The sequence below is a fragment of the Streptomyces sp. NPDC000878 genome, from assembly GCF_053599695.1.
Genome location: NZ_JBSFMT010000004.1, coordinates 227,869 through 278,159 on the forward strand (window position 1 = coordinate 227,869; position 50,291 = coordinate 278,159).

At 69.8% G+C, this 50,291-nt stretch carries 47 protein-coding genes and 1 pseudogene (1 of these 48 running past the window's edge); 34 read left to right on the forward strand and 14 right to left on the reverse strand.

Annotation, left to right across the window (positions count from 1 at the left end; genetic code table 11):
* Positions 1-1,059, reverse strand: partial view of an alpha/beta hydrolase domain-containing protein gene (locus ACWDR4_RS06215; protein WP_450404527.1) — the 5' portion only. The gene continues 444 nt to the left of window position 1, outside the view; 1,059 of the gene's 1,503 nt are visible here — the first part of the coding sequence; it begins with the start codon at positions 1,057-1,059; its stop codon lies beyond the left edge, outside the window.
* A gap of 13 nt (positions 1,060-1,072) precedes the next feature.
* Positions 1,073-2,686 (reverse strand): GMC oxidoreductase, encoded by a 1,614-nt coding sequence (locus ACWDR4_RS06220; protein WP_450404530.1) that lies wholly within the window; start codon positions 2,684-2,686, stop codon positions 1,073-1,075.
* Between the two features lie 213 nt (positions 2,687-2,899).
* On the opposite strand from ACWDR4_RS06220, the gene ACWDR4_RS06225 reads away from it, so the two are divergent.
* Positions 2,900-3,592 (forward strand): TetR/AcrR family transcriptional regulator, encoded by a 693-nt coding sequence (locus tag ACWDR4_RS06225; RefSeq protein WP_450404533.1) that lies wholly within the window; start codon positions 2,900-2,902, stop codon positions 3,590-3,592.
* 99 nt (positions 3,593-3,691) lie between these two features.
* Here the strand turns inward: ACWDR4_RS06225 and ACWDR4_RS06230 are convergent, their stop codons facing one another.
* The gene (locus ACWDR4_RS06230) at positions 3,692-4,945 is read right to left on the reverse strand and encodes a cytochrome P450 family protein (protein WP_450404536.1); all 1,254 of its coding nucleotides are present in this window, start codon (positions 4,943-4,945) and stop codon (positions 3,692-3,694) included.
* Positions 4,946-5,186: 241 nt separating this feature from the next.
* Between ACWDR4_RS06230 and ACWDR4_RS06235 the strand changes: the two genes are divergently transcribed.
* Entirely contained in the window at positions 5,187-6,536 is a 1,350-nt protein-coding gene (locus ACWDR4_RS06235; RefSeq protein ID WP_450404539.1) for a condensation domain-containing protein, read from the forward strand.
* Positions 6,537-6,562: 26 nt separating this feature from the next.
* Here ACWDR4_RS06235 and ACWDR4_RS06240 read toward each other — a convergent pair whose 3' ends face one another.
* From ACWDR4_RS06240 to ACWDR4_RS06250, 3 genes are read right to left on the reverse strand one after another with little or no spacing between them, the layout of a single operon-like run.
* On the reverse strand, positions 6,563-7,414 hold the full coding sequence (locus ACWDR4_RS06240; protein WP_450404542.1) for an AfsR/SARP family transcriptional regulator: 852 nt from the start codon (positions 7,412-7,414) through the stop codon (positions 6,563-6,565).
* Positions 7,415-7,427: 13 nt separating this feature from the next.
* Positions 7,428-8,108, reverse strand: coding sequence for an O-methyltransferase (locus ACWDR4_RS06245; protein WP_450404545.1), 681 nt, complete (start codon positions 8,106-8,108; stop codon positions 7,428-7,430).
* A 32-nt stretch (positions 8,109-8,140) separates the two neighbouring features.
* Complete coding sequence (locus tag ACWDR4_RS06250) at positions 8,141-9,076, reverse strand: NADP-dependent oxidoreductase (protein ID WP_450404548.1); 936 nt, start codon at positions 9,074-9,076, stop codon at positions 8,141-8,143.
* Between the two features lie 102 nt (positions 9,077-9,178).
* Between ACWDR4_RS06250 and ACWDR4_RS06255 the strand changes: the two genes are divergently transcribed.
* Entirely contained in the window at positions 9,179-9,766 is a 588-nt protein-coding gene (locus tag ACWDR4_RS06255; RefSeq protein WP_450404551.1) for a MarR family winged helix-turn-helix transcriptional regulator, read from the forward strand.
* Between the two features lie 21 nt (positions 9,767-9,787).
* On the opposite strand, the gene ACWDR4_RS06260 is transcribed toward ACWDR4_RS06255, so the two are convergent.
* Positions 9,788-11,005: a cytochrome P450 gene (locus tag ACWDR4_RS06260; RefSeq protein ID WP_450404553.1), complete on the reverse strand. Its 1,218-nt coding sequence runs from the start codon at positions 11,003-11,005 to the stop codon at positions 9,788-9,790.
* Positions 11,006-11,023: 18 nt separating this feature from the next.
* On the reverse strand, positions 11,024-13,132 hold the full coding sequence (locus ACWDR4_RS06265; RefSeq protein ID WP_450404555.1) for a BTAD domain-containing putative transcriptional regulator: 2,109 nt from the start codon (positions 13,130-13,132) through the stop codon (positions 11,024-11,026).
* Positions 13,133-13,488: 356 nt separating this feature from the next.
* Here ACWDR4_RS06265 and ACWDR4_RS06270 point away from each other — a divergent pair, with 356 nt between their 5' ends.
* From ACWDR4_RS06270 to ACWDR4_RS06310, 9 genes and pseudogenes are all read left to right on the forward strand, one after another.
* Positions 13,489-14,553 carry a methyltransferase gene (locus ACWDR4_RS06270; RefSeq protein ID WP_450404558.1) on the forward strand — a complete coding sequence of 355 codons (1,065 nt, stop codon included), beginning with the start codon at positions 13,489-13,491 and terminating at the stop codon, positions 14,551-14,553.
* 75 nt (positions 14,554-14,628) lie between these two features.
* Positions 14,629-15,699: a methyltransferase gene (locus tag ACWDR4_RS06275; RefSeq protein WP_450404561.1), complete on the forward strand. Its 1,071-nt coding sequence runs from the start codon at positions 14,629-14,631 to the stop codon at positions 15,697-15,699.
* 50 nt (positions 15,700-15,749) lie between these two features.
* Positions 15,750-16,985, forward strand: a complete 1,236-nt coding sequence (gene metK / locus ACWDR4_RS06280) for a methionine adenosyltransferase (protein WP_450404563.1) — start codon at positions 15,750-15,752, stop codon at positions 16,983-16,985.
* 143 nt (positions 16,986-17,128) lie between these two features.
* Positions 17,129-18,103, forward strand: coding sequence for a carbohydrate kinase family protein (locus tag ACWDR4_RS06285; protein WP_450404566.1), 975 nt, complete (start codon positions 17,129-17,131; stop codon positions 18,101-18,103).
* Positions 18,100-18,519, forward strand: coding sequence for a hypothetical protein (locus ACWDR4_RS06290; RefSeq protein WP_450404567.1), 420 nt, complete (start codon positions 18,100-18,102; stop codon positions 18,517-18,519). The genes ACWDR4_RS06285 and ACWDR4_RS06290 overlap by 4 nt, the downstream gene beginning before the upstream one ends.
* A pseudogene (locus ACWDR4_RS06295) lies at positions 18,516-18,928 on the forward strand (carboxyl transferase domain-containing protein); the annotation flags it as partial. The gene ACWDR4_RS06290 and the pseudogene ACWDR4_RS06295, both read left to right, overlap by 4 nt.
* A gap of 151 nt (positions 18,929-19,079) precedes the next feature.
* On the forward strand, positions 19,080-20,207 hold the full coding sequence (locus tag ACWDR4_RS06300) for an FAD-dependent monooxygenase (RefSeq protein ID WP_450404570.1): 1,128 nt from the start codon (positions 19,080-19,082) through the stop codon (positions 20,205-20,207).
* 118 nt (positions 20,208-20,325) lie between these two features.
* Complete coding sequence (locus ACWDR4_RS06305) at positions 20,326-20,856, forward strand: hypothetical protein (RefSeq protein WP_450404572.1); 531 nt, start codon at positions 20,326-20,328, stop codon at positions 20,854-20,856.
* A 13-nt stretch (positions 20,857-20,869) separates the two neighbouring features.
* Positions 20,870-21,721, forward strand: coding sequence for a class I SAM-dependent methyltransferase (locus ACWDR4_RS06310; RefSeq protein WP_450404575.1), 852 nt, complete (start codon positions 20,870-20,872; stop codon positions 21,719-21,721).
* Here the strand turns inward: ACWDR4_RS06310 and ACWDR4_RS06315 are convergent.
* Positions 21,658-23,079 (reverse strand): FAD-binding oxidoreductase, encoded by a 1,422-nt coding sequence (locus tag ACWDR4_RS06315; protein ID WP_450404576.1) that lies wholly within the window; start codon positions 23,077-23,079, stop codon positions 21,658-21,660. The two genes, ACWDR4_RS06310 and ACWDR4_RS06315, sit on opposite strands and share 64 nt — an antisense overlap.
* A 125-nt stretch (positions 23,080-23,204) precedes the next feature.
* Here ACWDR4_RS06315 and ACWDR4_RS06320 point away from each other — a divergent pair, with 125 nt between their 5' ends.
* The 4 genes from ACWDR4_RS06320 (at position 23,205) to ACWDR4_RS06335 (ending at position 26,852) form a co-directional block, all read left to right on the forward strand.
* Positions 23,205-23,666 carry a MarR family winged helix-turn-helix transcriptional regulator gene (locus ACWDR4_RS06320; protein WP_450404578.1) on the forward strand — a complete coding sequence of 154 codons (462 nt, stop codon included), beginning with the start codon at positions 23,205-23,207 and terminating at the stop codon, positions 23,664-23,666.
* A 186-nt stretch (positions 23,667-23,852) separates the two neighbouring features.
* On the forward strand, positions 23,853-24,965 hold the full coding sequence (locus ACWDR4_RS06325) for a type III polyketide synthase (protein WP_450404580.1): 1,113 nt from the start codon (positions 23,853-23,855) through the stop codon (positions 24,963-24,965).
* Positions 24,962-25,960 (forward strand): methyltransferase, encoded by a 999-nt coding sequence (locus ACWDR4_RS06330; protein WP_450404583.1) that lies wholly within the window; start codon positions 24,962-24,964, stop codon positions 25,958-25,960. The genes ACWDR4_RS06325 and ACWDR4_RS06330 overlap by 4 nt, the downstream gene beginning before the upstream one ends.
* Positions 25,961-26,054: 94 nt before the next feature.
* Positions 26,055-26,852, forward strand: a complete 798-nt coding sequence (locus tag ACWDR4_RS06335; RefSeq protein WP_450404585.1) for an AfsR/SARP family transcriptional regulator — start codon at positions 26,055-26,057, stop codon at positions 26,850-26,852.
* Between the two features lie 18 nt (positions 26,853-26,870).
* On the opposite strand, the gene ACWDR4_RS06340 is transcribed toward ACWDR4_RS06335, so the two are convergent.
* A complete protein-coding gene (locus ACWDR4_RS06340; protein WP_450404587.1) occupies positions 26,871-27,692 on the reverse strand; it encodes an AfsR/SARP family transcriptional regulator in 822 nt (273 codons plus the stop codon).
* Positions 27,693-28,676: 984 nt separating this feature from the next.
* Here ACWDR4_RS06340 and ACWDR4_RS06345 point away from each other — a divergent pair.
* The 10 genes from ACWDR4_RS06345 (at position 28,677) to ACWDR4_RS06390 (ending at position 38,321) form a co-directional block, all read left to right on the forward strand.
* Positions 28,677-29,189 carry an SDR family oxidoreductase gene (locus tag ACWDR4_RS06345; protein WP_450404588.1) on the forward strand — a complete coding sequence of 171 codons (513 nt, stop codon included), beginning with the start codon at positions 28,677-28,679 and terminating at the stop codon, positions 29,187-29,189.
* Positions 29,179-30,687 (forward strand): FGGY-family carbohydrate kinase, encoded by a 1,509-nt coding sequence (locus ACWDR4_RS06350; RefSeq protein WP_450404591.1) that lies wholly within the window; start codon positions 29,179-29,181, stop codon positions 30,685-30,687. The genes ACWDR4_RS06345 and ACWDR4_RS06350 overlap by 11 nt, the downstream gene beginning before the upstream one ends.
* A gap of 262 nt (positions 30,688-30,949) precedes the next feature.
* Positions 30,950-32,302, forward strand: coding sequence for an ABC transporter substrate-binding protein (locus ACWDR4_RS06355; protein WP_450404593.1), 1,353 nt, complete (start codon positions 30,950-30,952; stop codon positions 32,300-32,302).
* 81 nt (positions 32,303-32,383) lie between these two features.
* The gene (locus ACWDR4_RS06360; RefSeq protein WP_450404595.1) at positions 32,384-33,346 is read left to right on the forward strand and encodes a carbohydrate ABC transporter permease; all 963 of its coding nucleotides are present in this window, start codon (positions 32,384-32,386) and stop codon (positions 33,344-33,346) included.
* A complete protein-coding gene (locus ACWDR4_RS06365; protein WP_450404596.1) occupies positions 33,343-34,224 on the forward strand; it encodes a carbohydrate ABC transporter permease in 882 nt (293 codons plus the stop codon). Before ACWDR4_RS06360 ends, ACWDR4_RS06365 begins: the two co-directional genes overlap by 4 nt.
* Positions 34,221-35,228, forward strand: coding sequence for a zinc-dependent alcohol dehydrogenase family protein (locus ACWDR4_RS06370; protein WP_450404599.1), 1,008 nt, complete (start codon positions 34,221-34,223; stop codon positions 35,226-35,228). Before ACWDR4_RS06365 ends, ACWDR4_RS06370 begins: the two co-directional genes overlap by 4 nt.
* Before the next feature lie 26 nt (positions 35,229-35,254).
* Positions 35,255-36,289 (forward strand): zinc-dependent alcohol dehydrogenase, encoded by a 1,035-nt coding sequence (locus ACWDR4_RS06375; protein ID WP_450404602.1) that lies wholly within the window; start codon positions 35,255-35,257, stop codon positions 36,287-36,289.
* An 82-nt stretch (positions 36,290-36,371) separates the two neighbouring features.
* Positions 36,372-37,178, forward strand: a complete 807-nt coding sequence (locus tag ACWDR4_RS06380) for a DeoR/GlpR family DNA-binding transcription regulator (RefSeq protein WP_450404605.1) — start codon at positions 36,372-36,374, stop codon at positions 37,176-37,178.
* Positions 37,175-37,912 (forward strand): HAD family hydrolase, encoded by a 738-nt coding sequence (locus ACWDR4_RS06385; RefSeq protein WP_450404606.1) that lies wholly within the window; start codon positions 37,175-37,177, stop codon positions 37,910-37,912. Before ACWDR4_RS06380 ends, ACWDR4_RS06385 begins: the two co-directional genes overlap by 4 nt.
* A gap of 55 nt (positions 37,913-37,967) precedes the next feature.
* The gene (locus ACWDR4_RS06390; RefSeq protein WP_450404608.1) at positions 37,968-38,321 is read left to right on the forward strand and encodes a VOC family protein; all 354 of its coding nucleotides are present in this window, start codon (positions 37,968-37,970) and stop codon (positions 38,319-38,321) included.
* Positions 38,322-38,329: 8 nt separating this feature from the next.
* Here the strand turns inward: ACWDR4_RS06390 and ACWDR4_RS06395 are convergent, their stop codons facing one another.
* Entirely contained in the window at positions 38,330-39,370 is a 1,041-nt protein-coding gene (locus ACWDR4_RS06395) for a sulfotransferase (RefSeq protein WP_450404609.1), read from the reverse strand.
* A gap of 48 nt (positions 39,371-39,418) precedes the next feature.
* The gene (locus ACWDR4_RS06400) at positions 39,419-40,528 is read right to left on the reverse strand and encodes an acyl-CoA dehydrogenase family protein (RefSeq protein WP_450404613.1); all 1,110 of its coding nucleotides are present in this window, start codon (positions 40,526-40,528) and stop codon (positions 39,419-39,421) included.
* A 215-nt stretch (positions 40,529-40,743) separates the two neighbouring features.
* Between ACWDR4_RS06400 and ACWDR4_RS06405 the strand changes: the two genes are divergently transcribed.
* Complete coding sequence (locus tag ACWDR4_RS06405) at positions 40,744-41,286, forward strand: hypothetical protein (protein WP_450404616.1); 543 nt, start codon at positions 40,744-40,746, stop codon at positions 41,284-41,286.
* A gap of 34 nt (positions 41,287-41,320) precedes the next feature.
* Here ACWDR4_RS06405 and ACWDR4_RS06410 read toward each other — a convergent pair whose 3' ends face one another.
* Together ACWDR4_RS06410 and ACWDR4_RS06415 are read right to left on the reverse strand one after the other, a co-directional pair.
* Entirely contained in the window at positions 41,321-41,995 is a 675-nt protein-coding gene (locus ACWDR4_RS06410) for a response regulator (protein WP_450404618.1), read from the reverse strand.
* Positions 41,992-43,584 carry an ATP-binding protein gene (locus ACWDR4_RS06415; protein ID WP_450404660.1) on the reverse strand — a complete coding sequence of 531 codons (1,593 nt, stop codon included), beginning with the start codon at positions 43,582-43,584 and terminating at the stop codon, positions 41,992-41,994. The genes ACWDR4_RS06410 and ACWDR4_RS06415 overlap by 4 nt, the downstream gene beginning before the upstream one ends.
* A 214-nt stretch (positions 43,585-43,798) precedes the next feature.
* Here ACWDR4_RS06415 and ACWDR4_RS06420 point away from each other — a divergent pair, with 214 nt between their 5' ends.
* The 7 genes from ACWDR4_RS06420 (at position 43,799) to ACWDR4_RS06450 (ending at position 50,162) form a co-directional block, all read left to right on the forward strand.
* Complete coding sequence (locus tag ACWDR4_RS06420; RefSeq protein WP_450404662.1) at positions 43,799-44,761, forward strand: Bug family tripartite tricarboxylate transporter substrate binding protein; 963 nt, start codon at positions 43,799-43,801, stop codon at positions 44,759-44,761.
* Entirely contained in the window at positions 44,758-45,291 is a 534-nt protein-coding gene (locus ACWDR4_RS06425; protein ID WP_450404621.1) for a tripartite tricarboxylate transporter TctB family protein, read from the forward strand. The genes ACWDR4_RS06420 and ACWDR4_RS06425 overlap by 4 nt, the downstream gene beginning before the upstream one ends.
* Positions 45,291-46,787 carry a tripartite tricarboxylate transporter permease gene (locus tag ACWDR4_RS06430; protein ID WP_450404623.1) on the forward strand — a complete coding sequence of 499 codons (1,497 nt, stop codon included), beginning with the start codon at positions 45,291-45,293 and terminating at the stop codon, positions 46,785-46,787. Before ACWDR4_RS06425 ends, ACWDR4_RS06430 begins: the two co-directional genes overlap by 1 nt.
* Before the next feature lie 37 nt (positions 46,788-46,824).
* On the forward strand, positions 46,825-47,220 hold the full coding sequence (locus ACWDR4_RS06435; protein ID WP_450404625.1) for a universal stress protein: 396 nt from the start codon (positions 46,825-46,827) through the stop codon (positions 47,218-47,220).
* A gap of 2 nt (positions 47,221-47,222) precedes the next feature.
* Entirely contained in the window at positions 47,223-48,371 is a 1,149-nt protein-coding gene (locus ACWDR4_RS06440; protein WP_450404628.1) for a DUF475 domain-containing protein, read from the forward strand.
* A gap of 211 nt (positions 48,372-48,582) precedes the next feature.
* Entirely contained in the window at positions 48,583-49,917 is a 1,335-nt protein-coding gene (locus ACWDR4_RS06445; protein ID WP_450404629.1) for a S8 family peptidase, read from the forward strand.
* Entirely contained in the window at positions 49,914-50,162 is a 249-nt protein-coding gene (locus ACWDR4_RS06450) for a hypothetical protein (protein WP_450404631.1), read from the forward strand. Before ACWDR4_RS06445 ends, ACWDR4_RS06450 begins: the two co-directional genes overlap by 4 nt.
* The last annotated feature ends 129 nt before the right edge of the window (positions 50,163-50,291 follow it).

Below are 50,291 nucleotides of genomic sequence, written 5' to 3' on the forward strand. Positions count from 1 at the left end.
CGGCGGGCTGAGCATGGCCTTCAGCCCCTGGAGGCCGGCGGTGCCGCTGCCGTCGTCGATCGTGCCGAGGCCGATGTAGGCATCGGCGTGAGCGGTGCCGGCCACCTCCCAGAGCCGGAGGCGGGGCGAGTCGGCCTGCCGGGCCGACAGGGAACCGAGCGCGATCACGTCGGTCTCGGCCTGGACGACGAGCACCGGTGCGTCCAGATCCGGGCGGAAGCGGACGACCGCCGGAGTGGGGACGTCCGCCTCGGGCGCCTGCGACAGCGGCGCGCCGATGTCCCGCCGGCTGTGCACGAGGAAACCGTCGTACACCGACACCAGGGGCTGGATCGCGTTGATGTACGTGGTGAGACGGAACGCGGACTGCGACTCGCCGTTGGCCAGCACGACGCGGGGACGGAGCCCGTCGAGAACCGTGGCCGCGGAGTCCCATACAGCTTGGCCGGCCTGGCTGAAGATGTCGTAGGAGTAGCTGTCGCCGGGGTGGGACAGAGCCGCGTAGCGAACCGGGTCCGCGGTCTTCGTGGCGGTCACCCCGGTGGCCTGGGCGGAGACGCCCACCCAGGCGTAGCCCTCACGGATCAGTTCGTTGTGGGCGTAGATCCACTCCGGGGCGGCGTCCAGCCCGCCGCTGACGTTCAGCCACTCCACGACGACGGTCCCGTTGAAACGGGCGGGATCGGCGGGCCGGTTGACGACGATCCGGGTGGTGTACGGCGCGCTGCTCGCCGGGGTCACCTGCCAGCGGCCGTCGGAGTCGAGGGGCTCCTCGGGTACGTAGGACTCGGCGTTCCCGGACAGGAAGTACTCGGACTGCGTGTATCCCACGCTGCCGAGGTCGAACGCCGTCGCCTGCAGCACGACCGCACCGTTTCCGCCGGTCACCGGCCCGGTGACCGGCGGGCTCGCAGCTGACTGGGCGGCCGGCTCCGAGCCCGTGGCGCCGGACTGAGCGGCGACCGCCGAGGAGGTTCCGAGCAGCAGCGGGAGGATCAGCGCGGCTGCCGTCAAGAGTTGGGGGCGGGCTTTTCCCGCCCACGGGGTTTTCATATGCATGACATCTCCTGGGTCAGAAGGCTCGGCCGACGTCCTGGCGGACGATGGTCCGCATGCTGTGTTCGGCGAGGGCGGCGATGGTCATGGAGGGGTTGCAGGCGCCGGTGGAGCCGGGGATGCGGGCGCCGTCGAGGACGTACAGGCCCTTGTGACCGAGGACGCGGCCGGTGAGGTCGACGGCGTCGCCCATGGGTACGCCGCCGAGGGGGTGCCAGGTGGAGGGGGCGTTCGCGTTGGTGTCGATCATGATGCCGCCGCCCGCCGTGGCGATGGCCCGCATACGGGTCGCGATCAGTGCCTGGAGTGCGGCGTCGGCGTCGGTGGGCCAGGTGAGCACGGCGTCGTCGGTCGTGGCGTCGTACGCCCAGGTGCCCGCGCCGTCGACGATGCCGAAGCCGACGACGGTCAGCGCGGTGACGCCGGGCTGCTGGATGGGTGAGCCGGCGTGGATGACGGTGAGCGGGATGGGGCTCGTGGGGTCGGTGCCGCCGATGCAGGCCGGGCCGCCCTGCTGGGTGCCGGCGTCGCCGGTCGGGTTGATCCAGGCCCAGATCCGGTCGCCGTTGTTGCCCCACCGGGTGCCGATGGCGTCGGGCAGGTCCGGGATCAGGTTCTTGGCGCGGGACTTGACCAGGAGACGGGTGGTGCCGGGCGAGCCCGCGTTGAGGAACACCGCGTCGGCGGTGATCCGGATCCCCTCCTGCACGGCGCCCGCGGTGTCGATGCGGTCGACGGACAGCACCCACCGCTTGTCCGCGCCGAGGGCGAGGTCGCGGACGACGTGCAGCGGTGCCACCTCGACCAGGCCGGTGGACTCCGCCTGGGCGAGATAGGTGACGTCGATGGAGTGCTTGCCGCCGTTGTTGACGCCGAAGGCGATGTCGCTGGTGGTGTAGGTCGGCTCGTACTGGCCGGTCAGTTCGCCCCGGGCGTAGCTCCAGTCGATGGGCAGCGGCACCTTGAACGGGGTCAGGCCCGCCTTGGGCGCGATCTCCTGGAACAGGCGGGAGGACGTGTACGGGGCGGAGGCCAGAAGGTCGTACGGGATGGTGGAGATGCCCAGCATCCGGGCGACGGTGGGGTAGGCCCATCGGTCCAGGTCGTCATAGAGGCCGGCCGCGAAGGGGACGGACGTGGCGAAGTTCGCCTTCGTCGGCTGCAGGGTCATGCCGTGGTACATGAGCGAGCCGCCACCGACCGCGGCCCCGACCATCGCGGTCATGCCGTTGCCGACGACGGGTTCGAGTACGCCGGTGAAAGGCGTCCATGTCTTGTCGACGCCCCCGACGACGGCATGGTCGGTCAGCCAGGCGGAACGGTTGTCCATGTTCGCGAAGCGACAGAAGGTGGTGGCGTTCGGGCCGGTGCGCCAGCGCAGGCCCCGCTCCAGGACCAGGGTCGACACCCCGGCCTGGGCCAGCCGCAGCGCGGTGACGCCGCCGCCGAAGCCGGTCCCCACCACCACGGCTCGTTCGCGCCGCTCCGTCACGGAGGGCGCGGCGGAGGATGTCGCGGCGCGGGCCGGGCCCGCGCCGGTCACGGATCCGCCCACGGTGGCCGCGCCGAGTGCGGTCGCGGTCAGTAGTCTGCGGCGGCTGAGTGTGGGGGGAGAGGAGTTGTGGGACATGGGGCTCCAGTCGAGGGGGGACGATTCGATAATGTCGCGAACATGTCAATTCAGACTTTCGAGGTACGTCACCGCGACCCGTGGTGGCCATGGGGCATCCCTTGCGTGGGGGGCTGGTGATGCGGCAACACCGTACTGCGTTCTGTCATGGTGCGCCATGAAGTCGCACCGCGACATCAATTAGGATCACCGCACCGAGGCGAGGAGGAACGGATGGCCGGGCGACCCGGTGCGGGCGTGGGGCGACCGCCGTTGACGGAACGGCGCCGTGCAGAAACGCGCATGGAGATCGCCGACGAAGCGGTACGGCTGTTCGTCGAGCGGGGCGTGGCGGGAACGACGGCGGAGGACATCGCCACCGCCGCCGGACTCTCCACCCGCACCCTGTGGCGCTACTTCCGCTCGAAGGAGGAGTGCGCGCGGCCCCTGCTCACGGTGGGCATCGAGGTGCTGACCGAGCGCCTGCGCGACTACTGGAGCGGCAGCCGTTCGCTCGCCGAGGCGCTCTCGGCCATCGAGAACCCCGGCATTCCTGTCGCGCAGCACCTGGAAACCCTGCGCGACCTCGTCCGGCTGAGCTGTGACGAGCCCGGACTGCGCGCCGTCTGGCTGGAGGCGCACTTCGACGCCGAAGGCATCCTCGCCGGAGTGATCGCCGAAGGCACCGGCCGCCGCGAGGCCGACCTGGCCGTCCGTCTGGAGGCGGGCATGATGAACACCGCGCTGCGCGTCGCGGTCGAGCACTGGGCCCTTCAGCCCCACGAGCCGACCGGCCCGCCGCTCGCCGCGACCCTCGGCCAGGCCCTACAGGCGATCACCCAGTTCCTCGACCCCGGCACGGACGCCGCTCCCGGCCGGAAGCCGATGATCCGCCTCCCGGCCCTGGACTCCCGAACCGACCGATGAGCTATGCGGCCTGACGCCCTGATCAGACGCCGGCCGGCCGGGACCCGGGTGCCTGGGTCCCGGCCGGCCGGCGCGTCGACGGCGTACGTGGATCCAGGCTCAGCCCTTCGCCGGGCCCAGATGCACCGGCAGGCTGCTCACGGAATTGGAGAAGATCGACGGAACCGCGCTCAGCTCGGCGGGGTCGACGGCGAGCCGTAGGTCGGGATAGCGGGCGAACAGCGGGGGCAGCGCGGCCATCGCCTCGAAGCGGGCCAGGGCGGGGCCGATGCAGACGTGCGGTCCGCCGCCGAACGCCATGTGCTTCTTGACCGGGCGGTTGATGTCGAACCGGTCGGCGTCCTCGCCGTACTGCGCCGGGTCGCGGTTGACCCCGCTCCAGGGCGCGAGGATGCCGTCGCCCTTGGGGATGGTGACCCCGGCCACCGTGATGTCCTCGACCGGGAACCTGGCCGGGAAGTTGCCGACCGGGGCATCCCAGCGCAGGGTCTCCTCGACGACCTTGCTCCATGTCTCGCTGTCGCCGTCGCGGACGAGGGCCAGCTGGTCCGGGTGGGTGAGCAGGGCGCGCGTCGCGTTGGTGATCAGGCTGATCGAGGTCTCATGGCCGGCGCCGATGAGCATCCACAGCGTGTCCTCCATCTCGTCGTCGGTGAGCGCGCCGTCCTCGTCGTCGTCGGCGAGCAGCGCGCTGGTCAGGTCGTCGGCCGGTTCGGCGCGCCGCATGGCGAAGAGCCGCTGCCACAGTTCGTGCCGCTCCTGCTGGGTGGCGAGGAACTGCTCGGCGGTCGTGTCGGCCCGTACGACGGTGTCGATCAGCTCACGGAATCGCGGCCACCACTCTTCGGGTACGCCTATCAGCTCGCATATCACCTGCATGGGGAACGGGTAGGCGTAGTTCAGCCGCAGGTCGACCGTGCCGCCCGGTCCGACCTGGCCGGGCAGGGCGTCCAGCATCGTGGTCACGATCTGGTCGATGCGCGGTCGCATGCGTTCGACCCGGGTGCGGGTGAACGAGCGGGTCAGCGGGCGGCGCAGCCGACGGTGCTCAGCGCCGTCGCGAGCCATCGCGTTGTTGAGCCGGATCATGCTCAGCAGGGGCCAGTCCCCGGGGATCTCGCCGCGTTCCAGGGCATCCCAGTTGCGCCAGTCCCGGCCCACCCTCGGGTCGGCGGCCAGCTCGGCGAGCAGCGCGTAGTCGGTGATCACCCACATCCGGACGCCACCGGGAAGCTCGGCGCGGACCACCGGGCCGAGTTCGCGCATCCGGGCCGCCTCGCCATGGCGGTCGGCGCCCAGGGGATCGATGTGGACGAGAGGGGGGGAGGTCAGGTCGACCGTCGAGTCGGTCATGGTGATGCGCCTCCTGGCTGACTGGATACCGACTGAATTTCAGAGCACGGGAATGAGACGAATGCCAGCACGGCCCGCTTGAGAATCAGTTAATGCTGCCTATAATCCCCATTCCCGGGATTTGTGATTCATGTCACTTGGCATGCGATTGACGCCTCTTAGGGGCTTGCTAGTCTCCTGTCGCGTGACCGCACAGGTCAGTTAGGTGTGTGCGGTGTTCCAATAGTGGCGGGGGGCCAGCATGAATACATCGACTGCTGTGACGCGGGCATTGAGCCCGGCGGAGCGCTGGTACTGGATTATCGACCAGCTTTCCACGCTCAATGTCTGCGCCCGGGTCCGTATTGAGGGTGAATTGCCCGCAGCTGTTCTGCGCAGTGCGCTCGGCGCGCTTCAGGACCGGCATCCGATGTTGCGTCTGGCCATCACGGAGGAGCCGTCGGACGTGAGTGGCGCCGGACCGCGGTTCGTGCCGACGAGCAACGCGATTCCGCTGCGCGAGGTGACGCTGAGCGAGCCCGATGATGCGCGGTGGGTGCGCGAGGTGGACGGCCACGAGCTGGCGGAGCCGATCGACTGGCGGTCCGGACCGCTTGCTCGCGCCGTACTGATCGGGCAGCCGGGGCAGATCCACGATCTCGTCATCACCGTCCCGCACTGCATCTCGGACGGGACCACCGCACTCGCCCTCCTACGGCAGTTGGTGCGGCTCGCCGCCGAGCCGCCGGCGCCCGGCCCGAGCCCCGCCGAGAAGGAGTCCGTTCCGGTCCCGGTCGAAGCCCTCTTCCCGGCGCACTACCGCGTGATGTCGGGCGCCCTGCCCGACCGGGCCGCGGACGACGGAGACGGCCCGGAGGCGGACCCGGGCGAGGTGGGCCGGCTGGAGCCCGGGAAGTTCGTGCCGTTCGACCAGCGCCGGACCCGGCTGCTGCACCGGTCCTTCGCAAGCCCTGTGCTGCAGAGCCTCACGACGGCGTGCCGCCGGGAGGGCGTCACCCTGCACGGCGTGCTGGCCGCGGCGATGGCCTGTGCCGTGGCACGTGACGCCGGCGCCCCGGCGCCCGCGCATTTCGCGGTGGGCTCCCCGGTCTCCTTCCGGGACGAACTCGAACGGCCGGTGTCCGAGGACGAGGTCGGCTGCTTCGTGTCGGCGGTGCACTCCGTGGTCCGCTATCAGCCGGACGACCTGTGGTCGATGGCCCGGTTCATCAATCGCGACATCGCGGAGCGCAGGCAACGCGGCGAACAGTATTCGGTGTTCAGCCTCCTCGCCGACCAGGGACCGACCGGTGTCGCGGACAGCGAGCCATTGGTCCAGTACATCGAGGAACACGGCTCTTTCAACTTCTTCGTGTCCAACATCGGACGGTTCGAATTCCCCGGGAAGCTGGGTGCGTGGGGATTGTCCGGGGCGCAGTTCGTGGGCGGTATTTCGGTGGTCGGCTATTTCGCCTCATCGGTCACCACCAGCCACGGCCAGTTGTCGTGGAACTTCACCTACATCGACGAGGCGATATCCCGGGAGCGGGCCGAGCGCCTCGTCGACGACAGTGTCCGGGCGGTGCTCGCGGCAGCGGAGGCAGCCGCCTAGAACACGTCGGAACGAGTCGAAGCGAGTCAGAACGAACTGGCCAGTGCCGGTATCTCCGGCAGATCCGCCGCCGGACGCGGAGGCAGCGTCACCACCTCCGCGTCGTCGAGGGCAGGGTCCAGAGTCAGCACCGACTGGTGGAACTCCTGGAGCTTGGGACAGGGCTCAAGGCCGAACTCGTTGAGCAGGTCGCGCCGTAGCTTGTGGAAGAACTCCAGCGCGCGGATGCGGTATCCCGACCGGTACAGCGCGATCATGTACTGGGCGTGCAGGTTCTCGTGGAAGCGGTTCTGCGAGGTCAGCACCGCGAGTTCGCTCAGGATCTGGCAGTGCAGGCCCAGCTTCAGGTCCAGTTCGATGCGGTAGTCCAGCATCGTCATCCGGGACTGCTCCAGCGCGGCGGCCTCGGCCCGGATCCTGGTGCCGGGTTCCACATCGCTCATCATGGGCCCGCACCACAGGTTCAGGGCTTCGCGGAAGTGCATGGCGGCCGAGCGGAAATCGCCGGCCGCCATGGCACTGCCGCCCGCTCTCTGGAGGCGGTGGTGGATCTCCAGGTCGAACTGCCTGGGCTCGACGGCGAACCGGTACCCGTTCTGCACCGTCTGCAGCATCGTCCGGGCCACCTCCTCGGAAGAGGACCCGGTGCTCTGGGCCAGCCTCTTGCGCAGGTGGAACACATAGATCTGCAGTGCCGCGCGCGCGTTCTTGGGCGGAACGCCCTTCCACAGCTCGTCCATCATGTCCGAGACCGGCACGACCTGTTCGTGGTTGAGCAGCAGCAGCGCGAGCAGGGTGCGCGGCTTCTGCGCGGTGGGCGTGATCTCGACGGCGCCGTGGTGGATCGACAGCGGCCCCAGGACCCTGATGTGCATCATCGACTGCCCTGCGTCAGCCGAGTTTGAGGCACACCTGAACTCCCTGGTGAACCGGGAGCCTCACCGAGAGGTATCCGTTGGCCGGGTCGTTGATGTGGCCCAGGAAGCCCTCGTAGAAGCCCCGGCCGATGTCGAGGTCGACGTCGTCGACGATCACCAGGGCGCCGGGCCTCAGCCGGGGTTCCACGATGCTGAGGATCGGCAGCCGCAGGTCGAGCCATCCGTCCAGCAACAGCAGGTCGACCGGTCCGGGGAGCTCCCGCAGCGTCTCCCGCGCGTCACCGAGCCGCAGGTCGATGAGGTCGGCGAGGCCTGCCTCGGCGAAACTCTCCTGCGCGCGGCGTGCCTTGTCCTGCTGCAGCTCGGTCGTGATCACCTGGCCGCCGCCGTTGTCGCGCACCGCGGACGCCAGATAGAGCGTCGAGATCCCGAAAGAGGTACCGAACTCCACCACGGTCCGTGCCTTGACCGCCCGGGTGAGCAGGTACAGCAGGTCCCCGCCCTCCCTGGACACCGACATGATGATGTCCTTCGTGCGTTCCGCCAGCTCGGCGGCGCTCAGCTCGATGGGGTAGTCGCCGGCCATGTCCACGCCGGCCTCGGCGAAGGCAGCCACCAGATCCTGCTTCTCCTCGGTGGCCAGCAGCTGGTTCAGGGTCGAGGCGACAGCGTCCGATCGTAAGGTCGATGGCATGGTCAGGTTGCTCCTTATAGGACGTGAGGGGCTCAGGGGATCAGGACGGTCCTGCCGGGCAGTTCTCCGGCGGCGGACGCCTCGTGTACGGCGCTCAGCTCGGCCAGCGGCACTCGCTGGGCCACATGGATCTTCAGGTCCCCGGCATCCACGCGGCTGACCAGCTCGCCGAGCTGGTCGGCGTCGCTGCGCCCGAAGACCTGCAGGTTCCGCACCCCGCGCTCGATGTCCTTGAGGCCCGGGGGGACGGTGTTCGCGAAGGCCCCACCGTCGACGATCAGGTCCGTCAGCCGCGCGGGGCCCTCCGGGAGGTACACCAGGTTCAGCAATACGTCGAACTGCTGCCCGGCCACCGCCTCCTGGAGAGGTGTGGCGGTGTAGTCGATGATCCGGTCCGCGCCGTAGGACCGGAGACGGTCGTGGCTGCGCGCCCTGGCGGTCGCGGTCACGACCGCGCCGGCCTGTGCCGCGAGCTGGACGGCGTATCCGCCCACCGCACCGCCCGCGCCGTTGATCAGGATGCTCTGCTCCGGCTTCAGGCCGATGTGCTCGAACAGGGCCTGCCAGGCGGACAGCCCGACCGAGGGCAGCGCCGCGGCGTCGGCCAGGTCGCCGGTGAGGGGAGCCTTCGCCAGCGTCTCGGCCGGTGCCAGGGCGTATTCGGCAGCCGCGCCGGGTCCGGCGATCGGCAGCCATGCCACCACCGCGTCCCCGATGCTCCAACCGCTCACGCCCTCGCCGACCTCGGTGATGACACCGGCCACGTCGTAGCACGGGACGTGCGGCAGGACCAGCGGGAACACCTCCGGGAAGTAGCCGGCGCGGATCGAGGCGTCCACCGGGTTGAACGCGGCACCGGCCACCTTCAGGACGACCTGGCCCTCGCCTGCCACCGGCCGGTCCGCCTCCTCGAAGACGAGGACGTCCGTGGCGCCGTAGGAGTGGTAGCGCATCGCCTTCATGGTCATCACCGCTTCTCGATTGCTTCGAACTCGAAGCACCCATACTAGTCTTGCTTCGAGTTCGAAGCACACCGATCCGTTGATTAGGGCAGCGGGTACGCTCCTTGAGTGAGCGGCTCCCACTCGGCCGCCGACGCGGACAGCGCTGGCGGACTCGATCCCCAGCAGCTGGCGGCGTACTTCGCCCTCATGGAAGCCGTCAGCCTGCTCCAGCACCAGGTCGAGCAGCAACTGCGGGCCGAGGGCGACCTCAGCTATGTCCAGTTCCAGCTCCTGGCCCGCCTGGCCACGTCCGACGGCAGCATGACCATGACGCAGCTCGCCGACGGTGTCGTCTACAGCCGCAGCGGTCTGACGTACCAGGCCGGACAGCTGGCGGAGGCCGGCCTCATCACCCGCGGGCGAAGTCCCGACGACGACCGCGCCACCCTGGTCACCGTCACCGACAAGGGCCGGGCCCTGTTCGACCAGGTCCTGCCCGGCCATGTCCAGGTCACCCGCCGGATGCTGTTCGACCCCTTGTCCGACGGCGAGCTGGAACGACTCGGCGACATCATGACCCGGGTACGGGACCACATGCGCGCCCAGCCTCCCCGCTCCGCCGCCCGTGGCCACCGCGGCCAGAGCCCGGCGTCCCGGACCAAGGCAGCACCGCGGGACCAGCCTCCTGCTCCGGCCCGGCCGGACGACGCCTAGGACTGATCCGCCGGACAGGCCCTAGCGCTCGCCGAAGCTCAGTGGGAGCGTCTCCGGACCGTGGATGCCGGTCGGTGGCCGCCAGCTGACCGGGCCCACGATGGAAGGCGGGCCCAGCCGCTTGACCAGCGCGGACAGCGCGTCCGCCATCTCGGCACGGGCCAGCGGGGCACCCAGGCAGTAGTGCATGCCCGCGCCGAAGAGCAGCGGGGGCGCCGTGCTGGTGGTCGTGATGTCGAACGAGTCGCCGTACTCGAAGACGCGCGGGTCGCGCTGCGCGGTCTGGGCGCACATCGTCATGAAGGTGCCCTTCGCGATGCGCATGCCTCCGTAGTCGAAGTCCTCGGCCGCGCACCGGTAGATGATCGGTGTCGACGGGGACCAGCGGATGATCTCCTCGATCGCCTGGGGCGCCAGCTCGGGACGCTCGGCCAGCAGGTTCCACTGCTCAGGGCGCTCGGCGAAGATGACCATGGCGTTGGACAGCTGATGGCAGGTGGTGTCGTGGGCGGCGAACACCAGCGTGACGAGCAGGTTGCGCAGTTCCTCCTCGCTGACCTGGCCTTCTTCCCGCTGCGCGGTGACCAGTGTGGAGATGAGGTCGTCGCCCGGGTTCTTGGCCTTGTCCTCCATCAGCGCGGAGATGTAGCCGTTCAGTCCTACGACGGCCCGCTCCACGCGTTCGACGATGTCGCCGCCGTGGACAAGGCTGAAGACGAGGCCGATGTCGTTGGTCCACCCGCGGAAGGTGTCGTAGTCCTCCCTGGGCACGCCGAGCAGTTTGCACATGACCGCCAGCGGCAGCGGGTCCGCGAAGCTCTCGACGAAGTCGCACGAGCCGGCCGCTGCCATCTCCTCGGCCATGCGCTCGGCCTCGGCCCGGATGAACGGCCGTATCTCGCTGATCATGCGCGGGGTGAAGGCCTTGCTCACCAGGCCGCGCAGCCGCCGGTGATCGTCCCCGTCATGGTTGTTGATCATGGGGACGAACCAGTCGTAGATCGGCCCGTCGAAGACGCCGTTCTGCTCCATGTAGCCCCGGCCGTTGTGGTCGAGCCGCCGGTCCCGTAAGAGTTCCTGGGCCTCGGCGTACCGCAGCACGAGGAGGCCCATCGGGCTGTCCGCGTACCAGCTTCTGGCCTGGGCGGCCATCACCTCGGGCGCGCCGAAGTCGAACTCCGGATCAATGACGTTGAGGAACGGGACATCGGATGGTGCCGTGTTCACCGTCGTGGCCATGCTTGGACTCCTTTGTCTTCATCCGCCGATGGACATCGATGCGCGGGTTTCGGCGGCCGGGTCGCCTTCGGGGACCGGCAGCATGTGCCGGGCTGTCCTGGCCGCCCTTTCGGCCGCCCGGTCCGTCGTCCCCGCCCGGTCGGCCGCCGCCCCGATCCACCGGTGCAGACGGGCCCGGCGCAGTCGCCCGGTGGTCTCGTACAGCACCTCGGCGACCAGGGCGTGGGTGAAGCGGAACCAGCCGAGGCGCCGCTGGTCCTCCACGATCAGGCCGGCCGCGATCGCGGTGTCGAGGGCCGCCAGTGCCTCGTCGATCCCGACCGGGACGCCGCCGGCGACGACCGCGATGTCGAAGTGCCGGCCGACGACGGCCGCCACCGACAGCACCTCGACCGCGGGCCGGGGCAGCCGTGCGATGCCGCCCAGCACGACTTCGCGCACCAGGACCGGCACCGGGGCCGCATGGGGATCGTCCAGGCGCTGGTCGTCGGTCAGCAGCCCGATCATCTCCCGCAGGAAGAAGGGGTTGCCGTCGGTGCGGGCACACAGCCCTTTCGCGGTGAGGCTGCTGACTTCCCGGCGCAGGATGGCGCTCGCCAGCGCCTGGGTGTCCTGGGGAGTCAGCCCTCCCAGCTCCAGCCGCGTCATCTCCCCGCGAGCCAGGGCGGCCAGTGTCTCGGCCAGGACCGGGGCCTCGTGCGACCGGTAGGACACGACCAGCAGCAGCCGGCTGGCCGGCACCGACTCGGCCAGGTGGGCCAGCAGCCGCAGGGAGCCCCGGTCCGCCCGGTGCAGCTGGTCGAGCATCACGACCAGCGGTTCGGTCCGGGACAGGCCGGTCAGGTACTGGACGATCGCCTCGAACCGCCGCAGTGCGGCACCGGGCGGTTCCGTACCGTCCGCCGTCCGCTGGCTGTCGCCGTCCAGCAGCTCCGACACCGGGCGGGGTACCGGGTGGTGCGGGAAGGCGGTGGCCGCCGCGCGCAGCACCTGTTCCCAGACCCACAGCGACGGGGCGGTGACGTGCTCGGTACAGGTGCCCCAGAGCACCGGCACCCCCGTCGGCTCGGCGAAGCGGCGCAGCAGGCTGGTCTTTCCGGCTCCCGGTTCCCCGGACACCGTGACCACGCGCCCCCGGCCGGCCTGTGCCGAGGCCAGTGCCTCGGTCAGCTGTCGCAGCGCCGCCTCCCGGCCGACGAACACCTCCCTGTCGGCATCCGGCGCCGGCGGCGGACCGGCCGCGCCGGCCCGGGGCAGGGCCGCGGATCCGCCTGACCCTGCCGGGGCCGGGCGGGCCGGGATCGGGGTCGGGCGCCGGTCCAGGGACGGGGCCTGGTTCAGGATCTTCCGCCTGAGGTGCTGCAGCGCCATCCGCGGGTCGACGCCCAGTTCCTCGGTCAGCCGTATCTGCATGGTCTGCAGCACTTCCAGGGCGTCGGCCTGCCGACCGGCCCGGTACAGCGCCAGACTCAGCAGCTCACAGCCGTACTCGCGCAGCGGATTGGCCTTCATGAAGGCTTCCAGTTCGGCCGCCGCCATCTCGTGGGCCCCCAGGTCGAGCAGCGCGGCGCAGCGCATCTCGACGACCGACAGCCGCAGTTCCTGCAGTCGCGCCACCTCCGGCACCACGCAGGGAACGGCGGCCACCTCCTGGTAGGCCTGCCCCCGCCACAGCGCCAGCGCCGCCTCGGACTCGCTCAGCGCCCGCTGCGGGTCCTCCTGGCCCCTGGCCTGCCAGCCCGCCTTGGCGTGCTCGACGAACCTGCGGGCGTCGACGTCGGTGGCGTCGACGTCCAGCAGATAGCCCTGGGTGCAGGTGCGCAGCACGGTCGCCGGCCTTCTCGGCGCGCGATCCGGTTCCAGCAGCTTGCGCAGATTCGCCACATACGCCTGGAGCGAGGTCATCGCCGAGGGCGGCGGATGCCCGGCCCACAGGGCTTCCATCATCACGTCCACGGTCACCGGCTGTCCCGCCTGGCTCACCAGCAGCGCGAGCAAGGTGCGCTGCTTGGGCGCCCCCAGATCCACCGGCCGGCCGGCGATCACTGCCTGCACCGGGCCCAGCGCGCGGAATTCCACCGCGACCCGGGGGCCGCCGGGTAAGGCCGGCGACTGCGTCTGGGTCACAGGGCAGATCCCGTAAGGCATAACTTCCCGACGACTAACGCATTGATCATTTCAAGCCTTTCCGGGGGACGGTCAGTTGCTGTACGTGATCATGTTGCGGAATTCGTTCCGAGGGTCCGCTGTGCATCTGAGCATCGGCCGGTCGAGGCTATGGACGCCCGCTCAAGAATCTCTTAAAACGCCCTAGGGTCCCGGCGGGCCGTGCGGCCGGAGGGCGTGTCGGCGCAGGTGGGGTGCGGCGGAACCGGGGCGTCCTGTCCCTTCGCTCCCCCGGCGCCAAGCCGGCGCCAACTCGTTGAACAGCCCCGGCCAAGTCGGGTGGCCGATGCTGTCGCACGACTCGAAGGGATCGGTCCATGACTGCAGAAGCAACGCTCGCACGTTTCCGCGAATACATGGTGGGGCCCGCGCGGTTCATGAATCTGCTGTCCTGCTTCGAACTCGGCATCGTCGACGCCCTACGGGAAAACCCCGGCATGACGGCGGCCAAACTCGGCGACACCGTCGGAGCCAAACCGGACGCCGTGGAACAACTCCTGTATCTGTTGGTCAAGGAGGGCTTCGTCGCCTTCGACGAGGCGTCCGGAGCCTATTCGCTGGACGCGCTCGCCGACGTGGCAGACGTCGACCTCCAACGAGTGCTCGCTTTCATGGACAAGATCAAGGTCACCACGCTCCGGCAGCTGTACTACCTCACCGAGAGCGTGCAGACCGGGACCGTCGTCGGCCTGCGCGAACTCTACGGATTCGACGGGGACCTGTACGCCGCCATGGGTGTGCACGCGGACCTGCGCGAATCATGGTCGAGGCTGATGGACTCGGTCACCGAGCGCATCGATCCCTGGTTCTTCGGCACCATCGACATCCCCTCCGGCGCGCACGTCCTCGATCTGGCCGGGAACACCGGACTCGGCGCGATCCACACCCTCCGGATGAAAGCGTCACCCGGACTCCGGGTGACCACGTTCGACCTTCCCGACAAGGAAGAGGAGTGCCTGCGGAACTTCCGGGACCAGGGTGTGGCCGAGCACTGCTCGTTCATCGGCGGTGACGTGTTCAAGGCCGTCCCCAAGGGCTTCGACGTCGTGCTGATCAAGCACTTCCTCAACATGTTCGACAAGGAGGACGTGTTGAGGATTCTGGAGGGTGTCCACCAGTCGCTGGACGTCGGCGGACAGGTCAACATCCTGGTGCCGATCTACTCCGAGGACATCGCGGATTCCCGCAGCGTCGACTACTACCCGTCCTTCTTCCTCGGCTGCGCCACAGGGCAGGGCGGGCCGCAGAAGCTGTCGACGTTCAGGACCTGGCTGGAGGAGACGGGATTCACCGTCACCAGGGCCATCTCCCAGGAGCCGGCCGACCTTCCGCCGGACGCCCTCCCGCTGCAGGGCATTCTCTGCGCGACGAAGACCGCATGATCAGGAAGACCGCATGATCAGCCGGGTCCGTCCTGGCTCCGCCATTGGTTTCGCACGACTCGAAGGGATCGGTCCATGACCGCAGAAGCAACGCTCGCACGATTCCGCGAATACATGGTGGGACCCGCGCGGTTCATGAATCTGCTGTCCTGCTTCGAACTCGGCATCGTCGACGCCCTACGGGAAAACCCCGGCATGACGGCGGCCAAACTCGGCGACACCGTCGGAGCCAAACCGGACGCCGTGGAACAACTCCTCTACCTCCTGGTCAAGGAAGGCTTCGTCGCCTACGACGAGGCGTCCGGCGCCTATTCGCTCGACGCACTCGCCGACGTCTCCGACAGCGACCTCCAGGGAGTGGTCGCCTTCCTGGAATTCATCAAGGTCACCACGCTCAGGCAGCTGTACTACCTCACCGAGAGCGCGCGGAGCGGAACCATCGTCGGCCTGCGCGAACTCTACGGAGTCGAGGGGACCCTGTACGCCGCCGCGGCCGAGCACCGGGACCTGGGCGACCCCTGGGCGAAGGTGATGAACGCGACCACCGCGCGCATCGACCCCTGGTTCTTCGGCAACATCGACATCCCCTCCGGCGCACAGGTACTCGACCTGGCCGGGAACACCGGGCTCGGCGCGATCCACACGTACAAGCTCAAGAACTCGCCCGGACTCCGGGTGACCACGTTCGACCTTCCCGAACGGGAAGAGGAGTGCCTCCAGAACTTCCGGGACCACGGGGTGGCCGAGCACTGCTCGTTCATCGGCGGTGACGTGTTCAAGGCCGTCCCCAAGGGCTTCGACGTCGTGCTGATCAAGCACTTCATCGACATGTTCGACAAGGAGGACGTCCTGAGGATCTTCGACGGCGTCAGCCAGTCGCTGAACGTCGGCGGGCAGGTCAACGTCCTGGTGCCGGTCTACCCGGAGAACATCAAGGACACCGACAACTACACCATCGACTTCTTCCCGAGCTTCTTCATCGGCGCCTCCATGGGCCAGGGCGGCCCGCAGAAGCTGTCGACGTACCAGAGCTGGCTGGAGGAGGCCGGCTTCACGGTCACCAAGGCGATCTCCAAGGACCCCGCCGAGCTGCCGCCGTACGCCCTCCCCGTGCAGGGCATCCTGTGCGCGACGAAGACCTCCTGATCGCCGCGCACCCCTCGTAGCCACGACGACACCCACCACTCTGGAGGGTCATGTCCCGCCGCCTGTTCACCTCGGAGTCCGTGACCGAGGGGCATCCCGACAAGATCGCCGACCAGATCAGCGACACCGTCCTCGACGCGCTGCTGCGCAAGGACCCCACTTCGCGCGTCGCGGTCGAGACCCTGATCACCACCGGTCAGGTGCACATCGCGGGCGAGGTGACGACCTCCGCCTGGGTCGACATCCCCGACCTGGTGCGGCGGAAGATCCTCGACATCGGTTACGACTCCTCCGCCAAGGGCTTCGACGGCGGCTCCTGCGGGGTGTCGGTGTCCATCGGCGCGCAGTCGCCCAACATCGCGCAGGGCGTCGACACGGCGTACGAGAAGCGCGTCGAGGGCGCCTCCCGCGACGAGGAGGGCGAGGAGGGTGACGAGCTGGACCGGCAGGGGGCGGGCGACCAGGGCCTGATGTTCGGGTACGCGACCGACGAGACGCCCACCCTGATGCCCCTGCCGATCGACCTGGCCCACCGTCTCTCGCGCCGTCTGACGCAGGTCCGCAAGGACGGCACCGTCCCCTATCTGCGCCCCGACGGCAAGACCCAGGTCACCATCGAGTACGTGGGCAGCCGACCGGTCCGCCTGGACACGGTCGTGGTCTCCTCGCAGCACGCGGGCGACATCGACCTGGACTCGCTGCTCGCCCCCGACATCCGCGAGCACGTCGTGGAACACGTCCTGGCCCAGCTGGCCGACGACGGCATCAAACTGGAGACGGACGACTGCCGCCTGCTGGTCAACCCGACCGGCCGGTTCGAGATCGGTGGCCCGATGGGCGACGCCGGGCTCACCGGCCGGAAGATCATCATCGACACGTACGGCGGCACGGCCCGGCACGGCGGTGGCGCCTTCTCCGGCAAGGACCCCTCCAAGGTGGACCGCTCGGCGGCGTACGCGATGCGCTGGGTCGCCAAGAACGTGGTCGCGGCCGGCCTGGCCGCGCGCTGCGAGGTCCAGGTCGCGTACGCGATCGGCAAGGCCGAGCCGGTCGGCCTGTTCGTCGAGACCTTCGGCACCGCCAAGGTCGCCGCCGACAGGATCGAACACGCCATCGCCACGGTGTTCGACCTGCGCCCGGCGGCGATCATCCGGGACCTCGACCTGCTTCGCCCGATCTACGCCCAGACCGCGGCCTACGGCCACTTCGGCCGTGAGCTGCCGGACTTCACCTGGGAACGCACCGATCGCGTCGACGCCCTGCGCGAGGCGGTGCGAGCGGGCTGAACGGCCCAGCCCCGGCGGGGTGCCCGGCGCGACAGCCGGTGGTGCGCGGTTCCCCCCGGCCGCGCACCACTCCCCCGCCGGGCACCGGCGACCGGTGGCCGTCGGTCTTCCGACACCGGCTCAGTCTCAAGGAGTGCTCTTCCGTGCGTATCGCCGTGACCGGGTCGATAGCGACCGATCATCTGATGGTGTTTCCCGGACGCTTCGCCGAGCAGCTGATCAAGGAGCAGCTGGAGCGGGTCTCCCTGTCGTTCCTGGCCGACCGGCTGGAGGTGCGCAGAGGCGGTGTCGCCGCCAACATCGCGTTCGGCCTCGGACTGCTCCGGCTGAACCCGGTCCTGGTGGGCGCGGCGGGCGTCGACTTCGCCGAGTACGGCGCCTGGCTGCGGGCGAACGGCGTCGACACCTCCTCGGTGCTGGTCAGCGACAGGCTGCACACCGCGCGCTTCGTGTGCACCACCGACGAGGACCAGAACCAGATCGCCACCTTCTACGCCGGTGCCATGGCCGAGGCTTCCCGGATCGACCTGGCCGCGATCGCCGCGCGCACCGGCAGTCCCGCCCTCGTCCTGGTCGGGGCCGACGACCCCGCGGCCATGCTGCGGCACACCGCCACCGGCCACCGCCTCGGCATCCCGGTCGCCGCCGACCCCTCTCAGCAGCTCGCCCGCCTCGACCGCGAGCAGGCCCGCCAACTGGTCGACCGCGCACAGTGGTTGTTCACCAACGAGTACGAGGCCGCCCTCCTGATGGAACGCACCGGCTGGACGCGGCAGCAGCTGCTCGCCCGGGTCGGCACCTGGATCACCACGCGGGGCGCGTCCGGAGTGTCACTGGCCTCGTCCGACGCCACCACGCTGGACATACCGGCCGTATCCACGGACAGGATCGCCGACCCCACGGGTGCGGGCGACGCCTTTCGCTCCGGCTTCCTCGCCGGTACGGCGTGGGGGTGGCCGCAGGAGCGGGCCGCCCAGCTCGGCTGCGCCCTGGCCACCACCGTGCTGGAGTCGGTCGGCACCCAGGAGTACAAGCTGGTCCCGTCGGACCTTGTCGCCCGTATCGCCCGGACCTACGGCGTCGACGCGGCCCGCGCCATGGAACCGCAGTGGTCATGACCGCGGCGAGAGAAGCGCCCTGCATGAAGGGGGCGGTGGCCGACGGAGCGACGGACACGATGCCTCGGACCCCGGATCCGGTGCTGGAGGACTTCCGGGAGTACTTCCAGCAGTATCTCCAGCGGTACGCCCTTGCCCGGCGCACGGCGGGTCAGGGCCGCCCTCTGCATCGACCTGCCGCCGGTCCGCTCACCGCGGGCCCGCGCCCCGGGGCCGACCGTGCGCGGGCCGAGCCCGGAGCGGCGTCGCCGTATCGGACGGTGCCGTTCCGCCAGGACACCTCGTTCCCGGCGATGTACCCGGCGACCGGCGAGCGCACGCAAGCCACCAGGCCTCCTCCCGCCGCCCGAACGACACCCGCCGTCCTGGCACCGCCCGCCGCGGAGACCCGGAACCAGGAGCGCGACACACCATGACCACCTCGTCCGAGACAGCGGACTCCACGTACGGCCGTCTCGCTGAGCCGCGCGCCGTGCGGGCGTGTGCCGCAACCGGCCCCGGCGGCGGTACGACCGGGGAGCAGCCCGCCGAAGGCAGGCCGACCGCGCGCGAACGCCTCGGCCCGCTCCTGGACGACGGCTCGTTCCACGAGGCGGATCAGCTGCGTCGGCACCGCGCCACCGGCTTCGGTCCGGAGACCGACCGGCCATACGGCGACGGTGTGATCACCGGGTGGGGACCGTCCACAGCCGGACGGTCCTCGTCGACGCCCACGACTCCAGGTTCTTCGGCGGGGCGCCGGGCGAGGCGCCCGCCCGGAAGATCCGCGAGGTCATGGACAGGGCGCCGGCCGCCGGAGCGCCGCTCGGCCCGCTGAACGCCGGCACGGCGTGGCCGCCCCCGCCCGAGACCCGGTCGCTGCTCCTCCGGTCTCAGCGGACCCCTGCCGCGGAACACGCCGAACCGCCCTGCCGCAGGCACGGCAACCCGACCCAGCAGCCCGTTTCCCGCTCCAGTGCGGCAAGGGAGGATCACCATGGCGTCGAAGCAGGTCGAACGTGTGCTGATCGTCGGTGCCGGTATCGCCGGCATGGCGGCGGCGATCGCCCTGCGCCGCGCCGGGGTCGCGGTCGATCTGATCGACATCGGCGCCGACTGGACAGTCACCGGCGCCGGCCTCACGATCACCGGGCCGACACTGCGGGCCTTCCGGCAGCTCGGCGTGTACGACGAGATCGCCGCGCAGGGCTACGCCGGTGAGGGCATCCGGGTGTGCGGGGTCGACGGCGAGCCCGTCAGGGACATCCCGACGCCGATGCCACCGGAGGCCGGGGTGTGCGGCTCGGGCGGGATCGCCCGGCCGGTGCTGTACGGGATCCTCTCCTCGCGGGTGCTCGCCGCCGGCGTCCGCCCGCGCTTCGGTACGGCCGTCGAGAAGATCGCCCACGACGGCGACGGCGTCGACGTCACCTTCAGCGACGGCACCACCGGCCGCTACGGCATGGTCGTCGGGGCGGACGGGATCTACTCGCGGACCCGCGAGCAGATGTTCCCCGACGCGCCCCGGCCGGAGTACACCGGGCAGAGCGTGTGGCGGATGTTCGTACCGCGCCCGCCGGAGGTCGACCGCCGCCACTACTTCCTCGGCGGCGCGGCCAAGGTCGGCTGGACACCGGTCTCGGCGACCCGGATGTACCTGTTCGCGGTCGAGCGCACCCCACGGGTGGCCCGCGAGCCGCACGAGCTGCCGGGCCGCCTCGCCAGCCTGCTCGAACCGTACGGCGGGCACGTACGGCGGTTCCGGGCGTCGATCGACGGGGACACCCCGATCGTGTTCCGCCCGCTGGAGTCGTTCGACCTGCCGGGCCCGTGGCACTCTGGGCGAGTGCTCCTGATCGGGGACGCCGCCCATCCGACGACACCGCAACTGGCCTCCGGGGCCGGGATCGCGGTCGAGGACGCCCTGGTGCTCGCCGAGGAACTGGCGCGCCACGGGTCCGTCGCCGAGACGTTCGACGCGTTCACCGCACGGCGCGAGCAGCGGTGCCGGCTCGTCGTCGAAAGCTCGATCGAGATCGGCCGGCTCGAACAGCGGCAGGCGCCGCCGGAGGCCCAGACGGCCGTGGTGGAACGTGCGCTGGCCAAGCTGACGGAGCCGATCTGAGTTTCCCGCATCCCGGTTTCTCTTCGAGCACGTCGTGGTTGGAGGCCTGATGAATCGTGAACACGGTGTCGGTTTCGATGTGCTGCTCGGAGCCGATTTCTCGGGAAAGTCATCCGTCATGTCGGAGCTGTCCCGCTCGTCGACGACCCGGCGACTGATATCGACGGACACGGAATTCATCGAGGAACGACACCGGCTGGTCCGCCGTCTGCGGCGGAGCGTCAGCGAGGAGATCCTGCCCGGGCTGGGCACCACGTACTCCGCGGAATTCCTGGCAGGAACGCTGCAGTTGGCGGTCCTGCACCTGCGGGACCAGGTGAGTGCGCGGAACACGGAAACGCCGGCGCTGGTCGACTCGTACTACTACAAGGTTCTGGCGAAATGCCGTCTGGCCGGGCTGGAGGACAACCCCATGCTCGGCTGGTGGCGGTCCTTCCCGCAGCCCCGTCGAGTGGTGTTCCTGGACGTGTCGCCGGAGACCGTCTGGCAGCGCAGCGCACCAAGGGACGGGAAGCCGTCAACGCGCTTGAGCACTACGGGCCCACACGGGCCCTGCGCCAGGGCCGCCGTACGGTCATCGCGGGAGCGGGGCACCTTCCGCCGGCGGAGGCACCGGAGCGGGTCACCGAGGCGATCGTCGGACTGCTGACGGGAGCCGGCTGATGCGGGACACCGCCGCACCCGGCGCCTGGGGTCACGCCTCGTCGACCGGTCAGGGATTTACCCACAGCACCATCGTCGACGCCCACTTCGCCGCCTGCCGCCCCGCCTACGAGGCCGCCCTGCGCCGGGTGGGCGTCCAGCCGGGCTGGCGCGTGCTGGACGCCGGATGCGGCAGCGGCTCCTTCCTGCCCCTGCTGTCCGAACTGGTCGGGCCGGGCGGCCGGGTCTCGGCCCTCGACCTCGCGCCCGAGCACGTGGCCATGGCGGCGACCGTGGCGCGGAGCCTGCCGGACACGCCCATCGACGTCCGCGTGGGCAGCCTCCTCCAACTGCCCTATCCGGACGGCTCGTTCGACGCCGTCTGGTGTGCCAACACGGTTCAGTACCTCACCGACGACGAGCTGGGCCGGGTGCTGGGCGAACTGCGGCGGGTCGTCCGCCCGGGAGGCGTGGTCGCGGTCAAGGAACTCGACGTTGCGCTGATCTCCGTGCGGCCCGGTGACCGGTTCCGGTTCGCGGACCTCTTCCGTACCGCCGGAGCGAGCCCCGGATACGCACAGCAACTCCTGCGCTCGGCCGACCTGTACCGCTGGCTGACGGCGGCGGGTCTCCGTGACGTCCGTCAGGAGACCACCCTGATCGAGCATTTCGCGCCGCTGTCCCCGCAGGCCCGCGCCTTCTACGTACCCGCATGTGCGGAACTGGCCCGTATGGCCGGGCAGTTCGGCACCGACTACGACAGCAACTACGGCACCGACTACGGCGATCCCCGGAGGGGCCCGCCGCGCTACGCGCCCGAGGCGGCCGGCGGGATGTTGTGGTTGAGCCGGAAGGTGTTCTCCGGGTCGTAGACAGCCTTGATCTCGGTCAGGCGCTGGTAGTCCTTGGCGTCGTACGCCGAGCGCACATGCTCGGCGTCCTTCTCGCCGTTCATGAAGTTGAGGGCGCGGCCACCGGTGCTCCACGGCGCGATCGCCTCGAAGATGCGGTCGTGGGCGGGCCGGATCTCGGTGATGTCGGCCCGTTCCAGCCGGGAGACCACATTGAGCACGTACCGCGCGTCGCGGTTGCCGACGGCGTTGGGGATGCCGGAGGGCCGGGCCAGCCGTCCGCCGAGATGACGCAGTTCGACGACGTGCGGCACCGGTACGTGCGGGCCGGCCAGGTCGAGGACGGCGCGCACCGTGTCGGTGTCGATCTCGCCCAGCATGGCGGTGCCGGACTCGAAGGTCCCCGCGAAGGTGGGGTCGTTGTGGATGGACCCGGAGTCGGCGTAGGCCAGCTCGCCCAGGGTGTCGATGAACGGATCGAGCGCCCGCAGCGGCGCCACCAGGCCCTCGCCGGCCCCGAGGACATCGGCGGCATAGGCGATCCGGACATGGACGACATGGCGGCCACGCAGCGGCGGCGGCAGCACCGGAACGTCCGGGAAGGAGATCAGCGCGACCGAGGAGGTCATCTCGTCGGGCACGGTGGCCGTCCACCGTACGTAGGTGTCGAGTACCTCGGCGGCGGATCCGGCGTCGAAGAACAGGCCTCCGCCGTAGATCGTCGTGACCGGCACCAGGTCGATCTCGATCCCGGTCACCACACCGAAGTTGTCCCGGCCGCCGCGCAGTGCCCAGAACAGGTCGGGGTCCGAGTCCTCGGCGACCTGGCGCAGCCGGCCGTCCGCCGTGACGACGTCCACGCCGCGCACATGGTCGGCGGCGTATCCGTACCGCCGCGAGAGCAGTCCCAGCCCGCCGCCGAGGGTGTAGGAGACCACGCCGACGCCCGGGGCCGAGCCCGACAGCGGGGCCAGCCCGGCCGGCGCCGTCTCGTGGAGCACCTGGTCCCAGCGCACGCCGGCCCCGATCCACGCGGTGCCCGCCTCGGCCTTCACCCGGACACCCTGCATCCGGGACGTGTTGATCAGAACGCCGCCCTCGGCCGCCACGGCGGACAGCGCGTGCCCGGTTCCCTGCACCGCCACCGGAAGCCCGTGGCCGGTCGCGAACGTCACCGCGGCCTGCACGTCGGCGGGTCCGGTCGCGCCCACCACGACGGCGGGCCGATGCCAGCGGGCGGTCTGGTTCCCGGCGCGTTCCGCGTCGTACTCGTCGTCCCCGGGGATGAGCACCGGACCCCGCACCTGTGCGGCTAAGGAGTCCCTCGCTGCGGCGTCCACGCCGGTGACCTTGTTGCCTTCCCCGTCGGAACTGCTCATGATTCTTCCTCTCTTGGCCTCAGGCCGCCAGAGTTAGTCAGGCAGCCTTACTACGGTATAGTCAGGTAGCTTTACCATTTAGTCAAGCTGCCTGACGAACTGGCCTGGCAGAAAGGTCGCCCGAGATGACGACGCACTCCGGGAAGCCCGAGGAGGGCGGCGGGACCGAGGTTCCGCTGCCCACGCTCCTCGCGCGGGCCAAGGACATGACGATCGAGCAGCTCCACCGGCGGCTCGGCGCGGAGGGGTTCGAGGGGATCCGGTACCGGCACGGCTCCGTCTTCCGGTTCATCGACGCGGAAGGATCGCGGCTGACCGTGCTCGCCGAACGCTCCGGGCTCACCAAACAGGCGATCGCCGAGGTGGTCAACGAACTTGAGCGATTCGGCTACATCGAGCGGACGGCCGATCCGGGCGACCGCCGGGCCAAGCTCATCCGGCTGACCGAGCGGGGCGCGCAGGGCCAGGTCGCCGCCGCCCGGATCCTCGGGGAGATCGAACACCGGTGGGCGCGGCACCTCGGCCGGGACGAGATCGACGTACTGCGCCGGACTCTGGAATCGATCATCGCCTGCCAAGACGAATAGCCCGCTTTCCATGCCGGGGAGCCCACCTTCGGCACCGCGTACGGGGAAGCCCAAGTCGATACCAAGCCGATGGCAAGAGGGACGAGCGATGGTTGTCGACGTTGGATCCCCGACCCGATTCCGATTGTCGGCATCGGACGCCATGAGATGGCCGGTGCGACTTCTCAGAAGGTGGGCCCCGCAGATATGCCAACGTTGTGCAAACCGTCGGTGAGCGTGCCGGAAAATGTCATCACCATGGAAGACACCCTGAAATTCGCCGAAACGGCACACGCCGGAAAACCACAGCTTCCGCTGGTGCTTCGGCTGATCAGGAACACGGGCGTACAGAAACGTCACATCGTGCAGCCCATCGAAAAGACGCTCCGCCACCCCGGCTTCGAGGAGCGTAACCGCATCTTCGAGGCCGAGGCCAAGAAAAGGTGCCCCCCGGTCATCGGAGAGGCCCTGGCCAACGCCGGCCTGACGACAAAGGACATCGACGCGATCATCTTCGTGTCGTGCACCGGATTCATGATGCCGTCGATGACCGCATGGCTGATCAACAATCTGGGGTTCCGGACCAACACCCGGCAGATACCCATCGCGCAACTGGGCTGCGCGGCGGGCGGTGCCGCGATCAACCGTGCTCACGACTTCTGCACGGCCTACCCGGACAACAATGTCCTGATCGTCTCCTGCGAGCTGTGCTCACTGTGCTACCAGCCCGACGACGACGGGGTCGGCTCCCTGCTGTCCGACGGCCTGTTCGGTGACGCGGTCGCGGCAGCCGTGGTGCGCGGAAGCGGCGGCACCGGTGTGTCGCTGGAGCGCAACGCCTCGTACATCATCCCGAACACCGAGAACTGGATCTCGTACGCCGTACGCGCCACCGGCTTCCACTTCCAGTTGGACCGCCGGGTGCCCGGGACGATGGAGCCGCTCGCTCCGGTGCTGCGCGAACTCGCCGTGAACCACGGCTGGAACATCGCCAGTCTCGACTTCTACATCATCCACGCGGGCGGCCCGCGGATCCTGGCCGACCTGAGCAAGTTCCTCGGCGTCGACGAGGACATGTTCCGGCACAGCTGGGCGACCCTGACGGAGTACGGGAACATCGCCAGCGCCGTCGTGTTCGACGCGCTGCGCAGGCTGTTCGAGGAGGACACGATGACGCCGGGCGCCACCGGGGTGATCGCGGGTTTCGGCCCCGGCATCACCGCCGAGATGGCGATGGGAAGGTGGTCCACCGACGCACCGACGGCAGGCATGGACCGAGTGGCCCATGCCGTACTGGCATCCGCCGAGGAGGCACAGTGAACGACGACCGACCGAGGCCGGACCGGGTTCTGGAGATCGCCAACGGCTACTGGGCCACCGGTCTCCTCGGCGTGGCCGCGAGGCACTCGCTGTTCACCCGTCTCCAGGCCGGCGTGGACACGACGGGCCGGCTGGCCGCCGAGGCCGGGCTCTCCGAGCGGGGCGCGCAGACCCTGCTCGACGGGCTCGTCGGCCTGGGCCTGGTCGAGGTGCACGACGCCAGGTACCGCAACACCCCCGAGGCGGCCACGTTCCTGGTCGAGGGCGAGCGCACCGACCTCAGCGGCTACGCGAAACTCAAGCTGGCCGAGATGAGCAAACTGGTGTCCCTGCTCGATGTGTTCCGCGTCGGAGGGCCGTTGACGGACGCGATGGTGGAGGTGGCCGACAACCCGCACTGGGAGGAAGTGGTCCCCGCCATCGCCGCGCAGTCGGTTCCGGTGGCGAGGACCGCCGCGGACCTGCTGGGGCTGGCGGCGGCCGGGGAGATCTCGATCCTCGACCTGGGCGGTGGCTCGGGGATCTTCTCGTCCATCTGGCTCGAACTCAACCCCGCCGCCCGGTCCACGCAGCTCGACTGGGAACCGATCAACGCGATCGCCCGCCGGCTGCTGGCGGAGCGGTCCGTGGCCGACCGGTTCACCTGCGTCGACGGCGACCTCCACACCGTCGACTTCGGCACCGCGGCCTACGACATCGCCGTGTACTCCCACGTCGCGCACCAGGAGGGGCCGGAGGACAACGTGGCGATCCTCTCCAAGGTCCGGGGCGCTCTCAAGCCCGGAGCCACACTGGTCGTCTGCGACTACGTGGTGGACGACGACCGGGGTGGCCCGTCCTTCCCGCTCCTGTTCGCCTCGGAGATGCTGCTCAAGAGCAAGAAGGGCGGGACGTGGCGGCGGGCCGACTACCAGGCCTGGCTCTCCAAGGCGGGTTTCGAGGACATCTCCTTCCATCCCACCCCGTCGCCCGCCACACTGATTCTTGCCCGGTAGCGCATCACTCGCTGTTCCGGCGGGCCGGCTGTCGGCGCCGCATGGCAGGCTGGCACGGACGTCGATCACGGGGGGCGACCGTATGGAATTCCGGGTGCTTGGTTCGCTGTCGATCCAGGAGGACGGCGAGGAGCTGATCCACACCACCGGCAAGCCGCGACAGCTGCTGGCGCTGCTGCTGCTCAACGAGCCGCGCCGGGTGTCGACCGGCTCGCTGATCACCGAGTTGTGGGACGACACACCACCGCGGTGTGCCCTGGCCACCCTGCACACGCATATCTCCGCGCTGCGTACGGAGTTCGCCCGACGGCTCGACGTCACGCGCGACCTGGTCGCGCGGGATCTGATACAGACGCGCGGGGACGGCTATCAGATCGACCTCGGCAAGGCGTCCTTCGACGTGGGCGAGTTCCAGCGGCTGCGGCACCTGGCGCAGACCCTGCTCAACACCGACGATGTGCTCGGCGCCGGCCGGGTGTTCAGCGAGGCGCTCAGCATCTGGCGCGGCCCCGCTCTGCTGGACGTCGACCACGGCAGGCTGCTGCGTGCCGCGGTGGCGGAACTCGACCGGTCCCGGCTGGACACGCTGGCCCTGTTCTTCGGAACCCAGCTGGACATGAGCCGGCATCGCGAGATCCTGAGCGAGCTGGCCAGGCTCGTCGTACGGCATCCCCACCACGAGGCGCTGCACGCCCGGTTCATGGTCGCCCTGTACCGGTCGGGATACCGGACCCGGGCCCTGGAGGTCTTCGACGAGCTGCGCCGGAGCATGCACGACGAACTCGGTATAGCGCCGTCCGCGCGGATCACCAGGCTGCGGCACGTCATGCAGGTCGCGGACGCGGCGACCGTGGACGCCGCCAGTGGCTACGGACATGCCAGGGTCGCGTGAGCCCTTCAGAGGCTTCCGCTACGGGAGTTGCACCCGCACCTCTCCCGGCAACTGCAGCACCGGCATCCTGTCCAGCCCCGAGTCGGAGGTGAGTACCGCGTTGTAGTACTGGCGCAGTTTGGGAGACGGGTCCAGGCCGAACCCGCGGACCATGTTCTTGTGCAGCCGGTGAAACACCGCCAACGCGCTGGTGCGGTGGCCGGAGCGGTACAGCGCGATCATGAGCTGTGCGTGCAGGTCCTCGTGGAAGCGGTCGTGCGTCACCAGGTCGGTCAGCTCGGCGAGTATCTCCTGATGCCGCCCGAGCCTCAGGTCAAGCTCTATACGGTGGTTCAGCATCGTCGACCTCGACTGCTCGAGTCCCGCTGCCTCGGCTCGGATGTTCGGCCCCGGTTCGACGTCGGCCAGCGCCGCGCCGCGCCACAACGACAGTGCCTCACGAAAGTCCTGAACAGCCGTGACCAGATCTCCGTCGGCAATGGCCGCCGCGCCGGAGCGTTCCAATCGGTGAAAGGCCCGCAGGTCGAACCGGCTCAGGTCGCCGACGAACTCGTAGCCGCCGCGCGCGGTGCGCAACATCTCGCTGCTCACGGCGTCCATGCTCTGGCCGGTGATCTCGGCAAGGTTCTTGCGTAGTTGAAAAACGTAGAGTTGCACGGAGGCCCGCGCCGTTTTCGGTGCGTGGCCGCCCCACAGTTCTTCCGCCAAGGTGGCCATCGGCACGACGCGTGAGTGCTTGAGCAGGAGCAGGGCGAGAATCTGACGTGGCTTCCGCGCGCTGACCTTCATCTCGCGGTCGGCACAGGAGATGAGCAGCGGTCCAAGAAGCTGAACCTGCATTTCGTTTCCCCTCTCGGGACATGCGCAGGCGATGGGCACGTTCGCCGGGGGCGCGCGGCAGCGCGGCCTCCGCGCCGCAGCGTCGGGGCGCGGTCAGGCACCGTTGTTGACCTTTGATCGTGAGAGGCCCGCGAGCCGGCCCGGAAGCACCTGGACAGGGAGCGGGGCTTTGCCTCCCGCGGTTCGACATCCCGTCGGAAGACCGCGGAGGTCACGGAGATCGCGGAGATCTCAGACTGTGGTCCTCAAGGGCGGATGTCCCGGACATGGCTGGTTCGTGGCGAGGGACTGGCCGTGGGCGGCACATCGGCGCCCGCCGCGTCGCTGAGGCGAGCACGCGAACGCGGATGCCTCGCCTTTCCCCTTTTCATGTCCTCGGTGACGCAGTTCCCCGTTATGCATTGTGCCAATGTGGCATTCACTGCCGGGAAATGCAAGCGTGAATGGGGCCACTACGGGAGTGGCACAGGTGGCGGGAGCGCACCCAGGGAAATCGGACCTGTGAATTCCGTATTTTACGTGGGCGTCTTGCCCTGGCCTCGCGATACGCACACTTCACACACCCCGAAGATGTGCACTTCACGGCACGTTGCGTACTCGATGAAACATTTATCCCCGTCCGCCTTTATGCTTGAGTTGCGGTTTTGGTGCCGCGTCAGCCGCGGGCCGAGAGACGGATGGGCCACCGAGAATGGCGCGTCTTTACCTCGATTTTCCGTGACGTCCTGCCTGCGCACTGAGGCGGGAGGCTCATTGCATACGATCAGCCGTGGCCGCTTCGGCCGGGTGGGCGACGCCCGGGCCGGGCCGGCGCACCGAATTCAACAGCGCCGGTCTTTCAACACCTTGCCCGGCCGGAGATCTGGGCAGCGCTCCCCTCGACGGGCGCCAATGGAGTGAGGCGCCCGGCACCGGGCCCGGGGCGGTCCTGTCGCTCCAGTCGGCGGGGGATCCGGACCTGTCGTTCGCCGAGTGGGGACACGGATGTTGCTGTTGACGGGCGCCATGGGGTTTCCCGGTTCCCGCCTGTGCGCGGAGCTGCTGCACCGTACGGACAGGGACGTCGTCTGCGTCGTGCGGGCCGCATCCGCCAGAGAGGCGGAGGAGCGGGTGCGGGCGGCGCTGCGGGCCCAGGCTCCGCAGGTCGCCGCGTCGCGCCGATTGCGCTGTGTCGCCGGGGACATCGCCCGGCCCCGGCTCGGACTCGACACGGCCGCGCACGAGACGCTGTACCGCGCCGTGTCCGAGGTCCACCACTGCGGGGCGTCGGTGAACACAGGCCATGGATACGACGCCGCTCCGCCCCCGTCCGCCGACGACATGCGCTTGCCGTCCGAAGAGGACCCCCCTTGGACGCAGTGTCCCGGTGGTGGTCCGGCCTCGCCGACCTCCTGCGTGGGACGATCGGGCTGTGGTCTGTGTGGTTTCGGTACGCGAGGAGACCGCGTGGCGTGTTCTGGCCGCGCGACCTGGGCGGGTGTGAGCCGTGGCGCGTGAGCTGGTGCTCGGTGTCGACGCGGGACACACGGTGACCAAGGCCGTGCTGTTCGACGCCACCGGCCGGCCGGTGGCGCGGGGCAGCGGCATGCTTCCGCTGAGCACCCCTCGGCCCCACTGGGTCGAGCGGGACATGGACGACGTATGGCGGACGGCGCGGCAGGCCGTCGCCTCCTGTCTCGCCGAGGCGGGTCCGGACGCGGGCCGGGCCGTCGCCGCGGTCGGACTGGCCGCGCACGGCGACGGTCTGTACGCCGTCGACGAGCGGGGCCGGCCGGTACGGGCCGCGATCGTGGCGATGGACACGCGCGCCGAGCCGGTGCTGGAGGAGTGGCGGGACACTCCGGCCTGGTCGCGTGCCCTGGAGTTGTCGGGCACGGTGCCTTTCGCGGGTTCCCCGGCAGCCCTGCTGGCCTGGCTCGTCCGCCATGAGCCCGAGGTGGTTCAGGAGATCCGCTGGCTGCTGTCCTGCAAGGACTGGCTGCGGCTGAAGCTGACGGGCGCGGTGGCCACCGATCCCACGGACGCCAGCGCCTCGTTCACCGACATGCGGCGGGGCGGCTACTCGCCCGAACTGCTCGATCTGTACGGTCTCGGCGCGCTCTCCGGCCTGCTGCCGCCCGTGCTCGCGTGCGACGCGGTGAGCGGAACCGTCACCCCCGAGGCCGCGGCGCTCACCGGGCTCACCGCCGGCACCCCCGTCGTCACGGGGGCCCATGACGTCGACGCCGCCGCGCTCGGGATCGGCGCCACGGTGCCGGGCGAACTGTGCCTGATCGCCGGGTCGTTCAGCATCAACCAGGTGGTCGGCGAGCGGCCCGTCGTCGATCCGCGCTGGCAGGTCCGCCACTTCGTCCGCCCCGGACAGTGGATGACCATGTCCACCTCACCGGCGTCGGTGGCGAACCTGGAGTGGTTCCTGCGGGTCACGGGCAGCCCGGCCGAGCAGCGGGACGGCGTCCACGAGACGATCGGCCGCGAGGTCGAGGCGCACCTGGCCGGACCGTCCGAGGTGTTGTTCCACCCGTTCGTCTACGGCTCCCCGCATCCGCATCCCACCTCCGGGACGTTCCTCGGTCTGCGCGGCTGGCACGAGCGCGGCCATCTGCTGCGGGCCCTGATGGAGGGCGTCGTACTCAATCACCGCTGGCACGTCGACGCGCTCTGCTCGAAGCTGCCGATCACCGGGGCGGCCCGGCTGACCGGCGGCGCCGCGCACAGCGAGGTGTGGAGCCAGATGTTCGCCGACGCCCTGCGGCGGCCGGTCATGGTGACCGACGTGCGCGAGAGCGCCGCCCGGGGCGCGGCCCTGCTGGCCGCCACCGCTGTCGGACTCCTCGACGGCGTGACGGACCCGCGCGCCGGTGCCACCTTGCTCCGCCGCCACGAACCCCGCCCCGACCGGGTCGCCGTCCTCGACGAGGCGTACGAGGTGTACCGGGAGGCGCTGGGCGCCCTTGGACAGGTCTGGGCCCGCCTGGACGCGCCGGAGGCCTGAGGCCCGTCCGCCGGATCGTGCCGCGGAGGCGGGTTCCGGGGCTCCCACCTGCGCCGATGCGGCACCGCGGAGATCCGTCAGGAGCCCCCAACCGGCCTCCCGGCACCCTCCTGTCACCCCCGCCGAGACATCTTAACGATAAGTAACGAAAAGTTATCTCGCAAAATACGTTAACAACGGCGCAGTCTCCTGCTAATAATTCCGCCATCGAAACGCGCCCGACCCCCCAGGGACGCATCCCGCACGAGAGGTCCCCCGTCACATGCGATCGACCAGATACGCCCTCATAGCCGGCGCAGCCGCCACCGCCCTGCTCGCCACCGCCTGTTCCGGAGCCGGAGCCGGCGGGTCCTCGGACGGGGGCAAGAGCATCAACGTCCTGATGGTCGGCAACCCGCAGATGGAGGACATCGCGAAGCTGACCAAGGACAACTTCACCAAGGACACCGGGATCAAGGTCAACTTCACGATCCTTCCCGAGAACGAGCTGCGCGACAAAGTCACCCAGGACATCGCCACCCAGGCCGGTCAGTACGACGTCGCCACCATCGGCGCCTACGAGGTGCCCATCTGGGAGAAGAACGGCTGGCTGCACGACCTCGGGGCGTACGCCGACAAGGACACGAGCTTCGACAAGGCCGACCTGCTCAAGCCGATGGTCCAGTCGCTCACCGGCTCGGACGGCAAGCTCTACGCCCTGCCGTTCTACGGCGAGTCCTCGATGCTCATGTACAACAAGGACGTCATGAAGGCGAAGGGCATCACCGTGCCCGAGCACCCGACCTGGCAGCAGATCGCCGACATCGCGGCCAAGGTCGACGGCGCCGAGCCCGGGATGAAGGGCATCTGTCTGCGCGGGCTGGCCGGCTGGGGCGAGCTGGGGGCGCCGCTGACGTCCATGGTCAACACCTTCGGCGGCACCTGGTTCACCAAGGACTGGAAGGCGCAGGTCAACACCGGCGGCTTCAAGAAGGCCACCGAGTTCTACGTCAAGCTGGTCAAGGAGCACGGCGAGTCCGGCGCCCCGCAGGCCGGGTTCACCGAGTGCCTGAACGCGCTCAGCCAGAAGAAGGTCGCGATGTGGTACGACGCGACCAGCGCCGCCGGCTCCCTGGAGGACCCCGCCTCCAGCAAGATCGCGGGCAGCGTCGGCTACGCGTACGCGCCGACCGTCGAGACGGACAGCAGCGGCTGGCTGTGGGCCTGGTCGTGGGCCATGCCGAAGACCACGAAGAACGCCGACGCCGCCTCGCAGTTCATGCTGTGGGCGTCCAGCAAGAAGTACGAGAACCTCGTCGGTAACAAGCTCGGCTGGGCGCGTGTCCCGGCGGGCAAGCGGGCCAGCACGTACGAGATCCCGCAGTACAAGAAGGCCGCCGCCTCCTTCGGTGACATCACCCTGAAGTCCATCGAGGGCGCCGACCCGGCGAACCCGGGCGTCCAGCCCCGGCCGACCGTGGGCATCCAGTACGTGGCCATCCCCGAGTTCCAGGACCTCGGGACCAAGGTGACGCAGGAGATCTCGGCCGCCATCGCAGGCAAGACCAGCGTGGACAAGGCCCTCGACGACGGGCAGAAGCTCGCCGAGGACGTCGCCAAGACCTACCAGAAGTGACCTTCAGCGCCCGGCCGGCCCTGACACCGGCCGGGCGCCGCTTCCCCGAACCCCGGCCGTCACCGGCGGAGGAAAGTTCTCATGACCACGCTCACCGCACCCCCCAAGACAGCTCCCCCACCCGTCCGTTCCCGGAAGTCCCCGGGCTCGGCGGCCAAGTGGAAGCGGCGCGTCCCGCTGCTGCCCGCGCTGATCTTCACCATCGTCGTCACGCAGCTGCCCTTCGTGGCCACGCTGATCATCTCCACCTTCCAGTGGAACATCCTCAAGCCGGGCGAGCGCCACTTCGTGGGCCTGTCCAACTTCTCGTTCGTCTTCACCGACGAGCGGCTGCGCACGGCCGTCCTCAACACCGTCGTCCTCACCGCGTCGGTGGTGGTCATCAGCGTGATCCTCGGGCTCGGACTCGCGATGCTGCTCGACCGCCGGTTCGTGGGCCGGGGGCTGGCCCGCACGCTGCTCATCGCCCCGTTCCTGGTCATGCCGGTCGCGGCAGCGCTGCTGTGGAAGCACGCCATCTACAACCCCGACTACGGCCTGCTCAACGGCACCCTGAACGCCGTGTACCGGTTCTTCGGAGCGGACAACGGCCCCACGGTCGACTGGATCTCCTCCTACCCGATGCCCGCCGTCGTGGTGTCGCTGGTGTGGCAGTGGACGCCGTTCATGATGCTGATCCTGCTGGCCGGGCTCCAGGCGCAGCCCGGTGACGTGCTCGAAGCGGCCCGTATGGACGGGGCCTCCGCGCTCCAGACCTTCCGTCACATCACGCTGCCGCATCTGCGCCAGTACATCGAGCTGGGCGTCCTGCTCGGCACGATCTACGTCGTCCAGACCTTCGACGCGGTCTTCACCATCACCCAGGGCGGTCCGGGCTCCCAGACGACCAACCTGCCGTACGAGATCTACCTGACCATGTTCCGCAAGTACGAGTACGGCGAGGCAGCCGCCGCCGGTGTCGTCGTCGTGCTCGGCGCGTTCGTCATCGCGACCTTCGCGCTGCGCACCATCGCGTCGCTGTTCCGCGAGGAGACATCCCGATGACCCACGCAGCAGTCGCCGCCCCCGGCGGCAGGTTCCGGAAACTCCTCCGTGGGAAGGACGACCCCAGCTCCCCGCGCCTGTCGCCGCTGTGGACGTTCGTCGCCTGGCTGGCCACGCTGACGTTCTTCGCGCCGGTGGCGTGGATGGTGCTGACCTCCTTCCATCAGGAGGCCGACGCGGCGACCAACCCGCCGACCCCCTTCGCCCCGGTCACCTTCGACCAGTACAAGCTGCTGTTCAGCCGGGACATCACCCCCTTCCTTCTCAACTCGGCCATGGCCAGCATCCTTTCGACGGTGCTGGTGCTCGCCCTGGCGGTGCCGGCGGCGTACGCGCTGTCCATCAAGCCGGTCGAGAAGTGGACCGACGTGATGTTCTTCTTCCTGTCCACCAAGTTCCTCCCGGCCATCGCGGCCCTGCTGCCGGTGTACCTGATCGTCAAGGACGCCGGGATGCTGGACAACGTGTGGACGCTGGTCATCCTCTACACCGCCATGAACCTGCCGATCGCGGTGTGGATGATGCGCTCGTTCCTCGCCGAGGTCCCCAAGGAGATCCTGGAGGCCGCCGAGGTCGACGGCGCGGGCCTGCTCACTGTGCTGTGGCGGGTCGTCGCGCCGGTCGCCATGCCGGGACTCGCGGCCACCTCGCTGATCTGCTTCATCTTCAGCTGGAACGAGTTCATGTTCGCCGTGAACCTCACCGCGACCCAGGCGTCGACCGCGCCGGTGTTCCTGGTCGGTTTCATCACCAACGAGGGTCTGTTCCTGGCCCGGCTGTGCGCGGCGGCCACCCTGGTGTCGCTGCCGGTCCTCATCGCCGGATTCGCCGCCCAGGACAAGCTCGTGCGAGGTCTCTCCCTGGGAGCAGTCAAGTGAAGGCAGCCGTCATCACCCGGCCGGGCAGCGTCGAACTCGCCACCGTGGACGACCCCGCCCCCGGCCCGCGCGAGGTCGTCGTCGAGGTCGCGGCCACCGGAATCTGCGGCACCGATCTGCACATCCTCCAGGGGGAGTTCGCCCCGAAGCTGCCCGTCATTCCCGGCCACGAGTTCGCCGGGGAGGTCGTCGCGGTCGGCTCCGGCGTCACCGAACTCGCCATCGGGGCGCGGGTCGCGGTCGATCCGTCGCTGTACTGCTTCGAGTGCCACTACTGCCGCCTCGGCCACAACAACCTGTGCGAACGGTGGGCCGCCATCGGCGTCACCCACCCGGGCGCCGCCGCCGAGTTCACAGCAGCCCCCGTCGCCAACTGCACGGTCCTGCCCGACGGTGTGCGCACCGAGGACGCGGCTCTCGTCGAGCCGTTGTCCTGCGCCGTACGCGGTTACGACGTCCTGCGCAGCCGCCTCGCCTCCCGCGTGCTCGTCTACGGCGCCGGAACCATGGGCCTGATGATGCTCCAGCTCGCCAAGGCGACCGGCGCCGCGAGCGTCGACGTCGTCGACATCAACGCCGAACGCCTGGCCACGGCACGGCAGTTGGGCTGCTCCGGCAGTGCCGTCTCGGCCGACGAACTCGACCGGCCGCCGTACGGCTGGGATCTGGTCGTCGACGCCACCGGCAACGCGCGGGCCATCCAGGACGCGCTCGGCCGGGTCGGCAAGGGCGGTACCTACCTGCAGTTCGGGGTCGCCGACTACGCCACGCGGGCCACCATCGAGCCGTACCGGATCTACAACCAGGAGATCACGATCACCGGGTCGATGGCCGTCCTGCACAGCTTCGAACGCGCCGCCGATCTCTTCGCCACCGGTGTCATCGATCCGGGCGTCTTCATCAGCGACCGGCTCCCGCTGGCCGCGTTCCCGGACGCGATCGCCCGCTTCCAGGCCGGTGTCGGCCGCAAGATCCAGATCCAGCCCGGTCTCGCCTCCGCGTGAACACCCGAACCGAACGGACCCCCACCATGACCGAGCAGATCCGCCGCGTTCTCGTCCGCTCCCTCGACGACATCAGCATCGAGCACGTGCCCGCGCCCGTACCCGGGGACGACGAACTCCTCGTACGCACCACGGTCGTCGGTGTGTGCGGCTCCGACACGCACGCGGCGGCCGGGCACCATCCCTTCATCGACCTGCCCTACCGCCCCGGTCACGAGGCGGTCGGCGTCGTCGCCGCGGCGGGGACGGCGGCCGGGGACTTCGCGCCCGGCGAGCGGGTGATCATCGAGCCCAACCTGTACTGCGGCACCTGCCCCCAGTGCCGTTCCGGCCGCTACAACATCTGCCAGGAACTGAAGGTCTTCGGCTGCCAGACGCCCGGCGCGATGACCGACCTGTTCACCATCCCGGCCGGCCGCGTCCACCGTGTCCCGGACGGCATGACGGACATCGAGGCCGCCCTCGTCGAGCCGCTGGCCACCCCGGTGCACGCCGTGGCGAAGGCCGGTGACCTCACCGGCCGTACGGTCGTCGTGCTCGGCGCCGGGCCCATCGGGCTGCTCGTCCTCGCCGCCGCCCGGCACGCGGGCGCCGCGAGGATCGCCGTCACCGACCTGCTGGACGGCAAGCGGGAGCGGGCCCTGCGGCTCGGCGCCGACGCGGCCCTGCCCGCCGACGCCACCGACCTGGCCGAGCGGGCCCACGCGGCGCTCGGCGGACCGGCCGACGTGGTCTTCGACTGCGTGGCACGCGAGCAGTCGATGGCCCAGGCCATCGACCTGGTCGCCAAGGGCGGCACGGTCATCGTCGTCGGTGTCGGGGCCGCGGGGACCACCCCCGTCCGCCTCGACCTGGTCCAGGACCGGGAGATCCGTATCGAGGGCACCCTGATGTACACCGGTGACGACTACCGCACCGCGATGTCCCTGATCTCGTCCGGCGCCGTGGACACCGCCGAGATCGTCACCGCCACCTACCCGCTGGAGGACGCCGCCAAGGCGTTCGCCGCGTCCGTCGACCCCGAACAGGTCAAGGTGCTGGTCACCGTGGGAGGTGCCTAGGCCCGGAGGGCGGACGGACCCCGGCTCCCACCGGGCCGTGTGGGAAACTGCGAGATCGGAGCGACCGGGAAGGAGGGGCGCCGTGACCGCGCGTACCCGACTGTCACAGGCGGCCGTCGAGGAGCGGCGGCAGGCCGTGCTGCGGTATGTCGCCGAACACGACGAGACCCGTATCGACGACCTCGCCCGGCACTTCGACGTCAGTCTGATGACGATGCACCGGGACCTGGACGACCTCGCCGGGCGCCATCTGCTCCGCAAGGAGCGCGGGCGGGCCGTCGCCTTCCCCGCGCTCACCATGGAGACGGCCACCCGCTTCCGGGAGAACAGCGCCCTCGCGGCCAAGAACGCGCTGTGCGCGGCCGTCGCCGGCCGGATCAGGCCGGGCAGCACGGTGCTCATGGACGACTCGACGACCCTGTTCCCCCTGGTCCCGGCACTGGCCGAGCTGGACCAGCTGAACATCGTCACCAACTCCGTCGGCCTCGCGCAGCGCCTCGGTGCCGCGCCGGGCGTGAGTGTCACGTTGCTCGGCGGTCACTACCGCGGCGACTTCAACTCCTGCACCGGTCCCTCCGTCACCCGCGCCCTGTCCCTGATCCGGGCCGACCTCGCCCTGATGTCCGCCACGGCCGTCCTGGACGGCCGGCTCTTCCACCCCCTGAGCGACTACGTCGAGGTGAAGCTGGCCATGCTCGCCTCCGCCGATCAGGCGCTGCTCCTGGTGGACCACTCCAAGTTCGGCAAGACCGCCACGTACGCGTACGGCACCGTGGCCGACTACCACTCCGTCATCACCGACACCGGCACCCCCGAGGGGGAACTCACGGCCATGCGCGATCTCGGCGCACCCGTCGAGACGGTCGAACCCGAAGAGCCCGCCCTGTGATCCGCACCCTGTTCGAAACGCCGACCGCCTACCGCCCCAGTGACGCCGAGACGGCCGCGCCGGTGCCCCCGGTCGAGGCGGTGCTGTTCGACTTCAGCAACACCATTTTCCAGATGATCGACCTGGAGAAGTGGCTGCACCGGGTCGGCGCCGCCACGGGCCGTCTCGCCGTGCTGGACGCGCCGGGTGCGGTGGCGGAGATCTCCGACCAGTTGCGGGCCGCCTTCCGGCTGCCTTCCGTCGTCGCCCTCCAGGAGGGCCGGGATCTCTCCTGCGAACAGCACCGCCGTGCCATGTGGGGCTGGTGGGAGCGGGTGGACTTCCTGCGCGGCGCGGAGGAGGCGGCCTACCGGGAACTCACCGCCCCGGACGCCTGGGTCCCGTACCCCGACACCGAACCGGTGCTGCGTGCCCTGCGCGAGCGCGGGCTGCGCGTCGCCGTCGTGAGCGACTTCGCCTGGGATCTGCGCATCCACCTCGCCCATCACGGGCTGGACGATCTGATCGACACCTGTGTCGTCTCCTACGAGCAGGGCCGCGAGAAGCCCGATCCGCAGCTGTTCCTGAAGGCCTGTGCCGACCTGGGCGCCGATCCACGCGCCACCCTCATGGTCGGCGACAACCCGGTCCGTGACGGCGGTGCGGCGGCCTGCGGTCTGCGCACCTACATCCTCCCGGCCGAGCACCGCACCGGTGAACGCGGCCTGGCGGACGTGTTGCGGCTCGTGGACTGACGAGCAGGGGCGGCATCCGAAGGCGGGCCGATCACCGTCCTGGCAGGATGGCGGCATGGAACGTGTGCTTGGCATCGGTGGACACTTCATGCGGGCGGCCGACCCGGTGGCCCTGAGTGCGTGGTACCGCGACTGCCTGGGCCTGGACGCCGACGAGAACGGCCTGTGGCAGCAGGCGGCCGGGCCGACGGTCTTCGCGGCGTTCGAGGCGGACACCGACTACTTCGGGTCCCGCACCCAGCAGACCATGCTCAACTTCCGGGTCCGCGACCTGGACGCGATGCTCGCGCAACTGCGCGCCCAGGGAGCGGACGTGGCCGAGGAGACGCAGGACATGGCGGGTGTCGGCCGGTTCGGCTGGGTCACCGACCCCGAGGGCAACCGGGTCGAGCTGTGGCAGCCCGCCTGACCGCGTCCTCACGCGGGTGACGGTCGGCCCTCCAGGACGTGGGTGCCCGGGGCGCAGCTCTCCCGCAGTTCGGCGAGTTCGGCGGCGGGCAGACTCCGGGCGGAGCCCCGCCGACTGTGGTCGAGCAGGGCCGACCCTGCCTTCAGCCAGCTCGGCACAGGATCCACGCCGATGAACTCCGCCAGGCGGGTCAGCTCGCCGGCGGGGTGGTCCAGGAGGTCCTCGTAGGAGAGGGTGGCGCGCCGGTCGGCGGGGAGCCGGGTGAGGAACTCCGTTCCCTCGGTGACGAGTTGGGACCACAGGGCGCCGAAGGTCCGCAGGGGGATGTCACGGTCGCGTACGAGGGACGGGTCGAAGCGGTCGTCGAGCAGGGGTGCCAGGTCCGGGGGCAGCGCGCGGACGTGTTCGGGGGTCAGGTCGCCGAAGCTGTCGATACCGGAGCGGGTCTTGATCTCTCGGAGCAGGGAGATCGCTCGGTATCCGGGATGGCGGCTCATGGACAGGGCGCAGTCCGGGCCGTCGCGGAACATGTGCACGAACTTCGCCTCGGGGAAGGCCTCCCTCAGTCCTGGTGCCCAGCCGGTCGAGTAGCCCGAGCGTTCCACGACGGCGGTACGTCCGAACCGGGCGCAGAGCAGGTCGTACAGGGCCCGGTGCTGCTCGGCGGCGGTGCGCCGCGGCCACTGGACCACTGCTGCGCCGAGTTCGTCGAGGAGTGCGTCCGGGTCGTCGGTGAGGTGGGGCAGCACCATCAGGGAGAGTGCGGGGATGCCGACCGTGGTCTGCGCCGCGTATCTGCCGGGGCGGCTGGTGTGGAGGAACTCCGGCAGCGGCAGCCCGCTGCGGATCATCTGCTCGAAGTGCGGCGCGGGGCCGGAGAGCGCCTGCCAGAACTCCTCGCCGCCGACTTTGCCCCGGGGGAAGGACGCGTCGCCCACCGAGGCCATGAACTCGTTCAGACTCAGCACGTCCGGGTGGGAGTTGAGGATGCGGGACAGCGCCGTGGAGCCGCTGCGGCCCGTACCGAAGACGAAGGTCAGAGAACGCATGATCCCCTTTCGACTGGTGGATTTCGCGTGGTGGGCGGTGCGCGCTGTTCAACTCTTGAGGACCGCGCCGGCGCCGTCGTACATGCCCTCCTGGAGGAAGGCGTGCTGCGGTACGACCGAGACGTCGCGCAGCTGGCGCTGGAGGGGGCTGTCGTCGGCGACGGCGTCGATGCCGCCGAGCTGGTAGGCGGCCCGGACGACCTCGAAGGCGGTCCTGGCGAGGTGCGCGGAGGCCAGACGCAGCGTGCTCGCCTGATCGGCGGTGGCGGGGTCGCCCGCCCGGACCGTCGCCCACGCCTCCTCCGTGGCCTCGTAGAAGAAGGCGCGTGCGGAACGGAGTTGGGCCTCCGCCCGGCCGACCGCGATGCGGTAGGTGGCGCGTTCGGCGGGTTTGGGAGCGCCGGTCCAGCCGGACCGGCCGCCCTGCGCGATGACGTGGTCGAGGGCGGCGCGGGCGACACCGAGGCCGACGACTGCCAGGACCTGGGAGGCGTAGGGGACGGTCGGGTAGCGGTAGAGGGGTTCGTCGACGGTGGCGGCACTGCCACGGACGAACGTCCACTCCTCGGGTACGACGGCCCCGTCGACGACCAGATCGTGGCTGCCGGTGCCCCGCAGACCGATGACGTCCCAGTTCTCGGCGATCCGCACCCGGTCGGGTCGCAGTACGGCGGTGAGGGGCCGTCCGGCCTCGTCCGAACCGGCCTTGATGCCGACGCCGAGGACGTCCGCGCCCAGGCAGCCGCTGGCGAACCTCCACCGGCCCGAGACCCGGTAGCCGCCCTCGACACGCTCAGCCGGTTGTACGGGGAACAGGCCGCCCGCGAAGGCGACATCGGGTCCGTCGGCGTACAACTCGGCCTGGGTGTCGAGCGGTAGCGCGGCGAGGTAGACCAGGGCGGAGCCGAAGCCGGCGACCCAGCCGGCCGAGCCGTCGACGGCCGATATCCGCTCGATGATACGGAGGAACTCCGCGGGCGGAAGGGCGTCTCCCCCGAAGCGCCGCGGCGCGCTCGCCCGATAGATTCCCGCGTCCTTGAACACGGCGATCACATCGCGCGGAACGTGCCGTCTCTCCTCGAACTCGGCCCGCCGTTCCTCGACCACGGCCAGCACCCGGTCCAGCCGCGACCCCGAGGAATCCGGCGCCTGTGTCATGAGAACAATCCCCTCGCATCGCGCTGCCGGGACGCCGAGTGCGTCACCTGTTCGTCAACACGCGACTCGACCGCGTTCGGTGGAGCCCGATCAAGGGTTCGAGGGTGCAAACACCGCAAGGCACCACATCCGGATTCCCCGGACCCTCGTCCGCTCGGCGGTCTACCGTACAGACATGCCGCGCTGCCCGCCGCGGTCGGACGAGGAGGAATCCCGTGTCATCGCCCTGTGACCCCCAGTACGCTCCCGCCGGCGACGTGGGCGCGGCGCTCATGGTGGTCGACTCCCGGCTCAAAGCGATCCACGACGGCAGGACCGACACCGATCCGGAACAGCAGAAGCTGGTCGCCCAGTACGCCGCGACCTTGGGTCCCAAGGGAGTCGACGCACTGGTGGACGGTGCGTGCACTCTCATCTACATGTTCATGGAGTGGCTGAGGAAGACCCACGAGGACCACGACAAGGACGTCATCGAGTACGTCGTGCCCACCCTCGTGGCCACGATGCGCATGATGCCCAAGACCTTCCGTCCCGAGGTCATCCCCACCATGGCCGGCCTGGTCGTCGCCGCGGGCACCGGCCTGAGCCCCAACCTGTGGCGTGCGCAGTACGGGCGTTGGACCGACGCCGAGATGAATCCCCTGGAGGCCACGGTGGTCCTGGTCGCGGAGCACATCAACCGGATCGCCGACGACCACGACTTCGCCACCCGTCTGATCACCGACGCGCTGGCCAGGGCGGACGAGGACCAGGACTGACGTACGGCAGGTGCACGGGGCCGGCCGTGTCCGTTCAGGTGTGCCAGTGGTAGCGCCGTTCGGGGCGCCCCGTCTGTCCGTAGCGCAGTGTCACCACCGCCTGGCCCGTGACGCTGAGGTATTCGAGGTAGCGGCGTGCGCTGACGCGTGAGATGCCGACCCTGGTCGCGCACTCGGCGGCGGACAGGGTTCCGTCGGCCGTGCGCAGGGCTCGTTGGACGAGTTCCGCGGTCTCCACGCTCATGCCCTTCGGCAGTGTGGGCGTCACCGTCGGCGCCGCCACCCGTCCCAGTGCGCGGTCCACGTCGGCCTGTCCGCTGACCGTGGCGGCACGCAGGTTGCCGCGCCGGGCGCTGTAGCGTTCCAGCCGGTCCTTGAGGTCCTCGGCGTCGAAGGGCTTGAGGAGGTAGTCGACCACTCCCTGGCGTACGGCGCCCCGGACCGCCTCCGCCTCACGTGCGGCGCTGATCACCAGTACGTCGCAGTCCTGGGCCGCTGTCCGCAGCTTCGGGATGACGTCCAGGCCGAACATGTCGGGCAGGTACAGGTCGAGCAGCACCAGGTCGGGCTGGAGTTCGGCGGCGGCGGTGAGCGCCTGTTCCCCGCAGTTCGCCGATCCGACCACGCGGAAGCCGTCGACACCGTCGACGAACCCCCGGTGGATCCGCGCCACCATGAAGTCGTCCTCGACCACCAGGACATCGATCATCGGACTTCCTCCGTCTCCCGGTCGGTGAGCTGACCCACGGACATCTGGGCGGTGAACATGGCGCCGGGGTGGGTGTTGGCCACCGACACCTCTCCCCCTCTGCGGGTGCAGACCAGCCGGGTGAGCGCCAGGCCGATCCCCCGGTCGCCGCCCTGCGCGGCCTTGGTGGTGAAGCCCCGGGAGAACACCTCCTGTGCCAGCTCGGGGGCCACGCCCGGGCCCGAGTCACGCACCACGATCTCCACGCTGGACGCGTCCTGCCGCAGTTCGACCTCCACCCAGGCGTCGCCCGCGTGGTCCGGGGCCGCGGCGGCGTCGAGGGCGTTGTCGACGAGATTGCCGACCACCGTCGCCACGTCCGCGGAGTCCGTCGGCTCCAGCCGGTCCAGGGCCGTGAGTTCGGAGATCCGCAGCTGGACCCTGCGCTCCGCCGCGAGCGCGGACTTCGCCGTGAGCAGCGCGGCGACGGCATGGTCGCGGACCCGGCTGGTGAGGGTCAGGTCGAGCGACTCGCGATGTTTCCGCAGGGCGCGGACATACCGTACGACCTCGTCGTGCTCGCCGATCTGGATGAGCCCGGAGATGGTGTGCAACTGGTTGGAGAACTCGTGGGCCTGCGCGCGCAGCAGTTCGGTGCTGCTGCGGAACGAGCCCAACTCCCGTTCCAGTTGGGCCAGTTCGGTCCGGTCCCGGAGAGTCGTCACCGAGCCCAGTCGACGGCCGTCCTTGGTGACGTCCATCCGGTTCATCACCAGCACCCGGCCCCGGCGTACGACCACCTCGTCGCGCCGCTCACCGCCGTGCTCGGCGCCCTGCTCGCCGCCGGTTCCGGCCAGGACGTCGTACAGCCTGCCCTCGATCCCGAGGTCGGCCAGGCTCATCCCGACGCAGTCCTCGGGGAGGTCGAGCAGTCTGCGGCCGACCTCGTTGACCAGGGTGAGCCGTAGGTGCGGGTCGAGCGAGATCACGCCCTCGGCGATCCCGAACAGCATGGCCTCCCGGTGCTCGGCGAGGCCGGCGATCTCGCGTGGTTCCAGGCCGAAGGTCTGGCGCTTGATCCGGCGGGCCAGCAGCCAGGACCCGGCGACCCCGAGCACGCTCGCGATGCCGAGATAGGCGAGCAGATACGACGAGGCGCCGCTCAGCCGCTGCCAGACCGTCGGTGAGACGCGTCCGATCATGACCGTGCCGAGATGCTCGCCGACGTGCTCCCTGTCCTCGCCGAGCACGGGCACCTGGGCGACCAGCTCGCGGACCCCGTCCACCGGCAGCTCCCCCGACCAGCCGCGTGCCTGCGCGACGCTGGGCCCGTCGACCGGGAGCCGGGTTCCGACCAGGGTGGGGTTGGTGGAGGCGACGATCCTGCCGTGTTCGTCGGCGACCGTGACGGAGGTGACGTTCGACCGGACCAGTGTGGTCTGCAGCAGCGGTGCGAGGGTCTCACCGGGCGCGGGACGGACGAGCTGGGTGCGCAACAGTGGGTTTCCGGCCATCTCCTCGGCGAGGGCGGTGACCCGGCGGCCCTCGACCCGGTCGAACGTCGCCCGCGACTGCGCCAGCGACACCGCGGCGACCGCGAACAGCACCATCACCACGCCCGTGAGCTGCAATACCAGCAGCTCACCGGCGAGCGTGTGACGGCGTGACACAACGACCACTATGAACTCAACCTTCAATGGTCACACAAGGCAGACGGGGTGTCCCCCGAGCCGCACAATCATGGCGCCGGACTCGCCCAAGCGAAAGAGATGAGCCATGAGAACTCGCAGAGCCGCACTTCTCTCAGCTCTTGCCACTGTGTCGATGCTCGCCGTGAGCGCCTGCGGTGCCACCGCGGACAAGGAGGAGTCGGGAAGCGGGAGCACGGGTGACAAGCCCGTCACCGGTCTGCGGATCATGGTGCCCAACACCCCGGGCAGCGGGTACGACGTCACCGCCCGGACCGTCGCCCAGGTGATGCAGGACTCCAAGGTGGCGTCCGGGGCGCAGGTGTACAACCTGCCCGGGGCCGGCGGCACGGTGGGCCTCCAGCGCCTGGTGAACGAGAAGGGCAACGGCAAGCTCGCCATGCAGATGGGGCTGGGGGTCGTCGGTTCCTCGTACACCTCGAAGTCGGCGGCGACGCTCACCGACACCACACCGCTCGCGAAGCTGATCGAGGAGGCCGGCGCGATCGTCGTGTCGAAGGACTCCCCCTACAAGACGATCGACGACCTGGTCACCGCGTGGAAGAAGGACCCCAAGAAGGTCGCGGTGGGCGGCGGTTCGTCGCCGGGCGGCCCGGACCATCTGCTGCCGATGCAGTTGGCGAAGGCGGTCGGCATCGAGCCGAAGGACGTCAACTACGTCTCGTACGACGGTGGTGGTGAGCTGCTGCCCGCCATCCTCGGGAACAAGATCGCCTTCGGTGCGAGTGGGTTCGGCGAGTTCCTCGACCAGATCGAGGCCGGGCAGGTGCGGGTGCTCGCGGTGACCAGCGAGAAGCCGATCGACGCCGTCAAGGACGCCCCCACCCTCAAGGACTCGGGGATCGACCTGGTCTTCACCAACTGGCGCGGGATCGTGGCCCCGCCCGGGATCACCGACGCGCAGACGAAGACGTGGATCGACTCCCTGACCACGATGCACGACTCGACGCAGTGGAAGTCCGAGCTGACCAAGCGCGGCTGGACCGACGCGTTCGTCACCGGTGACGACTTCGGCTCCTTCCTGACGGAGCAGGACAAGTCCGTCGCCGACCTGCTGACCGAGCTCGGTCTGGCATGAGTTCCCAGGTCGACGAACGGAGCGTCGAGGACGCCCGTCCGCCGCAGGGCAAGGACCGCGCGCAGTACGGCATGTGCGCGTTCCTCGTCCTGGTGGGCATCGCCGTGATCGTGGACGGGCTCGGCATCCCGCACATCACCAGCAGCACCGACCCGGTGGGACCGCGCGCGGTGCCCGTGATCCTGGGCGCGCTGCTCCTGCTGGTCGCCGTGGCGTACGCGGTCGACGTGGCCCGGGGCGGCCACGGTGAGCCGGAGGCAGGCGAGGACGTCGACCTGTCGCAGGGCACGGACTGGCGCACGGTACTGCTGCTGATCGGCGCGTTCGTGGTGAACGCGGTGCTGATCGAACGGCTCGGCTGGGTGATCAGCGGCGCGCTGCTGTTCTGGGGAACGGCGTTCGCCCTCGGCAACCGGCACTACGTACGCAATCTGCTGATCGCGGTGACGATGTCGCTCACCACGTTCTACGCCTTCGCGATCGGGCTCGGTGTGAACCTCCCGGCCGGTGTGCTGCAAGGAATCCTCTGATGGACAACCTGAACAACCTGATGCAGGGCTTCGAGGACGTCGTCGCCCCGATGAACCTGCTGCTGGCACTCATCGGCGTCCTGGTCGGCACCGCGGTGGGGGTGCTGCCGGGCATCGGCCCGGCGATGACCGTGGCCCTGCTGCTGCCGATCACCTACGGCATGGAGCCGGTGCAGGCGTTCATCATGTTCGCCGGCATCTTCTACGGCGGGATGTACGGCGGTTCGACGACCTCGATCCTGCTGAACACCCCCGGGGAGTCGTCCTCGGTGGTGACGGCCATCGAGGGCAACAAGATGGCCAAGGCGGGCAGGGCGGCGCAGGCCCTCGCCACCGCCGCGATCGGTTCCTTCGTGGCGGGCACGATCGGCACCCTCCTGCTGGTCCTCGTCACCCCGGTCGTGGTGGACTTCGCGGTCAGCCTGGGCGCGCCGGACTACTTCGCCCTGATGCTGCTGTCCTTCATCGCGGTCACGTCCGTGCTGGGCGCGTCCCGCATCCGGGGGCTGATATCGCTGCTGCTGGGTCTGACGATCGGTCTGGTCGGCATCGACACGGTGTCCGGGCAGCAGCGGCTGACCCTGGGCGTGCCTCAACTGGCCGACGGGATCGACGTGGTGGTGGTCGCCGTCGGTATCTTCGCCGTCGGCGAGGCACTGTGGGTGGCCGCGCATCTGCGGCGCAGGCCCGTCGAGATCATCCCGGTCGGCAGGCCGTGGATGGGCAGGAAGGACTGGAAGCGGTCCTGGAAGCCCTGGCTGCGGGGTACGGCGTTCGGCTTCCCGTTCGGCGCGCTCCCGGCCGGCGGCGCCGAGATACCGACCTTCCTGTCGTACGCGACGGAGAAACGGCTGACCAAGCACCCGGAGGAGTTCGGCAAGGGCGCGATCGAGGGCGTGGCCGGTCCCGAGGCCGCGAACAACGCCTCGGCGGCGGGCACGCTGGTCCCGATGCTGGCCATCGGCCTCCCGACGAACGCGACGGCGGCGGTCATGCTGGCGGCCTTCCAGTCGTACGGCATCCAGCCCGGCCCGCTGCTGTTCGAGCGGGAGGCGAGCCTGGTCTGGGTGCTGATCGCCAGCCTGTTCATCGGCAACCTGATGCTGCTCCTGCTGAATCTGCCGCTCGCGCCGGCCTGGGCGAAACTGCTGCAGATCCCGCGCCCCTATCTCTACGCGGGGATCCTGTTCTTCGCGTCGATGGGCGCGTACGCCGTCAACGCCCAGCCCCTGGACCTGTTCCTGCTGCTGACGCTGGGGCTGCTGGGCTTCGCGATGCGCCGGTTCGGACTGCCGGTGCTGCCCCTGATCATCGGCGCCATCCTCGGCCCCCGGGCCGAACTCCAGGGCCGGCGCTCACTTCAGCTGTCGGGCGGCGAACTGTCGGGGCTGATCGGCGGACCGGTGTCGTACGCGGTGTACGCGGTGATCGTGCTGGTGCTCGGCTGGCCGCTGGTGCGGCGATTCGTCGTACGCCCCCGTACGTCCCCCGCGTGAGCGAAGTGCCTGAGAGTGCCTGAGAGGAAGAGCAGACATGACCGTACTGGTCGGATACGTACCCTCACCCGAGGGTGAGGCCGCGCTACGGGCGGGGATCGACGAGGCCCGGCTGCGCGGCGAGAAGCTGCTGGTGGTGAACACCTCGCGCGGGGACGCCTATGTGGACCCGCGGTTCGCGCAGGAGCCGGATCTGGCGCATGTGCGGGAGGATCTCGCCGCGCTGGGCATCGAGTTCGACATCCGCCAGGTGCTGGGCGGGGGCGATGCCGCCGAGGAGATCGTCGAACTGGCGGAGAAGCTGGACGTGTCCCTCGTGGTGATCGGCCTGCGGCGCCGGAGCGCGGTCGGCAAACTGATCACGGGCTCGGCCGCGCAGCAGATCCTGCTGGGCACCGACTGCCCGGTCCTCGCCGTGAAGGCGGCGGTGTAGCCATGGTGTTCAGGACATTCGGCTGGTCGTTCGCCGTCACGGTGGCCGGCCTGGTCTTCGCCGCGTGGCAGTGGGGCTGGGAGGCGTTCGGGATCGTCCTGATCCTGTCGGTCCTGGAGATCTCGCTGTCCTTCGACAACGCGGTCGTCAACGCCGGAATCCTGAAGAAGATGAACGCCTTCTGGCAGAGGCTCTTCCTCACGGTCGGCATTCTGATCGCGGTGTTCGGTATGCGGCTGGTCTTCCCGGTCGTGATCGTCGCCATCAGCGCGAAGGTGGGTCCCGTCGAGGCGGTCGAACTCGCCATCGACAACCCCGGGCGGTACGAGGACCTCGTCACCGACGCCCACCCGGCGATCGCCGCCTTCGGTGGCATGTTCCTGCTGATGATCTTCCTCGACTTCGTCTTCGAGGACCGCGACATCAAGTGGCTGGGCTGGCTGGAGCGCCCGTTGGCCAGGCTCGGCAGGGTCGACATGCTGTCGGTCTGCGTCGCGCTGATCGTGCTGCTGGTCTCGGCGACGACCGTCGCCACCCACGCGCACATCAGCACGGGCCATGCGGACAAGTCGGCCACGGTGCTGCTCTCCGGAGTCGCCGGTCTGATCACGTACATGGTCGTCGGCGGTCTCTCCGGATACTTCGAGGACAGACTCGAGGACGACGAGGAACACGAACACGAGGAGAACAAGGAGAAGAAAGAGGAGGAGAAGGAAGAGGAGGAAACGGCCAGGGACGAAGGCAGGCCGGTCTCGGTGGCCGCCCTCGCCGGCAAGGCTGCCTTCTTCCTCTTCCTCTACCTCGAAGTCCTGGACGCGTCCTTCTCCTTCGACGGTGTGATCGGCGCCTTCGCCATCACCAACCACATCTTCTGGATGGCGCTCGGCCTGGGCATCGGCGCGATGTACGTCCGCTCCCTCACCGTCTACCTGGTCCGCCAGGGCACCCTCGACGACTACGTCTACCTGGAGCACGGCGCCCACTACGCGATCGGCGCCCTCGCCACGATCCTGCTGATCACCATCCAGTACGAGATCAGCGAGATCATCACCGGCCTGGTCGGCGTCATCCTGATCGCGGCCTCGTTCCTGTCGTCGGTACGCCGTAACCGGGCTGTCGGCAGGGTCCGCGAACACCGAGGAGACAGCTGAATCAGTGCCGTGTTGCGGGCTCTCGTACCCGGTGCGACGGTGGACAAAAGGGCGTTGCCGAGACAACGGCCCGGCAGCGGCAGCTCTGCAGGCGACGGCTCACGCGTCGTCACGCGACCAGACCGCGCCCCCACTCCCTGAAGCCTGGCACCGCGTGCGTCCGCGCGCGTCCACTGACCGGCGGGGAAGCGCACAGAAAGCGGGAAATTCAATGGCGAACGGACCTATGGACAGGCGCGCCTTCGGCGAACAGCCGGACCGGCCCAACGGCTCCCTCGCGGGCCAGGGATCGGAGTACACCGGTCGGTACATCGTCCTGCTCGACCCGAACAACCAGGAGAGCGGACTGAACGCACTGCGTTCCGCCGCCGACATCGCGCCCGTGGAGCGCGTCCGGGGAACCGAGACCACCAACGTCGCCGAACTCCTCGAAAACCCCGGTGTCTCCGTGCACTTCGAACAACTCAGCGCCGCCGTCGTCGAAGTACGACGCGACCGGCGCCACGCACTGGTGACCACGGCCGAGGCCGAGCCCTCGATCATCGCGGCGGAGCCGGAGCGCATGGTCTACGCCTCGGTGATCGGTACGGCCCAGCAGCCGATGACCGAGTTCTTCCCGGCCTACCGCAGTGACGAGGAAGTGGTCGAACGCCACACCAAGGCGGCCATGGCCGCTGCCCAGGGCCCGGCCTGGGACGAGCAGAAGTGGGCCTGGGGCCTCCAGGCGATCCGGGCCAACCTGACCAGGCTGACCGGACGCGGCGTGAAGATCGCCGTACTCGACACCGGTGTGGCCACCAGCCACCCCGACCTGGTCGGGCGCATCGAGGAGACGGCCTCCTTCGTGCTCGGCGAGACCGTCGAGGACGGCCACGGCCACGGCACACACTGCATCGGCACCGCCGCCGGCCCGGCCAGCCCCCAGCAGGGGCCCCGCTACGGCGTGGCGACCGAGGCCCGGATCCTCGCGGCGAAGGTGCTCAGCAACGCGGGCAGCGGAACCGACGGCCAGATCCTGGCGGGCATGGACTGGGCGGTCACGCGCGGCGCGCGGGTGATCTCCATGTCGCTCGGCGCTCGCGTCCGGCCGGGAGAACTCTTCCCCCAGACGTACGAGAAGCTGGCCCAGATCGCGCTCGAACGCGGAACGGTGATCGTCGCCGCCGCGGGCAACGAAAGCGGACGGCCCCAGCGCATCGAACCCGTCGGCCGGCCCGCCAACTGCCCCTCCATCCTCGCGGTGGGCTCGCTGGACAAGTCGCTCACGACGTCGTTCTTCTCCTGCGGCGGCATCAACGGCCAGGGCGGCGAGGTCAACATCGCCGCGCCCGGCAGGGACGTGCACTCGGCCGCGCCCGGCGGCGGGTACGACACGATGTCGGGCACCAGCATGGCCACGCCGCACGTCGCGGGTGTCCTCGCGCTGCTCGCCGAGGCCAACCCCAACGCCACGGCGGCCAGCCTCAAGGCCAGTCTCCTGTCCGGCGCGTTCCCGCTGCCACAGCCCGTCAGGGACGTCGGCGCGGGTCTGCTCCAGGCCCCGTGAGCGAGTCCTCGCGGTCCGCGTCGGTCGGGGTAATCCTCGCGGTCGACCCCGACCGGTTCGCGGAGGTGGCCGAGGCCGCACGACGGTCCGGGCTGGCCGTCACAGGTGAGCAGCCGCTGCTCGGCACGCTGTCCGGAACCATCGCCGAGCACCGGATCCCGGCTCTCGAGGCGGTCGTCGGCGTCGAATCCGTGGACCGCGACCGCGCCGTCCAGCTCCCTCCGCCCGACTCCCCGATCCAGTAGGTCGCAGCGGACGCCCCGGGCCCGAGCCCGGGGCCCGAGCGGGCCTGGGAGAGCAGCAGGGCCGGGTCGGTGAGATGGACGTAGGAGACCTCGGTCTCGGTCAGGGGGCGCCCGGTGGCGCGGTCCTCG

Excerpts from the sequence above, each read along its gene's own strand:
- ACWDR4_RS06220 (WP_450404530.1), bottom strand. The coding sequence starts at position 2,686 with ATGTCCCACAACTCCTCTCCCCCCACACTCAGCCGCCGCAGACTACTG.
- ACWDR4_RS06225 (WP_450404533.1), top strand. The coding sequence starts at position 2,900 with ATGGCCGGGCGACCCGGTGCGGGCGTGGGGCGACCGCCGTTGACGGAA.
- ACWDR4_RS06230 (WP_450404536.1), bottom strand. The coding sequence starts at position 4,945 with ATGACCGACTCGACGGTCGACCTGACCTCCCCCCCTCTCGTCCACATC.
- ACWDR4_RS06235 (WP_450404539.1), top strand. The coding sequence starts at position 5,187 with ATGAATACATCGACTGCTGTGACGCGGGCATTGAGCCCGGCGGAGCGC.
- ACWDR4_RS06240 (WP_450404542.1), bottom strand. The coding sequence starts at position 7,414 with ATGATGCACATCAGGGTCCTGGGGCCGCTGTCGATCCACCACGGCGCC.
- ACWDR4_RS06245 (WP_450404545.1), bottom strand. The coding sequence starts at position 8,108 with ATGCCATCGACCTTACGATCGGACGCTGTCGCCTCGACCCTGAACCAG.
- ACWDR4_RS06250 (WP_450404548.1), bottom strand. The coding sequence starts at position 9,076 with ATGACCATGAAGGCGATGCGCTACCACTCCTACGGCGCCACGGACGTC.
- ACWDR4_RS06260 (WP_450404553.1), bottom strand. The coding sequence starts at position 11,005 with ATGGCCACGACGGTGAACACGGCACCATCCGATGTCCCGTTCCTCAAC.
- ACWDR4_RS06270 (WP_450404558.1), top strand. The coding sequence starts at position 13,489 with ATGACTGCAGAAGCAACGCTCGCACGTTTCCGCGAATACATGGTGGGG.
- ACWDR4_RS06275 (WP_450404561.1), top strand. The coding sequence starts at position 14,629 with ATGACCGCAGAAGCAACGCTCGCACGATTCCGCGAATACATGGTGGGA.
- metK (WP_450404563.1), top strand. The coding sequence starts at position 15,750 with ATGTCCCGCCGCCTGTTCACCTCGGAGTCCGTGACCGAGGGGCATCCC.
- ACWDR4_RS06290 (WP_450404567.1), top strand. The coding sequence starts at position 18,100 with ATGACCGCGGCGAGAGAAGCGCCCTGCATGAAGGGGGCGGTGGCCGAC.
- ACWDR4_RS06300 (WP_450404570.1), top strand. The coding sequence starts at position 19,080 with ATGGCGTCGAAGCAGGTCGAACGTGTGCTGATCGTCGGTGCCGGTATC.
- ACWDR4_RS06305 (WP_450404572.1), top strand. The coding sequence starts at position 20,326 with ATGTCGGAGCTGTCCCGCTCGTCGACGACCCGGCGACTGATATCGACG.
- ACWDR4_RS06310 (WP_450404575.1), top strand. The coding sequence starts at position 20,870 with ATGCGGGACACCGCCGCACCCGGCGCCTGGGGTCACGCCTCGTCGACC.
- ACWDR4_RS06315 (WP_450404576.1), bottom strand. The coding sequence starts at position 23,079 with ATGAGCAGTTCCGACGGGGAAGGCAACAAGGTCACCGGCGTGGACGCC.
- ACWDR4_RS06320 (WP_450404578.1), top strand. The coding sequence starts at position 23,205 with ATGACGACGCACTCCGGGAAGCCCGAGGAGGGCGGCGGGACCGAGGTT.
- ACWDR4_RS06325 (WP_450404580.1), top strand. The coding sequence starts at position 23,853 with ATGCCAACGTTGTGCAAACCGTCGGTGAGCGTGCCGGAAAATGTCATC.
- ACWDR4_RS06340 (WP_450404587.1), bottom strand. The coding sequence starts at position 27,692 with ATGCAGGTTCAGCTTCTTGGACCGCTGCTCATCTCCTGTGCCGACCGC.
- ACWDR4_RS06345 (WP_450404588.1), top strand. The coding sequence starts at position 28,677 with ATGTTGCTGTTGACGGGCGCCATGGGGTTTCCCGGTTCCCGCCTGTGC.
- ACWDR4_RS06355 (WP_450404593.1), top strand. The coding sequence starts at position 30,950 with ATGCGATCGACCAGATACGCCCTCATAGCCGGCGCAGCCGCCACCGCC.
- ACWDR4_RS06360 (WP_450404595.1), top strand. The coding sequence starts at position 32,384 with ATGACCACGCTCACCGCACCCCCCAAGACAGCTCCCCCACCCGTCCGT.
- ACWDR4_RS06365 (WP_450404596.1), top strand. The coding sequence starts at position 33,343 with ATGACCCACGCAGCAGTCGCCGCCCCCGGCGGCAGGTTCCGGAAACTC.
- ACWDR4_RS06375 (WP_450404602.1), top strand. The coding sequence starts at position 35,255 with ATGACCGAGCAGATCCGCCGCGTTCTCGTCCGCTCCCTCGACGACATC.
- ACWDR4_RS06390 (WP_450404608.1), top strand. The coding sequence starts at position 37,968 with ATGGAACGTGTGCTTGGCATCGGTGGACACTTCATGCGGGCGGCCGAC.
- ACWDR4_RS06395 (WP_450404609.1), bottom strand. The coding sequence starts at position 39,370 with ATGCGTTCTCTGACCTTCGTCTTCGGTACGGGCCGCAGCGGCTCCACG.
- ACWDR4_RS06400 (WP_450404613.1), bottom strand. The coding sequence starts at position 40,528 with ATGACACAGGCGCCGGATTCCTCGGGGTCGCGGCTGGACCGGGTGCTG.
- ACWDR4_RS06410 (WP_450404618.1), bottom strand. The coding sequence starts at position 41,995 with ATGATCGATGTCCTGGTGGTCGAGGACGACTTCATGGTGGCGCGGATC.
- ACWDR4_RS06415 (WP_450404660.1), bottom strand. The coding sequence starts at position 43,584 with ATGGTGCTGTTCGCGGTCGCCGCGGTGTCGCTGGCGCAGTCGCGGGCG.
- ACWDR4_RS06420 (WP_450404662.1), top strand. The coding sequence starts at position 43,799 with ATGCTCGCCGTGAGCGCCTGCGGTGCCACCGCGGACAAGGAGGAGTCG.
- ACWDR4_RS06425 (WP_450404621.1), top strand. The coding sequence starts at position 44,758 with ATGAGTTCCCAGGTCGACGAACGGAGCGTCGAGGACGCCCGTCCGCCG.
- ACWDR4_RS06430 (WP_450404623.1), top strand. The coding sequence starts at position 45,291 with ATGGACAACCTGAACAACCTGATGCAGGGCTTCGAGGACGTCGTCGCC.
- ACWDR4_RS06435 (WP_450404625.1), top strand. The coding sequence starts at position 46,825 with ATGACCGTACTGGTCGGATACGTACCCTCACCCGAGGGTGAGGCCGCG.
- ACWDR4_RS06440 (WP_450404628.1), top strand. The coding sequence starts at position 47,223 with ATGGTGTTCAGGACATTCGGCTGGTCGTTCGCCGTCACGGTGGCCGGC.
- ACWDR4_RS06445 (WP_450404629.1), top strand. The coding sequence starts at position 48,583 with ATGGCGAACGGACCTATGGACAGGCGCGCCTTCGGCGAACAGCCGGAC.